Below are 56,876 nucleotides of genomic sequence, written 5' to 3' on the forward strand. Positions count from 1 at the left end.
GCCAGAGGTCCGGGAGCAGTGCGTGCTGTCATCACTCGGCATGACAAATGTCAGGAGGGTCCTCGGGGAGCACGAAAAGACCCCGGTCCTTCAGGACCGGGGTCTCATTCCCGAGCGGACGACGAGGCTCGAACTCGCGACCTCAACCTTGGCAAGGTTGCGCTCTACCAACTGAGCTACGTCCGCATTGCTCCCGACCAGCTTCCACTGACCGGTGCGAGCACCAGCCTACCTGATCCACAAGAGTGGTCGGTACGGCGATGCAGAGCGGGTGACAGGAATCGCACACTGCGCCTTCCCCCTGGAAGGGGGATGTTCTACTACTGAACTACACCCGCACGTTCCGTGAGCTGGGCCTTTCGGCCGCGCCCCTCGGCGTGCTCCAGACTCTAGCTGATCAGCGGGGGTGCTGCGCAAGTCGGTTGCCGCGAGGGGCCGGTGACCGGTCGTCGGCGCGGCCCGGGGAGGCCGTCACTGCGCGGCGCTGAACGCCTCGTAGACCTTCTTGGGGATGCGCCCGCGCGCGGGGACCTCCATCTTGTTGGCCTGGGCCCAGGCGCGCACGGCCGAGGGGTCGGGGGCGACCTCCGTCTGCCGGTACGCCCTGCCCGAGCGGGACCGCTTGCGGCCGGCCTCCACGTAGGGCGCGAGCGCCTTCCGCAGTTCTCCGGCGTTGACTTCGCTCAGGTCGATCTCGTACGACTTGCCGTCCAGTCCGAAGGCGATCGTTTCCGTCGCTTCCGAGCCGTCGATGTCGTCAAAGAGAGTGACCACGACCTTCTGCGCCACGAATATCGGTCCCTTCCTGTGGCACTTGCCAATTTATTTGTACAGTGCCCGACAATGCATTGCGAAGCCCGACTAAATCCTTTCGCGTGTCCGAACGCAATAGGTTCCGGGTGTCGATCGCGAATCTTTCCCGGAAATTTTCGTGTGTGTGCTCGTCGATGCCGGATCGTGATGACCGTCACGTAGCTTCCTACAAGTCGACGCGCGTAGAAATTTTGTGCGGGTAGTCTGAAGGAACCTGCTCAGCACCACACACCGGGAGTGCCAGTGGCACGCGTCGTAGTCGACGTCATGCTCAAGCCGGAGATCCTCGACCCCCAGGGCCAGGCGGTGCAGCGCGCACTGCCGCGGCTGGGTTTCGACGGGATCTCGGACGTCCGCCAGGGAAAGCGTTTCGAACTGGAAGTTGACGGGCCGGTCGACGAGGCCGCCCTCGCCCGCATTCACGATCTTGCGGAGTCCTTCCTCGCGAACACCGTGATCGAGGACTTCACCGTCCGGGTCGAGGAAGTCGCGGAGGCCGTGAAGTGACCGCTCGTATTGGCGTCGTCACTTTCCCCGGCAGTCTGGACGACCGGGACACGCAGCGCGCGATCCGTCTCGCGGGCGCCGAGCCGGTCGCCCTGTGGCACAAGGACAAGGACCTCAAGCAGGTCGACGCCGTGGTGCTGTGCGGTGGCTTCTCCTACGGCGACTATCTGCGCGCCGGGGCCATCGCCCGTTTCTCGCCGGTCATGGAGCCGCTGATCGAGCAGGCGAAGGCCGGCCTCCCGGTCCTCGGCATCTGCAACGGCTTCCAGATCCTCACCGAGGCCCACCTGCTGCCCGGCACGATGCTGCGCAACAACCACCTGCACTTCATCTGCCGTGACCAGAAACTGCGGGTGGAGAACGCCGAGACCGCCTGGACGACCGACTACACGGCCGGCCAGGAGATCCACATCCCGCTGAAGAACATCGACGGGCAGTACGTCGCGGACGAGCACACGCTCGACGAGCTGGAGGCCGAGGGCCGGGTCGCCTTCCGGTACGTGGACTTCAACCCGAACGGCTCGCAGCGGGACATCGCCGGCGTCACCAACGCCGCCGGCAACGTGGTGGGCCTCATGCCGCACCCCGAGCACGCCGTCGAGCCGCTGATCGGCAGCGGTCGTACCGACGGCCTCCCGTTCTTCACCTCGATCCTCAAGAAGCTGGTCAACGCATGAGCCGGACGCCTCTGGACACGGTCGAGCACGCGGCCGCGACCCCCGACGTCGAGCTGCCCTGGGCCGAACTGGGCCTGAAGAAGGACGAGTACGAGCGCGTGGTCGAGATCCTCGGCCGCCGGCCCACCGGTGCCGAGCTCGCCATGTACTCGGTGATGTGGTCGGAGCACTGCTCCTACAAGAGCAGCAAGGTGCACCTGCGCCAGTTCGGCGAGAAGGCGCCCGAGAACGACGCCATGCTCGTCGGCATCGGCGAGAACGCCGGCGTGGTGGACGTCGGCCAGGGCTACGCGGTCACCTTCAAGGTCGAGTCGCACAACCACCCGTCGTACGTCGAGCCCTACCAGGGCGCGGCCACCGGTGTCGGCGGCATCGTCCGCGACATCATCGCCATGGGTGCCCGCCCGGTCGCGGTCGTCGACCCGCTGCGCTTCGGCGCCGCCGACCACCCCGACACCAAGCGCGTCCTGCCGGGCGTCGTCGCGGGCATCGGCGGCTACGGCAACTGCCTGGGCCTGCCCAACATCGGCGGCGAGGTCGTCTTCGACGCCTGCTACCAGGGCAACCCGCTGGTCAACGCCGGTGCCATCGGCGTCATGCGGCACGAGGACATCCACCTGGCCAAGGCGTCCGGCGCGGGCAACAAGGTCATCCTCTACGGGGCCCGGACCGGCGGCGACGGCATCGGCGGCGCGTCGATCCTCGCGAGTGAGACCTTCGATGACGCCAAGCCGTCCAAGCGCCCGGCCGTCCAGGTCGGCGACCCCTTCCAGGAGAAGCTCCTCATCGAGTGCACCCTGGAGGCATTCAAGGAGAAGCTGGTCGTCGGCATCCAGGACCTGGGAGCCGCGGGCCTGTCCTGCGCGACCAGCGAGCTGGCCTCCAACGGCTCCGGCGGCATGCGCGTCACCCTGGACGACGTCCCGCTGCGCGACTCCACGCTCTCGCCCGAGGAGATCCTCATGAGCGAGTCGCAGGAGCGCATGTGCGCGGTCGTCGAGCCGGAGAAGGTCGACCGCTTCCTGGAGATCTGCGAGAAGTGGGACGTCATCGCCACCGTCATCGGTGAGGTGACCGACGGCGACCGCCTGGAGATCTACTGGCACGGCGGCAAGATCGTCGACGTCGACCCGCGCACGGTCGCCCACGAGGGCCCGGTCTACGAGCGCCCCTACGCCCGCCCGTCCTGGCAGGACGAACTCCAGGCCGACGACGCGAACAAGCTGCCCCGGCCGGAGACCTCCGAGGAGCTGAAGGACCAGGTCCTGAAGCTGGTCGGCTCCCCGAACCAGGCCTCCAAGTCCTGGATCACCAGCCAGTACGACCACTTCGTGCAGGGCAACACCGTCCTCGCCCAGCCCGAGGACTCCGGCATGATCCGGATCGACGAGGAGACCGGCCTGGGCGTCGCCATCGCCACCGACGGCAACGGCCGGTACGCCAAGCTCGACCCGTACCACGGCGCCCAGCTGGCCCTGGCTGAGGCGTACCGCAACGTCGCCACCACCGGCGCCAAGCCGCTCGCCGTCTCCGACTGCCTGAACTTCGGCTCGCCCGAGGACCCGGCGGTGATGTGGCAGTTCGCTGAGGCCGTGCGCGGTCTGGCGGACGCCTGCCAGCAGCTCGGCACGCCGGTGACCGGCGGCAACGTCTCCCTCTACAACCAGACGGGCGAGGCGGCCATCCACCCGACCCCGGTCGTCGCGGTCCTGGGCGTCATCGACGACGTCGCCCGCCGCACGCCGGTCGCCTTCCAGGAGGAGGGCCAGCTGCTCTACCTCCTCGGCGACACGCGTGAGGAGTTCGGCGGCTCGGCCTGGTCGCAGGTGATCCACGACCACCTCGGCGGTCTGCCGCCCAAGGTCGACCTGGAGCGCGAGCGGCTGCTCGCCGAGATCCTGATCTCCGCCTCCCGCGACGGCATGATCGACTCGGCGCACGACCTGTCCGACGGCGGCCTGATCCAGGCGGTCGTCGAGTCGGCGCTGCTCGGCGGCAAGGGCGCCCGGCTGATCGTCCCGGACGGTCTGGACGCCTTCACCTTCCTCTTCTCCGAGTCGGCGGGCCGCGCGATCGTGGCGGTCCCGCGCTCCGAGGAGGTCCGCTTCAACGACATGTGCGGTGCCCGGGGCCTCCCGGCCACCCGCATCGGTGTCGTCGACGGTGACACGGTGGAGGTCCAGGGCGAGTTCACGCTCACCCTGTCCGAGCTGCGCGAGGCGCACGAGGGCACGATCCCGGCGCTGCTGGCGTAAACCACCCGCGCCGAAGCCCCTGTCCGGCCGCCGGGCAGGGGCTTCGCCGTGCCTCGGCGAAGGAGCGGGCCCGCCGCCGATCTAGGCTGACCCCCATGCCTCCGGCCAAGAAGCGCACCCGCAGCTACGACCCCGTCAAGATCAGGGCGGCCGTGTTCGCCCAGTTCGGGAACGTGCGGCAGGCCGTCCGCACCCTCACCCCGGAGCAGCTCTCCCTGCCGACCCGGCTCGGCGACTGGACGGTCCGGGAGCTGGCGGCTCACGTGACCATGGCCGTGGAGACCGTCAGCCGCAACCTCGACCGCGAGGAGCCGGCGAAACCGGAGCTCGGCCTCCTCGACTGGCCCTTCGCCACCGCCGCCCGGGCCGCCGACATCGACGACGGCACCCGGCGGCTCGCCGAGGCCGACCCCGACCTCGACGCCCTGTACGCCAGGACCGAGGAGCGCCTCGCCGAGAAGCTCGCGGACGCGCCCGGCACCCGCGTCCTCGCGACCCGCACCGGCGCCATGCCCCTCGCCGACTACCTCGTCACCCGCACCGTCGAACTCGTCGTCCACACCGACGACCTCAACGCCGCGGTCCCCGGCCTGGACATCCCCCACGACCGTCAGGCCCTCGCCGCCTGCACCCGGCTGCTGGCCGACGCGCTCGCCGTGAAGGCACCCGGCGGCTCGACGGAGGTGCGGGTGCCGCCGTACGCGGTGGTGCAGTGCGTGGAGGGGCCGCGGCACACCCGCGGCACTCCGCCCAACGTCGTCGAGACCGACCCGCTGACCTGGATCCGGCTGGCGACCGGACGGCTGGCCTGGGCGCAGGCCCTCCAGGACGCCAAGGTCAGCGCGAGCGGGGAGCGGGCGGATCTGTCGGCCCACCTGCCGCTGATGGCGTAAACAGGCGGCACACGAAGGAATCGCCGCCCCAAGGGGAACCGATCCCCCCGGGTCCCCCGTCGAAGTGGCATGGACAGGCAGAAGCAGCGCATGACCCTGACGGCCGCCGCCATGCTCGTCCCGCTCCTGGCGGCCTGCGGCAGCGAGAAGGCGGACGGCGGCAGCGCCTCGGTCGGTGCCGGGCAGCCGGTGACCGGCACGCGGTGGACCGTGGACAGCGTCACCGCCGACGGCACCACCCACCAGGCGCCGACCGGCGCCCACGTCACCATCGACCGGGGCCGGGCCGAGGGCAGCCTCGGCTGCAACAACTTCGGCGCCGAGGCCACCGTCGACGGCGACCGCGTCCGGCTCGGCAAGACCATGGCCACCGAGATGGCCTGCGAGAACAAGCCCATGGCGTTCGAGGAGACCCTCTCGCGCACGCTCTCCGACCAGGAGTTCGAGGCCCGGGTGGACGGCGACCGCCTCACCCTCACCACCGAAAAGGGGGACACCGTCCGCCTGACGAAGGCCGCGGACGCCCCGCTGGCCGGCACCAAGTGGACCATCACGACCCCGAGGGCCGACGACCGCGCCCACCTCACCTTCGACGAGAAGAAGGGCACCGTCGCCGGCAGCCTCGGCTGCAACAAGGTCAACGCCGAGGCCACCGTCCGCGACGGCCATATCACCCTCGGCCGCCCTGCCACGACCCGAATGATGTGCGAAGACTCACTCATGGCCGACGAGAAGAAGCTCCTGCGACTTTTCGACGGGACGGCGAAGTACCGAGTCGATCACCAAACTCTCACCCTGACCAGCGAAAACGGCACGAGTGTGCGAGCCGTCGCCGGACGGTGATCCACCGGAAAGTCCGGTATCCCCAATTCGGACCAGTGGACGACCTCGCCTACACTCGGTGGCGTGCCACGTGGTGACGGACGACTCAACCACGACCTGCTCCCCGGTGAGAAGGGCCCCCAGGACGCTTGTGGCGTCTTCGGTGTCTGGGCTCCGGGCGAAGAGGTCGCCAAGCTCACGTACTTCGGGCTCTACGCCCTCCAGCATCGAGGCCAGGAATCCGCGGGAATCGCGGTCAGCAACGGCTCACAGATCCTCGTCTTCAAGGACATGGGCCTGGTCTCCCAGGTCTTCGACGAGACCTCCCTCGGCTCCCTGCAGGGACACATCGCGGTCGGACACGCCCGCTACTCGACCACCGGCGCGTCCGTCTGGGAGAACGCCCAGCCGACGTTCCGCGCCACCGGGCACGGCTCCATCGCGCTCGGCCACAACGGCAACCTCGTCAACACCGCCCAGCTCGCCGAGATGGTCGCCGACCTGCCCAAGCAGGAGGGCGGCCGCACCCCGCGCGTCGCGGCGACCAACGACACCGACCTGCTCACCGCGCTCCTCGCGGCCCAGACGGACGAGGACGGCAAGCCGCTGACCATCGAGGAGGCCGCCCACAGCGTCCTCCCGCAGGTCCGGGGCGCCTTCTCCCTCGTCTTCATGGACGAGCACACCCTGTACGCGGCCCGCGACCCGCAGGGCATCCGCCCCCTGGTCCTCGGCCGGCTGGAGCGCGGCTGGGTCGTCGCCTCCGAGTCCGCCGCCCTCGACATCTGCGGCGCCTCCTACGTCCGCGAGATCGAGCCGGGCGAGTTCGTCGCCATCGACGAGAACGGCCTGCGCACCTCCCGATTCGCTGAAGCGAAGCCCAAGGGCTGCGTCTTCGAGTACGTGTACCTGGCCCGCCCGGACACCGACATCGCCGGCCGGAACGTGTACCTCTCCCGCGTGGAGATGGGCCGCCGCCTGGCGAAGGAGTCCCCGGTCGAGGCCGACCTGGTGATAGCGACCCCGGAGTCCGGCACCCCCGCCGCCATCGGCTACGCGGAGGCCTCCGGCATCCCCTTCGGCAACGGCCTGGTGAAGAACGCCTACGTCGGCCGGACGTTCATCCAGCCCTCGCAGACCATCCGCCAGCTGGGCATCCGCCTGAAGCTGAACCCGCTGAAGGAAGTCATCAAGGGCAAGCGCCTGGTCGTCGTCGACGACTCGATCGTGCGCGGCAACACCCAGCGGGCCCTGGTCCGCATGCTCCGCGAGGCGGGCGCCGCCGAGGTCCACATCCGGATCTCCTCGCCGCCCGTGAAGTGGCCCTGCTTCTTCGGCATCGACTTCGCCACCCGCGCCGAGCTGATCGCCAACGGCATGACGATCGAGGAGATCGGCACGTCCCTGGGCGCCGACTCCCTGGCCTACATCTCCATCGACGGCATGATCGAGGCGACCACCATCGCCAAGCCGAACCTGTGCCGCGCCTGCTTCGACGGCGAGTACCCGATGGAGCTCCCCGACCCCGAGCTGCTCGGCAAGCAGCTGCTGGAGACGGAGCTGGCCGCCGGCCCGGCCGCCACGGCCGCCGCCGACGCGATCCGCCGCCCGTAGACGGCCCGCACTACCTGCTGTACGACACGAAGGTTCTCATTAGCCATGTCTGAGACAACTGGTGCCAGCTACGCAGCCGCGGGCGTCGACATCGAAGCGGGCGACCGCGCCGTCGAGCTGATGAAGGAGTGGGTGAAGAAGGCCCAGCGCCCCGAGGTCCTCGGCGGCCTCGGCGGCTTCGCCGGCCTCTTCGACGCCTCCGCCCTGAAGAACTACGAGCGGCCCCTGCTCGCCTCCGCCACCGACGGCGTGGGCACCAAGGTCGACATCGCCCGGCAGCTGGGCGTCTACGACACCATCGGCCACGACCTGGTCGCCATGGTCATGGACGACATCGTCGTCTGCGGCGCCGAGCCGCTGTTCATGACCGACTACATCTGCGTCGGCAAGGTCCACCCCGAGCGGGTCGCCGCCATCGTCAAGGGCATCGCCGAGGGCTGTGTGCTGGCCGGCTGCGCCCTGGTCGGCGGCGAGACGGCCGAGCACCCGGGCCTGCTGGGCGAGGACGACTTCGACGTCGCCGGCGCCGGTACGGGCGTCGTGGAGGCCGACCGGCTGCTCGGCGCGGATCGTATCCGTACGGGTGACGCGGTGATCGCCATGGCGTCCTCCGGTCTTCACTCGAACGGGTACTCCCTCGTCCGGCACGTCCTGCTGAACCAGGCGGGCCTCGCCCTGGACGCGCACATCGAGGAGCTCGGCCGCACCCTCGGCGAGGAACTGCTGGAGCCGACGAAGATCTACTCGCTGGACTGCCTGGCCATGATGCGCACCACCGAGGTGCACGCCTTCAGCCACGTCACCGGCGGCGGACTCGCGGCCAACCTCGCCCGGGTCGTCCCCGACGAGCTGCACGCGATCGTCGACCGCTCCACCTGGACCCCCGGCCCGATCTTCGACCTCGTCGGCCGGACCGGGAACGTGGAGCGGCTGGAGCTGGAGAAGACCCTGAACATGGGCGTGGGCATGATCGCGATCGTGCCGCAGGAGTCCACGGAGGTGGCCCTGGCGACCCTCGCCGACCGCGGCGTGGACGCCTGGGTGGCAGGTGAGATCACGGACCGGGGCGAGCACACCACGGGTGCCGCCCTGATCGGTGACTACGCCGACTGAAGACCCGAAGGCAGCACAGAACCCGGTCGGTGACCGAGGTCACCGACCGGGCAAGTGCTCAGTGCAAGGTCAAGCGCCGCGACGATGCTGCGGGGACTGGTCGTCCTCGTCCTCGTCGTCGTCCTCGTAGAGGTCGGCGTACCGTGCGTACAGGTCGTCGTCGTGCTCATCGTCCTCGAACCGCTCGCCGTTCGGCGGTTGCGGATTCGACGTCGATGCGCCCAGCTCCTCGGCCAGGCGTGAGAGGTCAGTCCCACCGCTGTTGTACTTCAGCTGGCGGGCGACCTTCGTCTGCTTGGCCTTGGCCCGGCCGCGCCCCATGGCTCGACCCCCTCAACGACGGGGCTCGACGGCCCCAGAGTCTTGACACGCGTTCATGGTCCGGCACGGACTCTCCGCAGAGAGACCGGTCCGTAGGGCTTCCACGGTACCTGAGCCCGCGCCCATACGGTACGTCGCCCGCATGACGTGCCCGCGCCCAGGACCTTCGAGGCGCCCCGTCCTCGCTGGTCAACCGCGATTTTAACCACTTATCGGCGGTCGACCCGCCGGTAGAAGTGAGAGTTCTCTCTAACTGCCCACCGACGGGTACCGGCCAAACGTGCGAGTCCGCGGAACGGCGCGGGTCAGCGCGCCCGGCGCGCCACGGCCGCGTCGTGCATCCGCTGCTCGGCGATCCGGTCGGCCGCGGCAGCCGGCGGAATGCCGTCCTCCTTCGCACGTGCGAATATGGCCAGCGTCGTGTCGTAGATCTTCGCCGCCTTGGCCTTGCACCGCTCGAAGTCGAAGCCGTGCAGCTCGTCGGCGACCTGGATGACTCCGCCGGCGTTCACCACGTAGTCCGGCGCGTAGAGGATCCCGCGGTCGGCGAGGTCCTTCTCCACGCCCGGGTGGGCGAGCTGGTTGTTGGCGGCGCCGCAGACCACGCGCGCGGTCAGCACGGGCACGCTGTCGTCGTTCAGCGCCCCGCCGAGCGCGCAGGGGGCGTAGACGTCCAGGCCCTCGACCCGGATCAGCTCGTCGGTGTCGGCGACCGCCGTCACGCCCTCGGGGTGCCGGTCGAGGATCCGGCGCACGGCCTCCTCGCGCACGTCCGTCACGACGACCTCGGCGCCCTCGTCGCGCAGGTGGTCCACCAGGTGGTGGCCGACCTTGCCGACGCCGGCGACGCCGACCTTGCGGCCGCGCAGGGTGGGGTCGCCCCACAGGTGCTGCGCGGAGGCGCGCATGCCCTGGTAGACGCCGTAGGCGGTGAGGACGGAGGAGTCGCCGGCGCCGCCGTTCTCCGGGGAGCGGCCGGTCGTCCAGCGGCACTCGCGGGCCACGACGTCCATGTCGGCGACGTACGTCCCGACGTCGCAGGCGGTGACGTACCGGCCGCCGAGCGAGGCCACGAAGCGGCCGTACGCCAGCAGCAGCTCCTCGGTCTTGATCCGCTCCGGATCGCCGATGATCACGGCTTTGCCGCCGCCGTGGTCGAGACCGGCCATGGCGTTCTTGTACGACATCCCGCGGGCGAGGTTCAGCGCGTCGGCGACGGCCTCCGCCTCGGTCGCGTACGGGTAGAAGCGCGTACCGCCGAGCGCGGGGCCCAGGGCGGTGGAGTGGAGGGCGATGACGGCCTTGAGGCCGCTCGCGCGATCCTGGCAGAGCACGACTTGCTCATGACCGCCCTGGTCCGAGTGGAACAGGGTGTGCAGTACATCAGCAGGTGCGCCGGTTACGTCGGTCACTGTGGTGACTCCTGAGTAAGTTGCGGCGGGTGGAGACCAGCCTCCGTGCGGGTGGCGGGGACTGTTGAGCATGAGATTAGAGCCTGTTCGGCCCGCCGACCGCACCATGCACAGGATCACCTCCGACCGGAGTACACCCGTGCGACGATTTGCATAGATTTCCCGCGCGATCGTGAGTGGGTTCCGCAGGTTTTCGCGGCGGTGCGCGGGGGAGGGAGCAGGCGTGCCCAAGGTGTCCTCGGTGATCGTCCCCTACGCGACCTATCTGCGCGTGTACGAACCGCTGGCCGCCTTCCCGGAGCCGGAGCGCGACCACTGGGCCCGCTACGCCCGCCGTCCGGACCGTCCCTCGTACCAGGACGAACTCCGCCGCGCCCTGGCCGACTTGGCGCCCACGCCACCGGTTCCGGTGCCGGTGCACGAGAGCGAGGACGCCTTCGTGCTCGACGTGGACGGCGTCGTCTGCGTCTGCCCCTGGCGCACCCGGCTGCGCGGCTGGCTGGCCCTGGAGGAGCTTTCGGAGGAGCTTCCGCCGCCGGTCCTGGACGCGGTCCTGCCGCCCGTCCTGCGCCGCCAGGCCGCCCAGGACTACGAGCGCTGGCTGGCGATCAACCCGGACGCCCGGCCGTGGATCCGCACGGCGACCTGGCAGGTCCCGATCAACTGGTTCGTGCTCGTCTCCGACGAGGAGCGCGAGTACGACAAGGGCGACAGCGTGGACAGCCCGCCGGTGCTCCGCTACCGCACGCCCATGGTCCAGGCCCGGCGGCGCGTGGCCCGGGGCCTCAGGGCCCTGCGGGAGGCCATGGACGAGGGGCCGCTGATCGACGGCCTGGTGGACGTGGGGCGCTGGCTGGAGGAGTTCCACCCGCGCTCGCTGGTGGAGCTGGACTACGGCGGCCTGGTGCACGCCCTGCCGGCCGGCGCCCTGGAGGACGACCACTCGGCGGCGGACGTGGCCGAGGGCATCGCCGCGCTGCGCCGGGGCGACGGCACGGCCGCGGGGGCGGCGTACGCCCGGCTCGTGGAGCGGTGGCGTTCCGTACGGGATCTGCGGTCCGCGAACTGACCTCTGACCTCGCGTTCCGTACGGACCGCTCGTGGTCGGTCACGAACTGACGTTTGACGAACCGCCCGATTTGGGGTTTCGTCCTCGCACCGAGTTCCTGAAGCGGACTGTGCGTTTCCTGAGGCTTCGTCAACAAGGGACGTAGGACCCGATCCGGGCGTACCTCTCAAGTAGGCCAAGCGTGACGGACTACACGTACGTGGCCCTTGCGCCCCTTGCCCCCCCTCATGCCAAAATAGGACAAGGAGTCCGGGGAGGGCTCCTTCCGTCCCTAGTGCTGCACTATGGGCGGAATCTCAGCATTGCACGCTTTGGGGGGTCTGGTGACTCCTGATCGCCCTGTGACTGATCGTCACAGCGGCGTGACTGTCCGCTATGGCATGGTCCATCGGCTTCCGTCGCTGATGAACACCTGGAGGGGCAATTCCATCGGTTTGGCCGACGCGGCTGGACAGATGGTGTAGTTGTAGTGCCGAGGACAAGCCGTTCGTCCTATAACCGACTCGACTCGCGTCCGCCATTTCGGGCAACGCGGGTCAAGGTGCAGAATTTAGAGGAAAGAACCGAGAAGGTTCGGTTCTCCCGAGGAGGCCGCTCATGACCGCTCGCACCCCTGATGCCGAGCCGCTGCTGACCCCGGCTGAGGTCGCCACCATGTTCCGCGTCGACCCCAAGACGGTCACGCGGTGGGCGAAGGCCGGCAAGCTCACGTCGATCCGCACGCTCGGCGGGCATCGGCGCTACCGCGAGGCTGAGGTCCGCGCGCTGCTCGCGGGCATTCCGCAGCAGCGCAGCGAGGCCTGAACAACTGAATAACCGGGCAAACCGGCCGGTCCCCCACTGGCCGTGAGGTCCGGAACCACAGCTCCAAGCGACGCGGGTCCTGCCCCAACAGGCCCCACGCCCAAGCCGGTCAGAGCTTCGTAGGCACGTAACAGGGTGCGTCGTGGATCGCGCTGGACTCCGCCGGGTCCAGCGCGATCTTTTTTGTGTGCCGACTGTGGGCGGGACGGCCTTGCTGTGCGCGGCCTTGTCGGAGTCTGGGGAGGGGTGTCGGATCCCCTGTGTGCGGCGCCCGATGTGGGGTGCAATTGCACATATTAAATTGACCTGTTGTAGGAGGCGGGTAAGTACCGCACTTTCCCGGACTCATGCGGTGACACCCATCACATACCAAGCGGCTTGTTAGCTCCGGCGCCGGTGCGGTAGAGGGGGCTGCGGCTCCACCATCCCCTGACCGCGCGGGTGTTGGGACCCTCGGTGGTCACGCGGGCGTGGGGCTCTCGTCCTGGACGGCCTCCTCGGCGGCCGGGGTCGCGGTCCGGGCGGCCCGTGGGGCCGACTCCATCGCGAGCCGCAGCAGGTGGTGGCATATCGGGCAGTGTCGCGTGAGATGCCGGTACGACGACGCGGCCGCCAGGTGCGCGCGGAGCAGGGCCCGCGTCTCGTGCCTAGCCGATGCCGCCATACGCCACCTCCAGGGGGCCGTACGGGGAACGGCCCTGGTTCTGGGGTACCCAGGGAACGAAGGGCCGTCAAGACGGCGTGAGGGGGCCCGAAGGGCTCCCGCGGAGGTCAGGGCGCGCGAAAAAAAGAGCCCGGATCCGAAGATCCGGGCTCTTTTCCTGCGGTCCTGACGGGATTTGAACCCGCGGCCTCCACCTTGACAGGGTGGCGAGCACTCCAAACTGCTCCACAGGACCAGGTTTCGCAGGGCCCGCGCGACGGAGTCGCATAGTGGATTCCGTGTGCGTTGCGCTGCGAGAAGAGACTGTACAGGAGGGTGGGCCCCTGGTCGAACTCACCCTGTGTGCGCACGCCGTTACGGCACGGCCGCGTCGATCGCCTTCACGATCCGCTTGTCGGAGACGGGGTACGCCGTGCCCAGCGCGTGGGCGAAGTAGCTGACCCGGAGCTCCTCCAGCATCCAGCGGATGTCCAGGACCGCGGACGGCACCGGCCGGCCCTGCGGCAGCTGCTCCAGGAGCCAGGCGTACTCGTCCCGCATCTCGTGGACCTTCTGCATACGGGTCGTGTCCCGCTGGACGTTCGTCGGCATCTGCTGCAGCCGCCGGTCGGCGGCCACCAGGTAGCGCATGAGGTCCGGAAGCCGACGCAGCCCGGCCTCCGTCACGAAGCCCGGCTTCACGAGGGCGTCCAGCTGCTCCCGCACGTCCTGGAGGTTCGGCAGCAGCGCGGGGCTGCGTACGGCCTTCAGGCGGCGTTCACAGGCCTGCCAGGCCGCCAGGACCTGCTGCACCTGCCCCACCGTACGGACGGTCGTGTCGACGATCTCGGCGCGCACCTTGTCGTACAGCTTCCGGTACGACTCCTCGTCCCACGCCGGGCCGCCGAAGTCCGCGATCAGCTTGTCGGCGGCGGCCGTGGCGCAGTCGTCGAAGAGGCCCTGGATGGAGCCGTGCGGATTCGCGGACAGGGCCAGCTTCTGGGCGTTCGTCAGCTTCTCGGAGGCGAACTTCGCCGGGTTGACCGGGATGTTGCGCAGGATCAGCCGCCGCGTGCCCTTCCACATCGCCTCGGCCTGCTCGGCCTCGGTGTCGAAGAGGCGGACCGAGACCGTGTCGCCGTCGTCGACCAGCGCCGGGTACGCCTTCACCGGCTGGCCGGCCCGGCGGGTCTCGAAGACGCGCGTGAGGGTGCCGATCGTCCAGTCGGTGAGGCCCTTGCGCTCCAGGGACTCGCCGCCCTGGCGTTCGGCCGTCGCCGCTGCCGCCTGCGAGAGGGCTTTGCGGGCCCTCGGCTTCAGCTTGAGCTTCAGCGCCTCCAGGTTTTTGTCCTCGGCCAGCTTGCGGCGCCGCTCGTCGACGATCCGGAAAGTGATCTTCAGGTGGTCGGGGACCTTGGACCAGTCGAAGTCGTCGGCGTCGAAGGGGACGCCGACCATGAGCCGCAGTTCGCGGGCCATGGTGGTGGTGAGGGGCTCCTGGAGCGGCACCGCCTTGTCCAGGAAGGCCTTCGCGTAGTTCGGCGCGGGGACGTAGTTGCGCCGGATCGGCTTGGGCAGGGAGCGGATCAGCTCCGTGACCAGCTCTTCCCTGAGGCCCGGGATCTGCCAGTCGAAGCCCTCGTCCGTGACCTGGTTGAGGACCTGGAGCGGGATGTGGACGGTCACGCCGTCCGCGTCCGCGCCCGGCTCGAACTGGTAGGTGACGCGGAACTTGAGGTTGCCCTGCCGCCACGAGTCCGGGTAGTCGGCCTTGGTGACCTCGCCCGCCTTCTCGTTGATGAGCATCTCGCGCTCGAAGTCGAGGAAGTCGGGCTGCTCGTGCCGCTTGCGCTTCCACCAGGAGTCGAAGTGCGCGCCGGAGACCACGTGTTCGGGGATCCGCCGGTCGTAGAAGTCGAACAGCGTCTCGTCGTCGACGAGGATGTCCCGGCGCCGGGCGCGGTGCTCCAGCTCCTCGACCTCGGTGAGGAGACGGCGGTTGTCCGAGAAGAACTTGTGGTGCGTGCGCCAGTCGCCCTCGACGAGCGCGTTGCGGATGAACAGCTCGCGGCTGATCTCCGGGTCGATCCGCCCGTAGTTGACCTTCCGCTGCGCCACGATCGGCACGCCGTAGAGCGTGACCTTCTCGTACGCCATCACGGCCGCCTGGTCCTTCTCCCAGTGCGGCTCGCTGTAGGTGCGCTTGATCAGGTGCTGGGCGAGGGGCTCGACCCACTCCGGCTCGATCTTCGCGTTGACGCGGGCCCAGAGGCGGGAGGTCTCGACGAGTTCGGCGGACATCACGAAGCGCGGGGGCTTCTTGAAGAGGGCCGAGCCGGGGAAGACCGCGAACTTGGCGTTGCGGGCGCCCAGGTACTCGTTCTTCGCGCCCTCCTTCACGTCCTTCATGCCGATGTGGGACAGCAGGCCGGCGAGGAGGGAGACGTGGATGCGGTCGGCCGGGGCGTCGTCCTCGTTGAGGTGGATGCCCATCTGCTTGGCGACCGTGCGCAACTGCGTGTAGATGTCCTGCCATTCGCGGATGCGAAGGAAGTTGAGGTACTCCTGCTTGCACATCCGGCGGAAGGAGGACGAGCCGCGCTCCTTCTGCTGCTCGCGGATGTACCGCCAGAGGTTGAGGTAGGCCAGGAAGTCGCTGGTCTCGTCCTTGAAGCGGGCGTGCTGCTGGTCGGCCTGGGTCTGCTTGTCGGCGGGGCGTTCGCGCGGGTCCTGGATGGACAGCGCGGCGGCTATGACCATGACCTCGCGGACGCAGCCGTTCCTGTCGGCCTCCAGGACCATGCGGGCCAGGCGCGGGTCGACGGGCAGCTGGGCGAGCTTGCGGCCGGTGTCGGTGAGCCGCTTGCGGGGGTCCTTCTGCGCCGGGTCGAGGGCGCCCAGCTCCTGGAGCAGTTGCACGCCGTCGCGGATGTTGCGGTGGTCCGGCGGGTCGATGAAGGGGAACTTCTCGATGTCGCCGAGGCCGGCCGCGGTCATCTGGAGGATGACGGAGGCGAGGTTCGTCCGGAGGATCTCCGCGTCCGTGAACTCCGGGCGGGCGTTGAAGTCGTCCTCGCTGTAGAGGCGGATGCAGATGCCGTCGGACGTACGGCCGCAGCGGCCCTTGCGCTGGTTGGCGCTGGCCTGCGAGACCGGCTCGATGGGCAGGCGCTGGACCTTGGTGCGGTGGCTGTAGCGCGAGATGCGGGCGAAGCCGGGGTCGATGACGTACTTGATGCCCGGGACGGTCAGGGACGTCTCGGCGACGTTCGTGGCGAGCACGATCCTGCGGCCGGTGTGCGGCTGGAAGACGCGGTGCTGCTCCGCGTGGGAGAGCCGGGCGTAGAGCGGCAGGATCTCCGTGAAGCGGTAGTTCTTCCTGGTCAGCGCGTCCGCGGTGTCGCGGATCTCCCGTTCGCCGGAGAGGAAGACCAGGATGTCGCCCTGGCCCTCTTTCTGGAGTTCCTCGACGGCGTCGATGATCGCGGTGATCTGGTCGCGGTCGGCGTCGTCGCCGTCCTCCTCGAGGAGCGGGCGGTAGCGGACCTCGACCGGGTACGTACGGCCGCTGACCTCGATGATCGGGGCGTCGCCGAAGTGCCGCGAGAAGCGCTCGGGGTCGATCGTCGCCGAGGTGATGACGACCTTCAGGTCGGGGCGCTTGGGCAGCAGCTGGGCGAGGTAGCCGAGCAGGAAGTCGATGTTGAGGGACCGCTCGTGGGCCTCGTCGATGATGATCGTGTCGTAGGCGCGCAGCTCACGGTCGGTCTGGATCTCGGCGAGCAGGATGCCGTCCGTCATGAGCTTGACGAAGGTGGCGTCCGGGTCGACCTGGTCGGTGAAGCGGACCTTCCAGCCGACGGTCTCGCCGAGGGGGGTGTTCAGCTCCTCGGCGACGCGCTCGGCGACGGTCCGGGCGGCGATCCTGCGCGGCTGCGTGTGCCCGATCATGCCGCGCACGCCCCGGCCCAGCTCCATGCAGATCTTGGGGATCTGCGTGGTCTTGCCGGAGCCGGTCTCGCCGGCGACGATCACGACCTGGTGGTCGCGGATCGCGGCCGCGATGTCGTCCTTCTTCTGGCTGACCGGCAGTTGCTCGGGGTACGTGACCTCGGGCACACGGGCCCGGCGGGCGGCCATCCGCTCCTCGCCTTTGGCGATCTCCGCCTCGATCTCGGCGAGCACGGCGGCCCTGGCCTCCGGCTTGCGGATCTTGCGCGCACCTTCGAGCCTGCGCCCGAGCCGGTGCGCGTCGCGCAGGGACAGCTCGGTCAGGCGGGGGGCGAGGGCGCCGAGGGCGGGGGCAGGATGCGTAGACATACGCGATCCAGGATCTCATCCCCGGGAAATCCGTGGCGAACGCTTTTGTCCCGGGGTGCGGGTCGGTGTCCCGGGCGTGGAGGGCGGTGTCCCGGGGGCGGAGCGGCAGGGCGGGCCACTGGGTGGGCCTCGGGGCGGGCCTCTCCGCGTCGGCGCGGAGTGAGGTTTGACCGTTTCTCGTCCGGGCGGGGCTTGCATGGGCGGCGAGGCCGTACGGCAGCCGCACCTGATGGGAGGGCCTCCCGACCCATGCCTGAAGCCACCGACGTGTTGATCGTGGGGGCCGGTCCCACCGGTCTGATGCTCGCGGGAGACCTCGCCGCGGCGGGTGTGTCCGTCACCGTGCTGGAGCGCCGCGCTCAGGAGTCGCTGCTCACCCGTGCCTTCGCGGTCCACGCGCGCACGCTGGAGCTGCTGGACGCCCGGGGCGTCGCCGACGAACTCGTCACCCGCGGCGTCCAGATCGGCAAGCTCCAGATGATCGGGGACGCCCAGCTGGACCTGAAGCGCCTGCCGAGCCGGTTCCCGTACATGCTCCTGACCCCGCAGCACGAGACCGAGGCGGTGCTGGCGAAACGGGCCGTGACGCTCGGCGCCGACGTGCGGCTCGGCGCGGAGGTCACCGGGCTCCGGCAGGACACCGACGGCGTGAGCGTGTCCGTACGCCGGTCCGACGGCACCGCGGACACCTGGCGTGCCCGCTATGTGGTCGGTGCGGACGGCATGAACAGCGTGGTGCGCAGGACGCTGGGCTTTCCGTTCCCCGGCCGGGCCGCGCTGCGCTCGGTGATGCTCGCCGACGTCCGGCTGACCGTGCCGCAGGGCATGCCGCTGGCGAACGCGGTCCGGGAGGGGATCGCCTTCGTCTCCCCGCTGGGCGACGGCTGGCACCGGGTGGTCGCCTGGGACCGCGCCAAGCAGCTGCCCGTGGAGGCCCCGCTCGACCTCGAGGACGTGCGGACCATCACCCGCAAGGCCCTCGGGACCGACTTCGGTATGCACGACCCGCGCTGGCTCTCCCGCTTCCAGACCGATGAACGTCAGGCGCCGCGCTACCGGCTCGGCCGGGTCCTGCTCGCGGGCGACGCCGCGCACGTGCACTCGCCGGCGGGTGGTCAGGGCATGAACACCGGTCTGCAGGACGCCGCCAACCTGGCCTGGCGGCTGGCCGCGGTGGTGCGGGGGCGGGCTTCGGAGACGCTGCTCGACGGGTACCAGACCGAGCGGCACCCGATCGGCCGGAAGGTGATCCGGGACAGCGGCAGGATGATGCGGCTGGCGCTGATCCACACGCCCGTGCTGCGTACCGCCATGAACCTGGCCTCGCGCGCCGCCGCCGCGCTGCCACCCCTGGCCGACCGTCTCGCGGCCGAGGCGACGGGGATCTCCATCGCCTATCCGGCACCGCCCGGCGCGCACCCGTACACGGGCCGGCGCGCCCCCGACCTGCGCCTCGCCCCGAGCGCCGGCACCCCGCGGCGGCTGTACGAGGCCCTGCGCGCCTGCCGCTTCGTCCTCGTCGGCCGGTGCCCCGAGGTGAAGGGCTGGGAAGAGCGGCTGATCACCGTCACCCCGGCGAGTCCCCAGGGACCGGCGCTGCTGCTGGTGCGCCCGGACGGCTATGTCGCGTGGGCCGCGGACGACCACGACCAGGACGCACTGCTGGCCGCCCTGCCCCAGTGGGTCGGTCCCCGCTGAGGCCCGCCTGAGAGGATGACGCCGACCATCACACGAAATGGGGGGCGAGCATGCTCGTGCTCATACTGTCCGTTGTCGTTCTGCTCGTCATCGGCGGCTGCGTCTGCGTCTTCTGGGCGGCCCGGGGCGACGCCCCGCGCTGGGCACGGGGTGTGGCCAAGGCGACGCTGCTCGGCAGCGAACTGGCACGCAGCGCGAGCCGGGGTTCCCACTCGCAGCAGAGCCGCGGGGACGACTAGTCGGGGAGAGGTTGGCGTAGACGGCACGAAAGAGCCCCTCCCCGATGGTGACGGAGAGGGGCTCAAGCCCTGGTGAGGGCGGTTGTGGCTGGGGCCGGGGTCGAACCGGCGACCTTCCGCTTTTCAGGCGGACGCTCGTACCAACTGAGCTACCCAGCCACGAGGTTTCACGTGAAACCTCAGCGGTCCTGACGGGATTTGAACCCGCGGCCTCCACCTTGACAGGGTGGCGAGCACTCCAAACTGCTCCACAGGACCAAGCTTCGTACGACAGTGTCGCACAGGGTGGTGCGTGCCCCCAACGGGATTCGAACCCGTGCTACCGCCTTGAAAGGGCGGCGTCCTAGGCCGCTAGACGATGAGGGCTATCGGCCCGCCTGGGCGCTTCTCAGCGCGTCGGGGACGTGAGAAGCATATGGGATGGCGGGAGCTATCGCCAAAACGGTTTAGGAGGAGGGCGAGGGGCTGGTCTCCGTGGGGGTGCTCGGGGACGGGGTCGCGCCGGGCTGGTTCTCCTCCGGGAGGTGGCGGCTGACCTCGGCCGTCGTGAGGCCCAGGCCGCCCAGTTCGATCTCGTCCCAGGCCTGGAGATGGCGGGTGTCCCGGTCGAAGTAGAGGATCGACGCCTCGATGGGGTCCGGGTGCTTGCCCTCGATGGCCCGCAGGCCGCTGCCGCCCGTGGAGCCCTCGATGCGGAGCCGGGTGCCGTACTTCAGGACCTCCATCTCGTCGTGGTGGAGGTGGCCGGCCAGGACCAGGGGGACCTCGCCGTCGACCTCGCGGGCGGCCGAGGGCTCGTGGGCGATGGCGACGTCGACCGGGGTGCCCGCCGTGCGCTGGTCGCGCAGGGCCGTGGCCAGGCGGGCGCCGGCCAACTCCTGGGACTGCTCGGCGCCGGGCTGCTTCGAGCGGTCCGGGGTGAACTGGGGGTCGCCGATGCCCGCGAAACGCAGGCCCTTGATCGTCTCGGCCCGGCCGCCGTCCAGCACGTGCACGTTCTTCAGGCCCTCCATGTACCGCTGCGTGATCATCGAGTCGTGGTTGCCACGGACCCACACGTAGGGCGCCCCGAGGTCCTCGATGGGGTCCAGGAAGCCGTTCTCGGCGGCCGTGCCGTGGTCCATCGTGTCGCCCGAATCGACGATCACATCGACCTTGTACTGCTCCACCAGCGAGGCGATGATCTTCCAGCTCGCCGGGTTCAGATGAATGTCGGAGACGTGCAGGACCCGGATGGTGGAGGGGTCGGGCGCGTAGGCGGGGAGGGTCGACGTGGCGTCGTACAGCTTGGTCACGTTGGTGACCAGGCGGGCCAATTCCTTCTGGTAGACATCGAATTCCGTGACGATGCTGCGCGCGTTGCCGACCAGGGACGGGGCCGAGGTGAGCAGGCCCGAGAACTTCGGCTCCAGGACCGAGTCGGGGCGCCAGGTGGCGTACGCCGTGCCGCCCGAGGCCGCGAGGAGGGTGAGGGCGAGTCCGCCGGCGGCCAGGGCGCGGCGGGGGCGCCGGTAGACCGCGAGGCCGAGGGCAGTCGCGCCGGTGACGACGGCCACGGAGGACCGTACGGCCAGGTCGAGCGTGCCGCGGCCGACGTCCTGGGTGACCTCGTCCTGGAGGCCGGAGAGGCGCTCGGGGTGGTCGACGAGGGCCTGGGAGCGCTCCGGGTCGAGCTGGTCGACGTTGACGTCCAGACGGACCGGGGCGAGGTGGCTGTCCAGCTGGAGGGCGCCCAGGGGCGAGACGTTGATCTTCGTGCCGCCGGTGAAGGAGGGGCGCAGCGCCATCGTGGTGTTCATGGGGCCGACCGGCACCCGGACGTTGCCCACGACCAGCAGGCCCAGCCAGGCGCCGAAGAGGACGACGGCCACGAGTCCCGCCGCGCGGACCCACGGATGGGGCTGCGGCACGAGCTCGATCGTGGTGGGCGCCTGGCGGGAGCGGTAGTGGCGGGCCAGGGCGCGCGGGGCCTTGCGGATCGGGTTCAGGACACTCAGGACTGCGGCGGGGAAGCGGGCCATTGGTCCCGTATGCCCAAGTCCCGGGCCGGATATGCGACGCCGGAAGGCTCTCGTACGGCGGGCACGTGGCCGACAATGGGCCTGTGCTGGAGATGACGCGCGAGGAGTTCGAGGAGCTGGTCGCCGAGGCGCTCGACCGGATCCCGCCGGAGCTGACCCGACTGATGGACAACGTCGCGGTGTTCGTCGAGGACGAGCCGCCGGCGGACGATCCCGAGTTGCTCGGGCTGTACGAGGGGACGCCGCTGACGGACCGGGGCGAGTGGTACGCCGGTGTGCTGCCGGACCGGATCACCATCTACCGGAACCCGACGCTGCGGATGTGCGAGTCGCGGGAGGACGTCGTCGCCGAGACGGAGATCACCGTGGTGCACGAGATCGCGCACCACTTCGGCATCGACGACGCGCGCCTTCACGCCCTGGGTTACGGCTGAGCGGGTTGTGAATGCGGGGCGCGTGTCCTCTTGTGGGCGGCGGGAGTTGGAGGTGTTGACTCCATCACCCTTCTCGGAGGTGGCCCCGTGCGCCCCTTGTTCGTACCCGTCCGTCTGGCCGCCACGGCCGTGGCCGTCGCCGCTGCCGCCGGCTGCATGAGTGTGGGGGACGACGGCACGGGCGGGAGCGCCAAGCCGTCGCACTCCGCCGGGCAGCGGGGCGGGGAGGCGCCCGACGGCGGCTCGGCCGTGTCGGGCGGCGCCGGCGGGTTCGGGGCCGCGGCGGCCGACGGCGAGCGCGAGCGGGGCAAGGGCAAGAAGGGGAAGAAGGGCGAGCGCGGCGGGCCGGGGGAATCGGCGCCCCCCGAGGCGTCACCGACCTCGGACGCAAGCGCGTCCGCGCCCCGGGGCGGCAAGCCGGTGAAGCCGGCCAAGCCGACGCCGAAGCCGCCGGCGCAGCCCACGCCCACCCGGACGACGGAACCGGAGCCCACGCCGACGCCGCCCGAGCCGACGACGTCCCCGGAGCCGACGCCGGAGCCGTCGTCGTCCGCGCACGAGCCGCCGGGGCCGCAGCTGGCCCAGCGGGAGCCGGCGCCGGAGGCGGGCTCACCGGCGTAGCCCTGCGGGGGCGGGGCCGGGGCCGGGGATTCAGCCGGGAGCCGTCCGCCGGAGCCGTCCGCCGGGAACAAAAAGCGCCCGGCTCGCCTTATGGAGACAGCCGTACCAGTCCGGTTTGCCTTGCGGGGCCCGGAGTGCGTATGGTGGCAGATCGTTTGATCCCATCTTGCCCGGCGCCACCGCAGAGCGCGCCGTGTGGCGCGTACTCTCCTTTGCCGTGGTGGACCGCATAGAGGCGGTCGTATTGCGAATCGCGAATCACGGAGTTGACGGGCGCGTGCCGACTTGAGACTCCGGAAGGTTTCGCATTCGCATGTCCATCGCCAGTACTGATCACGTCGTCGTGCCCGAGAACGAGGCCGTCGAAGACGCTCCCGAGACCACCTTCGCCGACCTCGGTCTGCCCGAGGGTGTCGTGCGCAAGCTCGCGCAGAACGGCGTGACCACCCCCTTCCCGATCCAGGCCGCGACCATCCCGGACGCCCTGGCCGGCAAGGACATCCTCGGCCGGGGCCGCACCGGCTCCGGCAAGACCCTGTCGTTCGGTCTGCCGACCCTGGCCACGCTCGCCGGCGGCCGGACCGAGAAGCACAAGCCGCGCGCCGTCATCCTCACGCCGACCCGTGAGCTCGCCATGCAGGTCGCCGACGCGCTCCAGCCGTACGGCGACGTCCTCGGCCTGAAGATGAAGGTCGTCTGCGGCGGTACGTCCATGGGCAACCAGATCTACGCCCTGGAGAAGGGCGTCGACATCCTGGTCGCCACCCCGGGCCGGCTGCGCGACATCATCAACCGCGGCGCCTGCTCCCTGGAGAACGTGGAGATCGCCGTTCTCGACGAGGCCGACCAGATGTCCGACCTGGGCTTCATGCCCGAGGTCACCGAGCTGCTCGACCAGATCCCGGCGGGCGGCCAGCGGATGCTGTTCTCCGCGACCATGGAGAACGAGATCAAGACCCTGGTCGACCGGTACCTGAACGACCCGGTCAGCCACGAGGTCGACGCCGCGCAGGGCGCCGTGACGACCATGTCGCACCACATCCTCATCGTGAAGCCCAAGGACAAGGCGCCGGTCACCGCGGCCATCGCCTCCCGCAAGGGCCGCACGATCATCTTCGTCCGCACCCAGCTGGGCGCCGACCGTGTCGCCGAGCAGCTGCGCGACTCCGGTGTGAAGGCCGACGCGCTGCACGGCGGCATGACCCAGGGCGCGCGGACGCGGACCCTGGCCGACTTCAAGGACGGGTACGTCAACGTCCTCGTCGCGACCGACGTCGCGGCCCGCGGCATCCACGTCGACGGCATCGACCTGGTGCTGAACGTGGACCCGGCCGGCGACCACAAGGACTACCTGCACCGCGCGGGCCGTACGGCGCGTGCCGGCCGCACGGGCACGGTCGTGTCGCTGTCGCTGCCGCACCAGCGGCGGCAGATCTTCCGGCTGATGGAGGACGCGGGCGTCGACGCCACGCGCCACATCATCCAGGGCGCCGGCGCCTTCGACCCGGAGGTCGCCGAGATCACCGGGGCCCGGTCGATGACCGAGGTCCAGGCCGAGTCGGTGGGCAATGCCGCGCAGCAGGCCGAGCGCGAGGTCGCCCAGCTCACCAAGGAGTTGGAGCGGGCACAGCGGCGGGCGAACGAGCTGCGCGAGGAGGCCGACCGGCTGCTGGCGCGGGTCGCGCGCGAGCGCGGCGAGGAGCCGCAGGCGGCCGGGGAGGCCGCGGAGGTTCCGGCCGGTGCCGAGGTGTCGGTGCCGGAGCAGCCGACCGCGCAGGACGTCGAGCGCGAGGAGCGCGGCGGAGCCGGGCGTGACCGGTACGCCGACCGTGACCGGTCCTTCGACCGTGACCGGGGTGGCCGGTCCTTCGACCGGGACCGTGACCGTGGCGGGCGTTCGTTCGAGCGTCGGGACGACCGCGGCGGGTTCAACCGGGACCGCGACCGTGACCGTGACCGGGACCGTGGGGGTCGTTCCTTCGACCGTGACCGTGGCGGCTTCCGCCGGGACGACCGGGCGGACCGGGGCGACCGCGGTGAGCGCGGCGGCTTCCGTCGTGACGACCGGGGCGGCCGTTCCTTCGAGCGCCGTGACGACCGTGGCGGGCGTTCGTTCGAGCGTCGTGACGACCGCGGTGGCTTCAACCGCGACCGTGACCGCGGCGGCTTCCGCCGGGACGAGCGCGGTGGGCACCGGGGCAGCGACCGTCCCTTCAACCGGGACCGCCGCGACGACCGTCCGGGCTTCCGCTCCGGCGGGCACGACCGTCCGTACGGCCGTCGTGACGACCACCGCGGCGGCGGTTCCTTCCAGCGCCGCGAGGACAAGCCGCGCTGGAAGCGCAACGGCTGACACACCCGTGTGACGAGCGCCGTGACCCGCCCCTCTGGGCGGGTCACGGCGCTCCGGCGCCCCCGCGGCACGGCCGGGACCCGATACCCGATCGGGAACTCGGCGTTGTCCGGCTATGCTCGTGGGGGCAACATCGCCTGGGCCCTTAGCTCAATTGGCAGAGCAGTGGACTTTTAATCCATTGGTTGTGGGTTCGAGTCCCACAGGGCCTACCTGAAGGACCCCAGCTCAGAGAAACCTGGGCTGGGGTCCTTTGCGTTTCGTGATGGTTCCATGATCGCTAGCTCCACCCGCGCTCCACCAGGCGGAACGCCACCCAGGACGCCGTATCGATCGCCGCTCGCATCCACCGATGGGTCTACCAACGCGTTGAGGCGGCGAGGAGTGCCAACTGTCGGCGCTGCTCCGGATCACCTGGGTCTTCGACGGACCGCCGGGCCGTGGAGAGCGTGACCGGCGTGACCGGCGTGCGGGCCGGTGACGGGCCGAGGTCGTAGGGGCAGCTGCGGCACTCGTAGGCGAGATACGGCTTCGAGTGATTCGAATGGCCGTTTCCCGGTGGCCGGACAGCGGGGTGGCTGGTTGGGCCTTGTGTGTGCTCCAGGGGGTCACAGGCGGCGGCCGACGGCGATGTCGTCGTTGCCCGCCAGCCTCAGGATCGCCCGCAGCATGATCGGCAGGCGACGGTCGTCGAGGTCCTCCACGGAGGCGAGGGTGGTGATCCCGATGCCCACCATGGACAGCACCAGGTGGAGGAAGGAACGCTGTCCCTCGTCGAGCCCCAGCCCGTATTGGAGCCCGAACGGCCCTCGAAGTGGGCGACCTCGCCGGTATCGCCGTCGGTGACCAGGGCGCGGCGCACGGCCGGGACCTCAGAATCGTTCGCTCAACGACGAGCGCCTGGACGGCGGCCCGGACGCGGGACGACTGCTGTCGCCGTACGCGCGTCAGAGATCAGGGCCGGGAGGGACTTCATCACCGCGTCGAACTCGGCGGCGTGGTACTGCGTCCAGCCGTCTGCGATCTGCCCGCGAAGCTTGTCCAGGGTGAAGTCCGGCCCTGGCGGTTCCGGTTCGGGCCCCCAGAGCACAGGCATGATGGCCCGCCGCACGGCCACAAAACGTGGTCCATCGTTCTCGCCAGTCGAGGAGACTGCGGGTGGATCACCCAGGAGAGTGGTCAGTTCCACACCCAGGCCGTTGGCCAAGGCGTGCAGCGTGGGCAGTCGCGCCGAGTGCTTAAGCGCTGCTCAAGCTGACGGATCACGTCGACGGAACGCCCGAACGGGCGGCCAGTTCCTCCTGGGTCAGGGAGGCCAGCCGGCGTAGGCGTCGGAGAGTGCGCCCGAGGTCGTCTTTCGCCACGTTGTCACGGTACGCCGCCGGAGCAGCGGGGGAGCGTGAGCCGTCGAGTTGGTCCGAGCCTGCCGGCGAGCCGACGCGTACGGCGTCCTAGGCTCCGCCCAGTACCGCCACGCACGTGTCGTCGCGGACCGGGCGGGCCGCGCTTCCCGCGTCGCGGAGGATCGCCGCGGCCACCACCGCCGGGTCGCGGGTGAGGAGGGTGTCGTCGTCGGGTGGGGTCCAGCGGGTGGGCAGGCCGTCGCTGTGCAGGACGAGCAGGCTGTCGGCGTGCCACGGCTCGCGCTGCACGGGGACGGTCGCCGGGGCCTGCGCGCCCACGATGCCGGGCTGGGACAGCAGCGCCTTCCAGGTGCCGTCGGTGCGCAGCCGGGCGCCGATGTTGCCGATGCCGGAGAAGGTCAAACGGCCGGACGGGAGGTCGAGTTGGGCCACCGCGACGGCTGCGCCCCGGGTGCGGCGCAGGGGCCCGCCGAGGTGGCGCAGGATCTCGGCGGGGGGCCGGTCCGCCAGGTCGCGCAGTTCGGTCACCGCGGCGGTGGAGGCCTCCGCGGCCTTGGCGCCGTGGCCGAGGCCGTCGGCGAGCAGGAGGGTCAGGCGGTCGCCGCGGTGCACCCAGCCCCAGGCGTCGCCGGAGTGTTCGGCCCGGCCGAGCGGGACGTTGACGCCGCCGGCGCGCGGGCGGGGCGGGGACGCGCCCCGGACGGCCGGGTCGTGGTCGATGCGAGCCAGGGCGACGGTGCCCCGGCCGGGGGCGCTGTGCAGGTCGAAGGCGTTCGCTATGCGCCGGCACGTGCCGAGGCCGGCGCCCAGGGAGGCGGCGGTGCTGTAGCCGTCGCGCATGGCCTGCGCGACGTCCGGGATGCCGGGGCCGTGGTCCAGCGACAGGAGCTGCACGGCGGTACGCCGGTCGTCGGTGCGGGCGCTGTCGACGAGGTTGATGAGCACGCGCCCGCCGTCCGCGTGCCGCAGCAGGTTGGTCGCCAGCTCCGTCGCCACGAGCGCGGCGGTCGCGGTGCGGTGCGGTCCCAGGCCGGCGCGGGCGCTGGCCTCCTCGGCCGCCACCCGCACGTCCCGCACCCGGGTCGAGTCGTCCACCGGAACGTCCCACACCTCGCTCATCACGGCGGCCCCGGTCGGGAGGGAGATACGGGTGTGGCCCAGGCCGTGACGGTGACGGTGGTCCCCTCACCCGGCCTGCTGTCCACCTCGAACTCGTGCACCAGCCGCTTGGCGCCGCTCAGGCCCAGTCCGAGCCCGCCGCCGCTGGTGTAGCCGTCGGTCATCGCCTGCTCCAGATCGCGGATGCCGGGGCCGCTGTCGACGAAGTCCAGCCGCAGCCCCTGCGACTGCCCGGTGTCCAGCGGGGTGATCCGTACCTGGCCGCCCCCGCCGTGGACGAGGGTGTTGCGGGCCAGTTCGCTCGCGGCGGTGACGAGCTTGGTCTGCTGCACCAGGCCGAAACCGAGCTCGGCGGCGGCCTGCCGGACCTGCTGCCTGACCCAGGCCAGGTCGGCGTCCGAGCCGATCGGCAGGGTGGCCGGGGCGGCGTGGCGGGCGGCCCGCATCACGGACTCCCCTCACCCGGGCGCGAGGCCGCGCCGAGCAGCTCCATCGCGCGTTCGACGTCCAGGGCCGTCCGCAGTCCGGGCAGGGTGAGGCCCAGCTCGACCAGGGTGATCGCCACCGCCGGACGCATCCCGGCCAGCACCGTACGGGCGGCCAGCAGGCCGGCACCGGCGGCGATCTCGGCGAGGACCCGGCCCAGGAAGGAGTCGACGATCTCCACCCCCGAGATGTCGATCACGACACCGGTCACCCGGGTGTGCGAGATCCGGTCCGTGATGTCCTGCTGGAGCTGCTCGGCCATTCCGTCGTGCAGCTCGCCCTGGAGGGTGACCAGCAGGACGTCGCCGAGCTGCAGGACCGGCACGGTGAAGTGTCCGCCCGCCGGGCCGATCCCCGCGGCCCCGGTCACCGCACGCCCGCGTCGGCCGCCGGGGCCGCGGGGATCGGCGCCACCGGCCCGATCCCCACGCCCTGCCGGCTGAGCGCGTAGGCCAGCGCGTCCGCCAGGCTCCCGCGCGTGAGGACCGTGCCCAGGTCGATGCCCAGGTGCACTATCGTCTGCGCGATCGCGGGCCGGATGCCGGAGACGATGCACTCGGCGCCCATCAGCCGCGCCGCCGCCACCGTCTTCATCAGGTGCTGGGCGACCAGCGAGTCGACCGTGGGCACGCCGGTGATGTCGAGGATGGCGTACCGGGCGCGCTCGGCGACGATCGCGTCCAGCAGGCTCTCCATGACCACCTGGCTGCGCGCGCTGTCCAGCGTGCCGATCAGCGGGACGGCGACCGTGCTCTCCCACAGCTTGATCACGGGCGTGGCCACCTCGTGCAGCTGTTCGCGCTGCCGGGCGATCAGCTCCTCGCTCGCGCTGACCGCCGTCTCCATCACGACCAGGCGCAGGGTGCCCATGAGGACGGTGAGCGCCACGACGCATTCCAGGGCCTCGGGGCCGTTCGGGTCCTCGAACTCGGCGCGCAGCAGCTCGGCCGCCGGCTCGCGCAGGGCGGCCACCTCGCGTGCCACCCCGTCCGGATCGATCCCCGTCCGGGCGCGGGAGGCCGCCATCCGGCCCAGCTGGTCGCGCACCGCCTCGAATCCGGACGCCCGGATGTCGTCCAGCCGTCCGGAGGCCGCCACCGCGGCCAGCGCGGCCGCGACGGCCCGGCCCGCCTCCACCGCCTCGTCGCGTGAGACGGTGAAGACCGTGCGGAACAGCGCGGCGTCCGCCCACCGTTGGGCGATCTGCTCCCGGCGCCGTTCGAGGAAGGCGCTCACCTGCTGTGCGGCCGGCTCCTGTTCCGCGTTCTCTTCCGACACCGACACCGACACCTGCATCGCTCCCTTGCGCGGGCCGGACCGAGGTCGCGCGACGGCGCCTCAGCCGTTACTTGCCATATGACAAACATTAGTGCCGACGTACGACACCACCAAACAACGTCTCTTCCGGGCCCTTGACCTGCGCCTGCCCCGTCCCTCACCGCCCACGCCAGTCCAGGCAGACCACCAGGGCGTCGTCGTCCGGGACGGGTCTGCCGCGGTGGCCGGTCAGCTCGCGCAGGATGGCCCGGGGCACCTCGGCGGCCGGGAGCAGTCGGGTCGACTGGATCGCCCGGGCCAGGGCGGCGTCGCCGTACGCCTCTCCGCGCGGCGAGGCGACGCCGTACACCCCGTCGCTGACGAAGACGAGCCGGTCGCCCGGCTCGACCCGGAACTCCTGGGCCACGTAGTCGGTCTCCTCGAACATGCCGAGCGGCAGCTGTGCCTCGAAGTCCACCCGCCGCACCGCGCCCTGACGCAGCCGCAGCAGTTGCGGGGACCCGGCGTCCACGGCCCGGACCCGGCCGGTGGCCAGTTCGACGTCGAGCATGAGGACGGACAAGTAGCAGCGGCCCCGGTAATGGGCGTACACCGCCTGGTCGGCCAGGGCGGCCTGGTCGGCGAGGGGGAGGCCGGCCCGGCGCGCGTTGCGCAGGGCGTTGATCGCCAGGTTCGTCAGCAGGGAGGCCTCTATGCCCTCGCCCATGCCGTTGGTGACGTAGAGGCTGAGCCGGTCGGCTGTGGCGGACCAGTCGAAGTTGTCGCCGAAGATCGCGTACGCGGGTTCCAGCTGCGCGCCCAGCTCGTACTCGGGGCGGACGCAGGAGCGGCCAGGCAGCAGCTGCCACTGCATCTCGGCCGCGAGGGTGAGCCGGTCCCTGCGGCGGGCCTGGAGGTACAGGTCGGTGTCCCGTTCGGCCACGACCACCTCGTGTCCGAGCACCTGGGCGATCTCGGCCAGTTCGCCCAGGCAGCCCTGGGCGTGCTCGTCGCCCGGCAGGGTCACCGTCAGCACGCCGAGGCGGTCACCGCGCACGGTGACGGGCAGATGCGCGCGCACGAGGTCACCCGGGAGGGTCTCCACGTACGGCTCCTGCGCGCCGAAGGCCCGGCCCGCCGGGCTGTTGTGCACGGGCACCGGCTGGAGGGTGTGCGGCAGCACGGACACCGGCTGGAGCACCGTCAGTCCGTAGTCGGCCAGGAACAGCTCGACGGAGTCCGTCGTGTACTGATCGGTCAGTACACGACGGACCGCGTCCAGCAGTTGATGGGGCGCCGCCGTGCGCAGAGCGCGCTCGGCGGCCACGAATCTGTTCATGATCGCGGTCACGATGGTCGAAACACCAATCCTTGGAGGTCAACGAGTGGAGATCAACGGGCGGGGGCAGCGGGTGGGGGGCAGGGGCTGCGGGGCGTCCCGTACGGGCCACCGCGGGCGGGGCCTCGCGCGTGCGGCCGACGGCGTGGTGGGCGGCCGCGGGCCGGGGTCCGTGCCGCCCCGGCCGCTCGCGTGCCTAGTACGCTGACGGCCATCCCGGTGCCTGCGAGAGTGTGACTGTGACTTCCCTCCGACCCCGCCCTGAGCCAGCAGAGGTCGCCCGTGTGACCTCCACGGCCGCGGAGTTGCTGGAGGTCCTGTGGGGCAGGGCCTCCACGGCGCCGGCGTCCGCGTCCCAGCTGCGCGTGCTGCTCATCCTGGAGCACCACGAGGGCATCAACCTGCGCACGCTCGCCGACTCCCTCGCCTCCACCCCGCCCTCGACCAGCCGGCTGTGCGACCGGCTCCAGGCGGCCGGGTTCGTCGAACGCGTGGTCAGTGCGGTGGACCGGCGCGAGGTGCGCCTGCAGCTCAGCGGCCGCGGCCGGGCCTTCCTGGCCGACCTGCGGGTGCGCCGGGAGCAGGCGCTGCGCGCGGTGCTGGACCAGATGCCCGCCGCCAAGCGGGTCGCGCTGCTGCAGGGGCTGGAGGCGTTCTGCGACGCGGCGGCGGCCCAGATACACGACGACTCCGACGACTCCCGCGCGTCCGGTACCCGGACGGCCTGAACTGCCCGCCGCGGCACCGGGTCGGTCCTTCCGTTTCCTCCCCCGCACCCTCTCGGCACGGCTACTTTGTTGCCTTGCAACTATAGTTGTCAAACGACAACAGTCCGCTCCGGGAGCCCCTTGGCCTCTTCTTTCCCGTCGCACCGCCCCGCCCTCCTGCCCGTACCGTCACGGCACGCTTGCGGGTACCCCGACACCGCCCCGACCTGCATCGACTGTGGTCAACGTCTCGACAGGGCGAACGCGGGGCATGAGCCGGGCGAGTGCGGGTAGCGGCGGTGGAGGTGGCCTGTCGGGGGATCGGAGCGGGCCGGAACTACGAGGGAGGGCCCGTGACGACGACCATGCGCATCGGCACGACGACGGATTCCGGCACCGACACCGGCGAGGTGCTGCCCCAGATCGCGGAGCCCCAGAAGCTCACCCCGCAGGACGCGCGTGAGCTGACCGGACAGTTCCTCGACCGGCTCGCCGTGCTGGAGGAGGGCACGCCCGAATACCAGTACGCGCGCAACACGCTCATCGAGATGAACATGTCGCTCGTGCGGTTCGCGGCCCGCCGGTTCCGCAGCAGCGGCCAGTCGATGGACGACGTCGTGCAGGTCGGCGTCATCGGGCTGATCAAGGCCATCGACCGGTTCGAGGTCTCCCGCGAGGTGCAGTTCACCAGCTTCGCGGTGCCGTACATCATCGGCGAGATCAAGCGCTTCTTCCGTGACACGTCCTGGGCCGTGCACGTGCCGCGCCGCCTGCAGGAGGCCCGTACGGAACTCGCCAAGGCCACCGAGGAACTGGCCTCCCGCCTCGGCCGCGCGCCGAAGGTCGCGGAACTGGCGGCGCTGATGAACCTGTCGGAGGAGGAGGTCGTCGAGGCCCAGATCGCGGCGAACGGCTACCTGTCCTCGTCCCTGGACGCCGCGGTCAGCGGTGACACGGAGGAGAGCGACGCTTCGCTCTCGGAGTTCATCGGCGAGGAGGACCCCGCCCTGGAACTCGTCGAGGACTTCCACGCGTTGGCCCCGCTGGTCGCCGAACTCGACGAACGCCAGCGGCTGATCCTCCACCTCCGCTTCGTGGAGGAACTCACCCAGGCGGAGATCGGGGCCCGCCTCGGCATCTCCCAGATGCACGTGTCCCGGCTGATCTCGCGGACGGTGGCGCGGTTGCGCTCGGGGATGCTGGCGACGGGCTGAGCCGACCGGCCTCGCTGCGCGGCAGTTACCAGCGGCCGGACCGGCCCCGGCTGCCCGGCCGATCCCACCGGCCGCGGCCGGACAAGCCTCAGCCGCCCGGCAGTCCGTCGCTGTCGTCGGCTCGGGGGACCACAGCGCCCCGGGCCGCGAGGAATCCCCGCAAACCCCTGCTCAGGGCCGCGCGTTCGGTCGGTTCCATCGCCGCCAGGGCCGTGGCCAGGGCCGCTGTCCGGCGGTCGGCGACGTCGCCCAGCACGTGTCGGGCGTGCGGGGTGAGCAGCAGTCGCACCTCGCGGCGGGTGTCCGGGTGCGGGACGCGTTCCAGGAGGCCCGCCGCCGCCAGGCGGTCGCAGAGCCGGCTGGCCGTGGAAGGCCGATGTCCAGCCGGTCCGCCAGGGTCGTGAGGTTCAGACCGGGCGCCGCCTGCACGATGCGCAGCGCTCGCAGCTGGTGCGGGGACAGCCGCAGGGACGCCTCCTGGGCGGCGACCGACCACAGGTCCGTCAGGCTCTCCACGGCAGCGGCGATCTGTGCCGCGACGACCTCCGGGCCGTCGTCCGGTCTCCTCGCCCGGTGGTCGCCGGGGCCGCCGAGATCGGTCACGAAACGATCACTTTCCATAAGCTCCGGGTACAGCTGAGGTCGCTCTCTTTCAAAGGCTGTACCCGATGAGCCCAGGGGCAAGCAGTCCCGTTCAGCGCTCCGGCGGATCAGCCGGCGCTGAGCTCCGTCAGCGCGGCGAGCGGCAGCGTGTGCTGGGTCTGCAGGACCTTGGCGCGCAGGTAGCGGACATTGTGCGCGGTGGTGAAAACGCCGGTGGGGACGCGGTCGCGGACGCCGACGCCCAGCTCGCGCAACTGGCCCGCTTTGTCGGGGTTGTTGGAGAGCAGGTCCAGCTCGCCGATGCCCAGGGCCCGGAGCATCTGGGCCGCCGCGGTGTAGTCGCGGGCGTCCTCCGGCAGCCCCAGGGCCGCGTTCGCCTCGTACGTGTCCAGGCCCTGGTCCTGCAGCGCGTAGGCGTCGAGCTTGTTGTAGAGGCCGATGCCCCGGCCCTCCTGGCGGAGGTAGAGGAGCACGCCGCCGCGCTCGGCGATGCGCTCGACGGCCTCGCGCAGCTGGGGGCCGCAGTCGCAGCGGGCCGAGCCGAACACGTCCCCGGTCAGGCACTCGGAGTGCAGCCGCACCAGCGGGACCGGGCCCGGCTCGCCGAGGACGACGGCCACGTGCTCCTGGCCGTCGGCCAGGCCGTGGAAGGTGACGAGCTCGGCGTCGACCTCGTAACCGTCGTGGAAGCGCAGCGGGACCCGGACGCGGGAGCGCGGGGTGGCGATGACGGCGGGGGTGTCGGGCATGCGGGGCCTCCGGGTTCCGTTTCCTGTTCGGCTGCACAGCCGTACTGCTTCAGATTTGAAGCAGATCCACGACCGGAACCCTACTCTTGCTTTAAATTTGAAGCAACGAAAATACGGCACCGTGTGGCGCGCGTCACGAAGAGGCCTACGGGGTCACGAACAGGCCGACACGGTCTACGAACAGGCCGACGAGGCCCTCCGTCGCCACGGCACGTCGTCCGAGTCCGGCCGGGCCCCCTCCTCCTGGAGCCCCTGGGCGATCGCCGTGGAGATCTCCTCCAGCTGCCCCACCTGCTCCTCGCTGAGCCGGTCGAACAGGAAGCTCCGCACGGTCTCGACATGCCCGGGTGCCGCCCGCTCCAGGACGGCGAAGCCCTCGTCGGTCAGTGCCGCGATGCTGCCCCGCTTGTCGTAGCGGCAGGCCTCGCGCCGCACCATGCCGTCCTTCTCCAGTCGCGTCACCGCGTAGGTCAGCCGGCTGCGCGTGATCTTCAGCCGCTCGGCGAGATCGGTCATGCGCAGCCGCCGTTCCGGGGACTCCGACAGGACGGACAGGATGGAGTAGTACAGATGCGGCATGCCGGCGTCCTGCTGGAGCTGCCGGTCGATCGCGTCCTCCAGGAGCAGCGAGGCGGCGATGTAGGCGCGCCAGGCGCGCTGCTCCTCGGGGGTGAGCCAGCGAGTCGTCATGCCGCCAGTGTAGGTTTGTTTCAAACTTGAACCAAGCCCTGCCCAGTCCGCCGTCCCGACCAGCCGCGGAGCGTCGATGCCCCACCCGTACGTCCTGCTGTCCGCCGCCGTCTCCCTCGACGGCTACCTGGACGACACCGGACCCGAACGCCTGCTCCTGTCCAGCCCGGCCGACTTCGACCGGGTCGACGAGGTGCGGGCGTCCGTCGACGCGATCCTGGTCGGCGCCGGGACGATCCGCGCCGACAACCCGCGGCTCCTGGTCAACTCCGTGGAGCGGCGCGCCGCCCGCACCGCCGCCGGTCTGCCGGAGTACCCCCTCAAGGTCACCGTCAGCGGCACGGGCGAGCTCGACCCGGACGCCCGCTTCTGGCACACCGGCGGCGAGAAGGTCCTCTACACCACCGACCAGGGCGCCGAGCGCGCCCGCGCCCTCGGCCTCGCCACCGACGTCGTGGCCCTCGGCCCCGGCCTCGACTGGCGGCGGCTCCTCACCCATCTGCACGACGTGCGGGGCGTACGGCGGCTCATGGTCGAGGGCGGCGGCCTGATCCACACCCAGCTCCTCACCCAGGGCCTCGCCGACGAACTCCAGCTGGTCCTCGCCCCGCTCTTCGTGGGCGACCCCAATGCGCCCCGCCTCTTCGGTCCCGGCGGCTACCAGCCCGGCCGGCTCCGGCTGCTGGAGACCCGGCGGATCGAGGACGTCGTCCTGATGCGCTACGAACCGACCGCCCCGGGCACCGGCCCCCTCCCGGTCGCCGCCGACCACCACTGGCTGGCCCGCGCCTGCGCACTGGCGGAGCAGTGCCCGCCCTCGGACACGGCGTTCAGCGTGGGCGCGGTGGTGGTCGCGGCCGACGGCACCGAACTGGCCCGCGGTCACTCGCGCGAGGGCGGCGACCCGGTCGTGCACGCCGAGGAGGCGGCCCTGGCCAAGATCGACCCGGCCGACCCGCGGCTCCCCGGCGCGACGGTCTACAGCAGCCTGGAGCCGTGCGCCCGCCGCGCCTCCCGTCCCGCACCCTGCGCCCGGCTGATCCTCGACGCGGGCGTACGGCGGGTCGTCACGGCCTGGCGGGAGCCGGACACATTCGTGGCCGCGGCCGACGGCAGCGGTGTCCTCGCCGCGGGGGGAGTGCAGGTCGTCGTCCTGCCCGAGCACGAGGAGCGGGCCAAGGCCCCGAACCGCCACCTGTCGCCCTGAGTGCGGGCCGATCGGCCCCACAGATCCTGCGCCCGTGCCGCCTCCGGGTCACGCTGCCTCAAAGCCCTTACGACAGAGCGGAGGCAGTGGGCATGCGCGCGATGGGGAGACGACCTTCGGCGGCGTTCCTGCTCGTGCCTCTGCTCACCGCGCTCGCCCTCCTCGTCTCCTCCTGCGGGTCCGCCGGTCCGGACGCCCGCACCATGGGCCCGGCCCTGCCCGCCGACGCCCCCTTCACCCACCCGGCGTCCTCGTCGACAGGGCCCAGCTGGACGCCGTGCGGGAGCACGTCACCGCCGGGAGGCAGCCCTGGCTGAAGGCGTACCTCGACATGCGGGACAGCAGATACGGCTCGTACCGGCACCGGGCGAAGCCGTACGGGACCGTCGTCCGCCCGGACGGTGACCCGGAGGGACGCGGCTGCGCGGAGGAGCGCGCGGACGCCCTGGCCGCCTACACGCAGGCCCTCCTCTTCAGCGTCACCGGCCGGCGGCAGCACGCCGAGAAGGCCCGGCAGATCATGGACGCCTGGTCGGGCACGCCGCGCCGGCACACCGGGGCGAACGCCGTGGTGCAGGCCGACTGGACCGGGTCGGTCTGGGCCCGGGCCGGGGAGATCGTCCGGCACACGCGCGGCGGGCGCTGGCCCGCCGCTCGGGTCCAGCGCTTCGAGGGCATGCTGCGCACCGCCCATCTCCCCGAAGTCGCCGCGACGGACCCGGACTTCACCGGGTCCTGGGACCTGGTGGCGACCGACGCGGTCATCACCATCGCCGTCTTCCTCGACGACCACCGGGCCTTCGGCCACGCACTGGAGCGCTTCCGGGAGCGCGTGCCTGCCTACTTCCACCTGGAGCAGGACGGACCCGCGCCGCTGACCGTGCCGGGCTCCGGCGTCGCCACGCCGCGGCGGATGACGGCGTACTGGCCCGGGCAGGCCACGTACCGGGACGGCGTCGCCCAGGAGACCTGCCGCTCCTTCCGGCACGTCGGCGTCTCCCTCGCCGCCACCGCCCACATCGCCGAGACGGCCTGGCACCAGGGCGTCGACCTCTACGGCGAGGTCAAGGACCGGCTGACGGCCGCGCTCGCCCTGCACGCCCGGCACGAGCTGGGCGCACGCGCACCCGCGTGGCTGTGCGGCGGCCGTGTCGAGCGGAACCTCGGGCCCCATCTGGAGGTCGCCCTCAACCACTTGGAGGGCCGCCTCGGCGCGTCCGTCCCGGCCGCCCGCAAGCCGGCCGTACGGACCCGGCCGGCCGGCACCGACGGCCTGTTCACCGCCTGGGAGACCCTCACCCACGCGGGCCGCCCGGGCGGCTGAGCAGCGGGTGTGCGCGAGCTGTCCCGCGGATGGCGTACACTGGTGTCACAACGACGCGGGGTGGAGCAGCTCGGTAGCTCGCTGGGCTCATAACCCAGAGGTCGCAGGTTCAAATCCTGTCCCCGCTACTGAAGGCCGAGGGCCGGAATCCGAAAGGGTTCCGGCCCTCGGTGCATTTCCCGAAACCTCCCTCACTGTCGGTGAGCGAACCACGTCACTCCGCATAACAACTGACACACCGTCAGAACTCAGTAGTCACTTGCGAGGCGGCCAACTCGCCCGATTTGGGCCGGTCGTGACAGGTAAGTCCGCGCGAAAAAGGTTAATGATCAAGCGGAATCGCTGGAATACACACCGCGCCTCCATTAACGTTCGATAACGCAGCGCGGTCGTCCCAGCCGTCACAGAAGGCGGCTCCGTGCGCACGCGCCGAATCCCGAAAGGGAACCGGGGAACCACCACTTGGGGTGAATCGGGCGAATATCGCCGTGGAAGCACGGTTGGTATACGCGCGTAGGAGACCTTCCTGCTCCGAACCCGTCAGCTAACCCGGTAGGCGAGAAGGAAGGAAAGGAGTACGCCCACGTGGCGTCCAACCGGCCTGCCCCCGCGGCCCCGTTCGCGCAGAACCAGCGCGACACCGAAACCTTCGGCTACGGCGGTCAGCGCCCCGACGAGGGCCCGTTCCAGGAGTGGAACCCCACCGCGGAGTCCATCCGTCCCGTCCGCGGCCGGCATCGCGTCACCAAGCAGCGCGGCGGAGGACTCGCCCGCAGCTCCACCGTCCTGGGCGTCGGCGTCATAGCCGCCGTGGGCGCCGGCGGCATGGCCAGCGCCCAGACCGGCAAGCCGCCGGTGTCGATCTCCGTGCCGGACCTTCCCTCGGTGGGTTCCCTCATCTCGGACGACGACACCCCCCAGGGCTCCGCGACTCCGCTCAGCAGCCTCGGCACCGCCACGGCGGACACCGAGCAGGGCGGCGCCGGCGCCGGTGAGGCGCTGCGCGCCCGGATCATGGCCCAGGTCGAGCACCAGCAGGACCAGATCGAGACCAAGGCCGCCGAGGAAGCCGCGGCCGCCGCCGAGAAGGCCGCCAAGGAAGCCGCCGCCAAGGCGGAGGAGGAGGCCAAGGCCAAGGCCGCCGAGGCCAAGCGCAAGGCGGAGGAGGAGGCCCGGAAGAAGGCCGAGGCCGAGCGGCTCGCCGCCCTCGCCAAGCAGTACACGCTGCCCACCTCCTCGTACACCATCACCTCGACCTTCGGCCAGGCCGGCGCCTACTGGTCCTCCGGCTACCACACCGGCCTGGACTTCGCCGCGCCCACGGGTACCCCCATCAAGGCGGTGCACAGCGGCACCATCACCGAGGCCGGCTGGAACGGGTCGTACGGCTACAAGACCGTCCTCACCCTCGATGACGGCACGGAGATCTGGTACGCGCACCAGTCCTCCATCGGCGTCAGCGTCGGCCAGAAGGTCAACACGGGCGACGTCATCGGCCGCGTGGGCGCCACCGGCAACGTCACCGGCGCCCACCTCCACCTCGAGGTCCACTCCGGCGGATCCAGCAGCGGGATCGACCCGCTGGCCTGGCTGCGCGGCAAGGGGCTCACCCCCTGACGGGCGACCGCCCCTCGAACACCGGTGGTTTCCGCTTCTCCTGAGCACCGGCGGCCTTGATGACGACCCCCCGACGTCAGGGCTGCCGGTTTCCGGCGGGCGGCGGTGCCGGCGGGTGGGGCGCGCGAGGTGTCCGCCCGGTGTTCACGGGGGCTGCGCGTCCGCCTTCTGGGGAGCTTCGCGTCCGCGTTTACGGGAGCTTTGCGTCCGCCGTGGAATGAGCGGCTTCCGCACGGGCGTTGACACGGAGCATGACTTCTCTGCGCAAACTCGGCTCCTCCGACCTCGAGGTCTTCCCGCTCGCCCTCGGCGGCAACGTCTTCGGCTGGACCGCCGACGAGGACCAGTCGTTCGCCGTCCTCGACGCCTACACGGCCGCCGGCGGCAACTTCGTCGACACCGCCGACGTCTACTCGGCCTGGGCCGAGGGCAACCAGGGCGGTGAGTCCGAGACCGTCCTCGGCAAGTGGCTCCGGGCGCGCGGCAACCGCGCGGATGTCGTCGTCGCCACGAAGGTCAGCCAGCACCCCGAGTTCCAGGGCCTGTCCGCCGCCAACATCAAGGCCGCCGCCGACGCCTCCCTGCGCCGCCTCGGCACCGACTACATCGACCTCTACTACACGCACTACGACCGGCCCGACGTGCCGGTGGACGAGATCATCGGCGCCCTCGACGAACTCGTGAAGGCCGGGAAGGTGCGGCACATCGCCGCCTCCAACATCTCGGCGGAGCGGCTGCGGGCGTCCCTGGAGTTCTCCGACCGCGAGGGGCTCGCCCGGTATGTGGCCCTCCAGCCCCACTACAACCTGGTCTCCCGCGACACCTACGAGGGCGAGCTCCAGGACCTCGCCGAGCGGACCGGGCTCGCGGCCGTCCCGTATTACGCGCTCGCGTCCGGCTTCCTCACGGGCAAGTACCGGCCCGGTACGACCGTCGACAGCGCGCGGGCGGGGGGCGCGGCCAAGCACCTGGAGACCGAGCGGGGGCGGCGGGTGCTCGACGCCCTGGACGAGGTCGCCGGGGCGCATGACGTCCCCGTGGCCACGGTGGCTCTGGCCTGGCTCGCCGCGCAGCCGACGGTGGCGGCTCCGATCGCCTCCGCGCGGACGGTGGAGCAGCTGCCCGCGCTGCTGGGAGTGGGCGAGCTGACGCTCTCGGACGCGGAGGTGGAACGACTCACGGAGGCTTCCGCCTGAGGCGGGTCGTCGGGCTGCGGGGCCTGGGGCGGGTCGTCGGGCTCTAGGAGCGGTAGGGGTTGTACGCGGGGTACGGCGTCGGCTGGTGGCCGTAGCCGTACGCCCCGTACACCGGCCAGGGCGGGGCCGCCACCGGGACCGGCGGGGCCGTGATCCGGGCCGCGTGATCCAGCGCGGGGCGGGCCGTCTCCCGGCGCCGCCACAGTTCGTCGAGGAGTTCCCGCTCCCGGACGACGAAGTCGGCGCCGGCCCGGCCGCGGCGGGCCCGGTGCCGCAGGAACGCCAGGGACGTCGCGTACGCCTCGTACCGCGTCACCTCCCGCGCCGCGGCCTTCCCGGCGTGCCGGCGGGCGTACTGGCGGGCGATCCGCCGGGCCCGCATCGAGCCGAGCGCGTACGGCTCCGCCGGGGTCAGCCACCCGGCCACGGCGTACGCGGGCAGCTCCTCCCGCACGGTCCTGAGCTCCCGCTGCCGCGTCCAGATCACCAGCCAGGTCAGCAGCCCGAAAATGGGCACCATGAACGCCGCGTAGACGGCGAAGAAGCCGTACTCCCCGAACGCCGACGAGCCGTTCCACATCGCGTGCATGCCCATCGCGAGCAGTAGCCCGGAGAGCGGGACGCCGACGCGGCGGACAGGCCCGCGGTCCGCCGAGAGCGCGGCGATGCCGAAGCCGATGCCGGTCAGGACGGTGAAGAGCGGGTGCGCGAACGGCGACATGACGATGCGCACGAAGAAGGTCGCCGCCGTGACGGAGGCGATGCCGGTGTGACCGGCGAGCTGGTCGGTGCCGAAGGCGGTGCCCAGGTAGAGGATGTTCTCCGTGAACGCGAAGCCGGTGGCGGTGACACCGGCTATGACGACTCCGTCGACGATGCCGGTGAAGTCGCGGCGGCGGAAGAGGAAGACCAGTAAGACGGCCGCCGCCTTGGCCGACTCCTCCACCACGGGGGCTATGACGGTCGCGCCGAGGGTGTCCGCGCCGGCCGGGTCCGCGGTCGCCGTCGCTATCCATCTCGTCGCGAAGCTGTTGGCGACGATCGCTATCAGCGCCGCCGCGCAGGCGCCCCAGGCGAAGGAGAACACCAGGTTCCGCCAGGGGCCCGGCTCGACCCGGTCCAGCCAGCGGAACGCGGCTATCAGCAGGGGCACCGGGAGGACGGCCAGCCCGAGCCCCACCAGGAACCCCTCCGTGCCGGTCTCCTCACGGACCAGGGCGAGGATGACGAGGCCGGAGAGCGTGAGGAGCGTGGTCGCCGCGCCGTAGCGCACCCAGGGGCGCTGCCACCAGTGGGCGTGCCGCAGGGCGCCGGCGGTGGGGGCGCCGACCGTGGGCACGCCGTCGGTGGGGCCGCTGGGGTACGACGGGTGTGGGGGGCAGGTGGCCACGGCATTGACCCTAACGACGGAGGGGCGCTGTCCGCAGGCGGAGACGGCCGGGTGCGGTCAGGCGCCGGTGGGGGGTTGGTCCACGTGCTGTACGCGACGGAACAGGAGGTCGTTCACGACATGTCCCTTGTCCAGTCCCTGGCCCTCGAAACGGGTCAGGGGCCGGAAGTCGGGGCGCGGTGCGAAACCGCCGTCCGCCTGGGTGTTCTCGAAGTCGGGGTGTGCCGTGAGGACGTCGAGCATGTGTTCGGCGTACGGTTCCCAGTCGGTGGCGCAGTGCAGGACGGCGCCGGGCTTGAGGCGGGTGGCGGCCAGCGTCAGGAAGGCCGGCTGGATGAGCCTGCGCTTGTGGTGCCGCTTCTTGGGCCAGGGGTCGGGGAAGTAGACGCGCAGGCCGTCGAGGGAGTCCGGGGCGAGCATCTCGCGGAGCAGGATGATCGCGTCGCCGTTGGCGACCCGGATGTTGGACAGGCCGTTCCGGTCGGCGAGATTGAGCAGGTTGCCCTGGCCGGGGGTGTGGACGTCGACGGCGAGGATGTTGGTGGTGGGGTCGGCGGCGGCCATCTGGGCGGTGGCCTCGCCCATGCCGAAGCCGATCTCCAGGACGACGGGGTTGTCGTTGCCGAACAGCTCGGGCAGGTCGAGGGTGCGGCTGCCGTCGATGTCGAGGCCCCACTTGGGCCACAGCCGCTGCAGGGCGTCGGCCTGACCGGCTGTGACCCGGCTCCGCCGGGGCTGGAAACTCCGGATCCGCCGCTCGAAGTGCGACCCGGCGGGGTCGGCCTTCGGCCCGTCGGGGAAACGCGGCTCTCCCTTGGCCCGGGTGTGCCGGAGGGAGACACCGGGGGTGGAGGGCTGGTGCGGGGTTTCAGGGGTGTTCACGGAGTCAGACACAGTGAGGTCGATTTTACGGCCGGTGGGTGGGGGTGCGCGTAGCGCCTAGTCGCCGGGTGGTGGGTCGGGGCCGCGCCGGGGGGTGTCCGTCCTCGGAACGGCGCGATGGGGTTGGATACCGACTCGCTGTTCGTTGACGCGCCAACCGCTGCGGGCTCGCTCTGGCTCAGCTGCGGGCAATCGTGCCGCTAAGGGCGGCACGGGTGGGCGGTGGGGGTCCCCCTGCTCGAGCGAAGCCGAGAGCTTGGGGGAGCCCGTTCCGCCGGGTTGCGGACCCATCCGGCCCCGGCGCCGACGCCGAGCACCCGGCATGCTCACAACGCGCTCAACGCCCTGCGTGCCACCTCCCTGCCGATCGGCAAGGACGCCGTAGCGGCAGGAGACGGCGCGTTCAGCACATGCACCGTGCGTGGGCCCTCGCGGATCAGGAAGTCGTCCACCAGCGTGCCGTCCCGCAGGACGGCCTGCGCGCGCACACCCGCCGCCGTCGGCACCAGGTCGTCCTCGGACACTCCGGGCAGCAGCCTGCGCACCGCCTCCGTGAACGCCCCCTTGGACAGGGAGCGGCGCAGCTCGCCCGCCCCGTACCGCCAGTGCCGGCGGGCGATGTGCCAGGAGCCGGGCCAGGTCAGCGTCGACCCGAGCTCCCGCCAGCGGACCGTGCCCCAGCCGTACCCCTCGCGGGCCAGGGCCGGCACCGCGTTGGGACCGATGTGGACACCGCCGTCGATACCGCGCGTGAGGTGCACCCCGAGGAAGGGGAACGCCGGATCGGGGACGGGGTACACCAGCCCCCGGACCAGCTCCGGCCGGGCCAGCTCGTAGTACTCGCCCCGGAATGGCACGATCCGCACCTCCGGCTCGTCCCCGGTGAGCCGGGCGATCTCGTCGCAGTGCAGACCCGCGCAGTTCACCAGGACCCGCCCGCGTACGACGTCCCCGGCGGCCGTGAGCACCGCGACCCCCCGCTCGGGGCGGCGGTCGACGCGGACGACCCGCGTGCCGTACCGGATCTCCGCGCCCGAGCCGTGCGCCAGCTGGCGTGCGACCGCGACGAAGTCGCAGATGCCGGTCGTGCCGACGTGTATCGCGGCGAGGCCCCGCACCTCCGGCTCGTACTCCGTGATCTGGGGCGCGCCCAGCTCCCGCACCGGAATGCCGTTCTCCCGGCCGCGCTGCACGAGCGCGTGCAGCCGGGGCAGCTCGGAGCGGTCGGTCGCGACGATCAGCTTGCCGGTGACCGCGTGCGGGATGCCGTACTCGGCGCAGAACTTGACCATCTCGGCGGCGCCCCGCACGGCGTAGCGCGCCTTGAGGGAGCCGGGGCGGTAGTAGATGCCGCTGTGGATGACGCCGCTGTTGCGGCCGGTCTGGTGCCGGGCCGGGCCCGGTTCCTTCTCCAGGACGGTGACACGTGTGCCCGGTGCGGCGCGTGTGATCGCGTACGCCGTCGACAGGCCGACGATTCCGCCGCCGATCACCAGCACGTCACAGTCGTATGCGGTCCGCACCCGCACCACCTCCCACTACCGATAGTGCACTGCGCCACTGACAGCGCCTTCAAACGCGCGGACGGGCAGGAGGCAGGTACATGCTCAGGCGGGAGCCATCAGCAGCGGCCTGGCGCGCTCGCGGAGCTCCACCACCCGTGGCTCGTCCCCGTACGGTTCCAGCCGGTGGAGGAGGTCCTTCACGTACTCCGTCGTACGGGCCGACGAGATGCGCCCGGCGACCTCCACCGCCCGCACGCCCTGCTCGCACGCCGCGTCCAGGTTGCCCGACTCCAGTTCGGCCACGGCCGACACGACGAGGCGCAGGCCGTGCGAGCGGACGAACTCCTCCGTCGGCTTCGACAGGGCCTGCTCCGTGAAGCGGCGGACCTGGCGGGGTGCCTTCAGGTCGCGGTAGCACTCGGCCGCGTCGGCGGCGAAACGGTCGTAGGAGTAGAAGCCGAGCCAGCTCGGGTCGTTGTCGCCGGGGCGGGCCCGCTCCAGCCAGCTCTCGGCGGCCTTCAGGGCACCCCCGGCCGCCTGGGCGTCACCGGCACGCGCGTGTGCCCGGGCCTCGACGAGGCGGAAGAAGCTCATGGTGCGGGCCGTCGCCAGGCCGCGGTTGCGTTCCAGAGCGGCCTGGGCGAGGTCCACGCCCTCGTCGCCGAAGCCCCGGTAGGTGGCCTGGAGGGACATGGAGGCCAGGACGTAGCCCCCGAGGGGGACGTCCGCCGCCGCGCGGGCCAGGCGCAGGGCCTGGATGTAGTAGCGCTGGGCCGCTTCCTGCTGGCCCGTGTCGAAGGCCATCCAGCCGGCGAGCCGGGTGAGTTCGGCGGAGGCGCCGAAGAGGGCCCGGCCGACCTCGTCCGAGTAGGAGCCGAGCAGGAGCGGGGCGGCCTCCACCCTTAAGCACTCGGGGACCATCGACGAACGCCAGTCGCCGCCGCCGTACTTGGAGTCCCAGCGCCGCGCGTCCTCGGCGGCCTCCCGCAGCTTCTGCACATCACTGTGGCCGACTTTGAGCGGTGCGCCGGAGCCCTCACCGGGGCCCACGTCACGCGCGACCGAACTGTCGGCCGGGGTTATCAGCCATCGCGAGGCGGGCGTCGCGTACGCGCTCACCGCGAACGATCCGGCGAGCGACTGCCAGATGCCGCCGGAACCGGCGCGGCGGCCCGCGAGGTCGAGGCGGTACAGCTCCGTCGCGGACTTCACCGCCTGGCCGACGTCGCGCGGGAAGGCGAGGCCGACCTCGGGCGCGGGGTCGGCGTCCGCCAGGCCGATCTCGTGGAGCGGGACCGGGCGGCCGAGCTTCTGGCCGATGGCGGCGGCGATGAGGTGCGGCGCCGCACCCTGCGGCACCATGCCCTTCGACACCCAGCGCGCCACCGACGTCTTGTCGTAGCGAAGCGTCAGTCCTCGCTGAGCGCCAAGATCGTTGACGCGCCGCGCGAGGCCTGCGTTGCTGATTCCCGCGAGGGCGAGAACGGCGCCGAGTTTTTCGTTCGGCCCGCGTTGCTCCCTGGACATGCGCCACCCCTCGACACAGACGGCTGCCGTGCTGGCATAACCACGCGGCATTCGTAAACCCAGCGTAGTTCGCCGCATCCCAAGCGTTAAGGGGCATTGTTCCGGTTGGCGGGATTGTGGTCCGTACTGAAGTGCGGTTCAGATACAGCCAGTTGCGGCGTGCTCCCGCTGTGTGGCCGTGCGCCTGTCCGTGCGCTCTTCTCCGGCCACCACGGGAGCGGTTCCATGGTCCTGCGTGGGTCGGCCCGCTGTACTGGATCCAGTGGGCTGGGGGACACCGCCGCCTCCATCCCCGCGGGCGGCGGAACGGTCCGGGAGGCGCGCCTCGTCTCCCGGACTGCGCGACCGCGCGGTGGTGGGCGGAGCCTGTACGGAGAGTGTTCGACGCTGCGTGCGTATCAGCGAATTGGCCGAAAATCGACCCCGTCATTGACGGGGTATCAGGGCTCCGACCACGGCAGTTGAGGGCGCATCGGGCGTGCTGGAGGCGCGTTTCGGGGGCGCATTCGCGTCGCAGTCGTACGGGAGACATGTCGCTGGCGGGTCTTGCCTCGTGGCCGGATGGTCGCGTAGTGGTGCCGTGGCCGCGCTCCTCCCCTTTTCCTCTCTTCGGGTCGTCCCGTCTTGTGTCGTACGGGAGTTCGGCGCGGTCCCGGAGGCATGAGCGGCTCCGCCGGGGCGCATTCGGCGGAGCGCAAGCGGCGCGGGCACCCTCTGGAGCGCTTCCTTCATGGCAGCATGGTGAACCGGTTCGTACGGTGCACTGGTTGTCCACAGCCTGTGGAGGCGGCGATGCGGTGGTTGGTGGGATGGAGCAGCACCGCCGCGGGAGCCGTCGCTGCCGGTTCGGCGGGGGCCACCGGGCACGACGGTGAGACGCTGCACCCGGTGGGGTCCCAACTCCTGTGGGGCGACCCCGATCCCCTGTGGGCCGTCGGCGACTGGCGCCCCGACGAGGTGCGGGTCGTGGCGGCCGACGACCGCACCCGTATCGCCGTCCTCGGCATCTGCGGCGCCACCGACGAGCAGCTGCGCGTCGCCCTGTTCGCCGCGCGCGGCGGGGCACTTCGGCACCTGACCGCCTGGTCCGGGAGCTACACCGCGATCGTGCAGGTCGGCAGGAGGATCACCGTCTGCGGTGATCTCGCGGGCGCGCGGCCGGTGTTCTACACGCCCTGGGCCGGCGGCACGGCGTACGCGACGGCCGCGCTGCCGCTGGCCGACCTCATCGAGGCCAACCTCGACTTCGGGCACCTCGCCGCGCTGCTGGCCGCCCCCGACGTGCCCGCCGCGCTCCACGACTCCACGCCGTACGACGGCGTGAAGCGCATTCCGCCGGGGCATGCCCTCATCCTGCGCGCCGGGGCGCGGGAGGTCGCCGGGTACGAGCCCGTCGCCTCGCTGGCGGTCGCCGCTCCGCCGGCCGATCCCGACAGCGCGGTCGACGCCGTGCGCGACGCCCTCGTGGAGGCCGTACGGACGCGGCTGTCCGCGCCGCGGCACGTCCCCGGAGCGGACATCGACCCCGGGCCCGTGCCCGGCATGGGACCCGCCGAGCGGCGTGCCGCGCGCGGGATGCCGGTGCCGGGGATCGGGGCCGACCTGTCCGGCGGGCCGGCCTCGGGGACGCTGGCGCTGCTGGCCGCGGGGCTGCCCGGGATGCCGGGCACCGTGCTGGGCCACGGCACGGGCGCGGGGGAGCGGCTGCTGGCCGTCACGTTCAACGACCTCGCCGTCGCGGGGCGCGAGGCCGAACTGGAGCGGGCCGGGGCGCTGGCGGCGAACCCGCGGCTGCACCACGTGGTCGTGGCGGGCGGCGAGGAGACCCTGCCGTACGCCGACCTCGACGGTCCGCTGACCGACGAGCCCGGGCCGTCCCTGGTGTCGGCGGCCCGGCACCGGGCGCGGCTGGCGTCCGGCAGCGCGGACCACTTCACGGGGTACGGCGCGCGCCAGGTCCTGGACGCCCATCCCGCGCGGCTGGCCGACCTGCTCATGGACCGCAAGCGGCGCCATCTGGTCCGGCCGGTCGCCGCGCTGGCCAAGGCGGACGGGTCGGTGCTGGTCCCCGCGCGCGTGTACGCGGCGGCGCGGCGGCTGTCCCGTACGCCGTACCGGGCCGGGCTGGAGTCCCTGGCCGAACGCCTCCTCGACCACCGGTCGGACGACGGCCTCGACGCGCCCGGCGGGGCGGTGGAGGCCTCGCTCGCCGCGCTGACCTGGGGCAGACCCGGGCCGGCGGCGCGCTGGCTGACGGGTGAGGCGCTCGCTGAAGTATCGGTTCGCCTTCAGGCGTCGACGCACCGGTCGGAACTGGTGGGGCCGGGGCAGCGGCCGGGCGACTTCCGCGCGCGGGCGACGCTGGCGCGGCACGCGGCGGACCTGCGGGTGTTGGAGCAGGCCGCGGAGATCCGCTTCCAGCGGCTGCACGCGCCGTTCCTCGACAACCAGGTCGTGCGCGCCGCGCGGGTGCTGCCCGAGGCGTTGCGGGTGCGGCCGGGGGCCCGGGCCGCGATCCTGCGGACGGTGCTGGAGGGGGCCGGAGTCCGGGAGCTGCCGGCCGGGTGGGGCGCGCCGACCCAGGGGATGGCGGCGGCCGCGGCGCGTACGGGGCTGCGGGTGGCGGCGGACTCGCTGGTCACGCTCTTCGACACGCCGCTGCTGGCGGAGGCCGGGCTGGTCGAGGCCCGGGTGGTCCGCAAGGCCCTGCGGGGCGCGGCGGCGGGGGAGCCCCTCCCCCTGGACGGCCTCGCCGACCTGGTCTCCCTGGAGCTGTGGCTCCGCCGCCTGCTGGCCCGCCGCGGCACGTGCTGGACGGGAACACCGGCACGCCAGCGGGCGGTACCGGCGGGGATCGCGCCGCAGCGGGGGGCGTTGGGGGCGTCTGCCTCCGGCGGTTGAGCCGGGGTGCCTGCGGCGGCCCGTGGCTGCTTCGGTGGGGGTGCGCGTTTTCGCCCTCTCGCCGGTTGTGGGTCGGGGCCGCGCCGGGGGGTGTCCGTCCTCGGAACGGCGCGATGGACCCACTCACCGACTGACTGGCGTTGACGCGCCAACCGCTGCGGGCGGACACCCCCCGACACGTCCCCTTGCGTCGTCCGGCGGCTGCGGGTGCGTAGGGGCGGGCGGTGCGCCCGTCCCGCCTAGCCGCGGGCATCGTGCCGCTGGGGCGGCACGGGTGGGCGGTGGGGGCCCCTGCTCGAGCGAAGCCGAGAGCTTGGGGGAGGCACCCCGTTCCGCCGGGCTGCGGACCCACCCGGCCCCAGCAGCAACACCGAGCACCCCTCAACAGGCCCAGGCAACGGCCCCCAAAAAAACCCGGCCCTCACACCAACCCCGGACACAATGACCCCGTGCGGTACAGAATCCTGGGCATCACCGAGGCACACGACGAGCACGGCAAGGCCGTACCCCTCGGCGGCCCCCGCCTCCGCGCCCTGCTCACCGCCCTCGCCCTGCGCCCCTCCCGGGTCACGACACCCGGGACCCTGATCGACGAAATCTGGGCCGACGACCCGCCGCAGGACGCCCCCGCCGCACTCCAGGCCCTCATCGGCCGACTCCGCCGAGCCCTCGGCAAGGACGCCGTGTCCTCCGAGACCGGCGGCTACCGCCTCGCGGCCACCCACGACGACATCGACCTCTTCGTCTTCGAACGGCTCGTCCGGCAGGGCACCGACGCTCTCGCCGCAGACGACCCCGCCCGCGCGGAACGGCACCTCGACGCCGCCCTCGCCCTCTGGCGCGGTGCCGCCCTCGCCGACCTGCCCGACCGCTCCGCCGCCACCCGCCCGGAGGCGACCCGGCTGGAGGCGATCCGGGCCCGTGCCGAGGCCAGGCTGCGGCTCGGCCGCGCGCAGGACGTCGTACCGGAACTGCGCGAACTGACCGTCGTCCACCCGTACGACGAACCGCTGCACGCCCTGCTGATCCGCGCCCTGCGCGACTCGGGCCGCGAGGCCGACGCCCTCGCCGCGTACGAGTCCGCCCGCCGCGCCCTCGCCGAGGGCCTCGGCGCCGACCCGGGGCCCGAGCTGCGCGCCCTCCACGCCGAGCTGCTCGGTTCGGACGCGAGGGAGGGGCGACCCGCGCCCGCTCCGCCCGAGCGCACGGGCAACATCCGTCCGCGTCTGACCTCTTTCGTCGGCCGGGAACCCGAGATCGACGCCATCCGTTCCGATCTGCACAGGGCCCGTCTCGTCACCCTCACCGGACCGGGCGGCTCTGGAAAGACCCGTCTCGCCGAGGAAGCCGCCGTCGGGCTTCCGCAGGCGTGGCTGGCCGAGCTCGCCCCGCTCGACCGGCCGGAGGCGGTGCCGGGAGCGGTGGTCAGCGCGCTCGGTCTGCGCGAGACCGTGCTGATGACCAGCGAGCTCACGGCCGTGCAGGACGACCCCGTCGCCCTGCTCGTGGAGTACTGCGCCCCGCGCAGCCAGCTGCTGATCCTTGACAACTGCGAGCATGTCATCGGCGCCGCCGCCCACCTCGCCGAGACCCTGCTGACCCGCTGCCCGGGGCTCACGATCCTCGCCACCAGCAGGGAACCCCTGGGCGTGCCCGGGGAGGTGGTGCGGCCGGTCGAGCCGCTGCGGCCGGACCACGCCCGCCGGCTGTTCGCGGAGCGCGCCGCCGCCGTCCGTCCCGACGCGGACGCCGTGCTCCGCGACGAGCAGGCGGTCGCGGAGATCTGCCGGCGGCTGGACGGCCTGCCCCTCGCCATCGAGCTGGCGGCGGCCCGGCTCCGGCTCCTCACGCCCCGGCAGATCGCCGACCGGCTCGACGACCGCTTCCGCCTCCTCACCTCCGGGAGCCGTACGGTCCTGCCCCGCCAGCAGACCCTGCGCGCCGTCGTCGACTGGTCGTGGGACCTGCTCGACGAGGCCGAGCGCAGCGTGCTGTGCGAGGTGTCGGTGTTCGCGGGCGGCTGGGACCTCGCCGCGGCCGAGGCGGTGTGCGGCGGGCCCGCCGCCGAGCTGCTCGGGGCGCTCGTCGACAAGTCCCTCGTCGTGGCGGCCCCCTGCGCGCGGGACGGCTCGGGCGGCATGCGCTATCGCCTGCTGGAGACCATTCACGAGTACGCCGTCGAGCGCGCCGCCGAGGTCCCGTCGCTGCGCGCCGAGGCCGAGCAGCGGCACCGCGCGTGGGTGCGCGCGCTGGTCGAGCGGGCCGCTCCGCTGCTGCGCTCCGCCGGTCAACTGCCCTGGATCTCCCGCCTGGAGACAGAGCTGGACAACATCCGCGCGGCCCTCGACCGGGCCCTCACCGCCGGGGCCGAGGCGGAGGCCGGTTCCCTCGCCGTGGCCATGGGCTGGTTCTGGTGGCTGCGCAACTACCGGCAGGAGGGCGTGGAGTGGCTGGAGCGGACCCTGCGCCTGGGAGCGGCACTCGACAGCGGCGTTCGCCGGCCGTCCGGGGAGGAGCCGGGCCTGCCCGACCCCGTCGACCATTTCCTCGCCGCGCCGGACGGGGAGGCGGGGCATCCGCTGCACGCCCTGCGGATGGATCTGCGCATGCTGCACCTGTTCTTCCTGGCCGAAGCGGGGCCCCTGCAGGAGTTCCTGGACCGGCGGCGGCCGTACGTGGAGCGGGTGTCGGAGTTCTTCGGAGAGGGCGGACCGCAGGCGGCCCGGATCCCGGGACTCATCTGGCCGATGATCCGCACCTTCGCGAGCGGCCAGGCCGACCAGGGCGTCCTCCGGGGCGTGATGGACACGGCCGTCGCCAACTGCCGCGCCCATGGCGGGGACTGGGAGATCGCCGTCGCCCTGATGTTCCGCACCCACATGGTCGTCGACGCGCCGGGCGACCTGGCCGGCGTCGACGACGACCTGGCGGAGCTGCGGGTCCTCAGCCGCCGCGTCGGTGACCGCTGGCTGCGGGCCCAGGTGTGCAGCGCGGCCGGTGAGGCCGCCATGGCACGCAGCGCTTTCGAGGAGGCCGAGGGGGAGTACGAGGAGGCGCTGCGGCTCGCCTACGAGGTGGGCGCGTACACCGAGTCGCCGTTCCTGATCGCCCGGCTCGCCGAGATCGCCTACCGGGCGGGCGACCGCCCGGCCGCGCTGGCGGCGCTGGACGAGGCGAGTGCCGCGGCCGACCGGTACGGCGTGGCGGACTCCAAGGCGTTCGTCCTGCTGCTGCGCGCCCAGATGGCGTCCGAGGACGGGCACACGGCCCGGGCGCGCGAGCTGTGCGAGGCGGCGCGCGCGGCGGCAGAGCGCGGCACTCCGCCGCCGCAGTTCATGGTGATGCTGCAGCTGATCGACGCAGTGATCACGGCGGACGAGTCGGGCCCGGAGACCGCCCTGCCCAAGCTGGCCGGAGCCCTCCGCGAAGCCGTCGACAAGCGGTGCTCGGACACGATCCGGGCCACGGTCGCGGACGGCGGGGCGGCGCTGCTGGCCGACCTCGGCGACTTCCCGCGCGCGGTCAGGCTGCTCGGCGCCGGCGACCACTGGCGGGCCGGTCGCCCACACCCCATGCCGGAGCGCGCCCAGGCGGAGCGGACGGACGTCGAGGCCCGCGCCGCCCTGGGCGCCGCCCGGTGCGAGGCGGAGCGCGCCCGGGGCACCGCCCTCACGTCGGACGACGTGCTGCGCGAGCTGGCCGAGGCACAGCGCGCGTACACCGCTAGCCGCAGGTGAACTTCGACTCCGCCCAGTCGGCCGTCATCAGGGTGTCCAGGGTGCTGTGCGGCTCGACCACGAGGCGTACGGTGCTGCGGCCGGTGAGGTTCACATGGACGGGGACGGCCGGGTCACCGCCCTCGACGAGCCCGGACCGCCAGAGCCGGGCCCCGTCGGCGTAGACGGAGAAGCGCACCTTGCCGAGGCCCAGGGTCATGTCGTCGACGCCCACGAACGCGTCGTACGAGGAGCAGGAGCGGTTCAGGTCGATGGTGACGGAGGAGCTGCCGCGCACGGTGACGCCGTGCGTGTACCGCCGGTCCGCGACCGTCATGCCGTACCGCTGCCAGACCCAGCTGCTCGCGCCGATCCGGATCTCGGGCTGCGTGCCGTCGCCGCTCACGTCGTACGACAGTTCGCTGAACTGGTAGACGGCCGGGGGCGGTGGTGCCTCGGTAGGTGGGGGCGTGGGCTTGGGTGTCGGAGGCGGTGTCGGCCTCGGCTGCCCGGGGGGCCTCGGCTGCCCGGGGGGCGTCGGCGTCCGGGTGGGCGTCGGTGTCGGCGCCGTGGACGGTGGGGGAGGTGGGGTGGTTCTGGAGGACGGTGTCGGCGCGGGCGTCTCGGCCCCTACGGGCACGATGGCCGGGGGCCGTGGCCCGGGTTCCCGCTCGGAGGGGGGCGTGGGCTCGCCGGGCCGCACCGCCGGCGACGTCGGGGAGGGAGGGACGGTCCTCGCCTCCTTCTCGGGCTTCTCGTTGCCGGTCAGGGCCAGGACCACCGCGGCCACGACGCCGACGGCGACCACACCGGCCGCGATACCGGCCTTCACCGGCGCGCCGACCCCCTCGGAGGCCGCCGCACCACCGCCTCCCGCGCCACCGCTCGCCCCGCCGGACCCGCTGCCGCCCGCGGCCGCTGCCCCGCCCGACGAGCCACCGCCCGCCGCCGCGGCCGCTCCCGCGGCACCGGCCGCCCCCGCGCCGCCGGCGATGAGACCGGCCGCCTTGGCGTACCCGGCGGCACCGAACCAGCCGATGACGGCGACCGGCACGACGGCCGGGATGCCCCCGGCCACCTCCTCGATCTGGCTCGCGGCCAGCCGGCACCGCGCGCACTCCTCCAGGTGCTTGCGCAGCCCCCGCTCGGCACGCGTGCGCAGCCGGCCACGGGCATACGTGCCGAGCTGGTCGGCGTAGCGCGCGCACGCCTCGTCGCCGGTGAGCGTGTCACTGACGTGGGCCTGGAGGTAGGCCTGCTTGAGGCCCTCACGGGCCCGGCTGGCGAGCACACGCGTGCCGTTGGCGTCCAGCCCGAAGAGCGTGGCGACCTCACTGGGCGACTCGTCCTCGACCTCGGTGTGCCACAGCACGGCCTGCCACCGCTCCGGCAGCGACCGGAAGGCCCGCATGGCCATGGACCGCTCGGCCTCGTGCATCGCCCGTACGTCCGCGCCCAGTTCGAGCGTGTCGTCGTCGGACACGTGGGAGCCGCGCGCGGACTGGGTGGCGAACACCGCGAAGTCGTCGACGAGCTGCTCCCGCCGCGCCGACCTCGTCCAGGAGGCGGCGACGCGGCGGACGGAGGTCAGCAGGTACGCGCGTACGGCGTGCTGGGGGCCGGAGCCGCCGCGCACCGCCTGGAGCATGCGGGCGAAGACCTCGGCGGTCAGGTCCTCCGCGGTGTGGGCGTCACGGCAGCAGGTGCGGGCGTAGCGGCGCACGGCCTGCGCGTGGCGCCGGTACAGCTCCTCGTACGCCGTGTCGTCGCCCGAGCGCATCCGGTCGATGAGGTCGGCGTCGGACGGCGGCAGCTCGCGCGGCGGCGGCAGGACGCTGTCCTCGTGCCATGCGCGCTGCGCCGGGACCGAGCCGTCGACGGGGTAGCCGCCCTTGGGGCCGCTCGCGCGACCGCCCTGGCTCGGCACCTGCGGCGGGACCTGGCCGCCGGCCGCGGCGTCACCGCTCCCGCCGCCGCTCGACTCGTCCCGCCCGTCAACGCTCATCGCGGAAAGCCCCCGCCAGCCGCCCAACCCGTCCAGACCACCGGGTCAGACTGTCACAGCGGCAGGTGGTCAGGCCCGCGGAGTTCGGACCATCACTCATCCGTGGGGACTTGCCGCACACCAGCTCTAACCGCCACTCATTCGGGGAAGGCTCCCCTTTCGCTCCAGGGCCGGGAAGTCACTCCGGGCCCAGGAAGCCCACCTCTCGATCCGCCGTAGAAGCCCGGAAGCCGAAGCTCACGCCGGCCGCGACCGCAGTCCCTCCAGCAGGATGTCCAGCAGCCGGGCCGAAGCGGCCGCCTGCTGTGCCGCGTCCGGCAGCGCGGGCGCGGCCGTCGCGATCACCAGCAGGACGTCCGACACCGACACGTCCGCCCGCAGCTCACCCGCCGCACGGGCCCGCTCCACGAGCTGACCCACGACCTCGAGCAGCGCCGACGCCCCCGCGTCGTCCTCCGCCGCGACCGCCGGCACCGAAGCCACCGCCACCGGCTGCTCCGGCACCAGCCGCAGCTCCGCCGACCCCGGCTGGGTCCGCTGCTGCGGCACCCGCGCGCCGCCGGAGCCGTCCTCACCGACCGAGACCCGCAGCACCTGGGGCGGCAGCAGCCGCCCGGCGCCGGAGGCCACCGACGTCCGCAGGAAGCGCGACAGCGCCGACCACGGCTCGTCCTCCTGCCCGAGCGCCGCACGCGCCTGGTCGGTCAGCCGGGAGGTCTCCTCCTCGGCTATCCGCCGCACCAGGACGTCCTTGCTCGGGAACCGCCGGTACACCGTGCCCACACCGACCCGCGCGCGCCGCGCCACGTCCTCCATCGGCGCGCCGTACCCCAGCTCGCCGAAGACCTCGCGCGCCGCGCGCAGCACGTGCTCCAGATTGCGCTGTGCGTCCACGCGCAGCGGCGTCGTCCGCGGTCCGTCCGCGCGCCCGTTCCCCGCCGCGCTCATCGTCGCGCCACCCGCTGCCAGAGCGGATGCGGACGACCAATGAGAGTCCTGAACATGCATAAGTATTCCCCCGGTAATGACGTCTCCCCCCGGAGACACTCCCCGCCATTCGATGCCGGGACTGGGGAACAGGCTCGGGTCCGCGGGCCCGCCCGTCGCGGACCCGGTGAGCGCATCCCCCTACACCCCGTCGACACACGAACATAGTTGAGAGGGAGTCAATTCAGAAGGGGCACGTTCCGCACGGAGCGCCCACCGATCGGAGTACGGGCCGTATACGTCCTGAATGTGCCCCCGCGCGCCCCCCACGCCACCCCAGCTGACCTGCGCTTCTTCACCGCAGCCCGCTAATCCGGCCAACTCCGCGCCCTCTCCCGCTCCGGTCACACAATTCGTCGAGGCTGTGGACAAACGCAAGCGGCGGGTGCGTCATGGGATGGTGAAGGAACGTGCGCGCATTCTCGTTGTCGGTGGCGGCTACGTCGGGATGTACACGGCCCTGCGCCTGCAGCGCCGCCTGAAACGGGAACTGCAACGGGGCGAGGTGGAGATCACGGTCGTCACGCCCGACCCGTACATGACGTACCAGCCGTTCCTCCCCGAGGCCGCCGCCGGCGCCATCTCCCCCCGCCATGTCGTCGTACCGCTGCGCCGCGTCCTCGACCGGTGCCACATCGTCATCGGCGAGGCCACCGCCGTCGACCACGCCGAACGCACCGCCACCATCACCACCCTCGCCACCGAGGAGGAGGGCACCGGCGGGCAGCGGCTCCCCTACGACCAACTCGTCCTCGCCCCCGGCTCCGTCTCGCGCACCCTGCCGGTCCCCGGCCTCGCCGACCACGGCATCGGCTTCAAGACCGTCGAGGAGGCCATCGGCCTGCGCAACCACGTCATCGAGCAGATGGACATCGCCTCCTCCACCCGCGACCCCGCGATCCGCGACGCGGCCCTCACCTTCGTCTTCGTCGGCGGCGGCTTCGCAGGCGTGGAGGCCCTCGGCGAACTGGAGGACATGGCCCGCTACGCCGCGCGCTACTACCACAACGTCCAGCCCGAGGACATGAAGTGGATCCTCGTGGAGGCCTCGGACCGCATCCTGCCCGAGGTCGGTGAGGAGATGGGCCGCTACACCGTCACCGAACTGCGCCGCCGCAACATCGACGTCCGCCTGCAAACCCGCCTGGAATCCTGCGCCGACCGGGTCGCCGTCCTCAGCGACGGCGCCCGCTTTCCGACCCGCACGGTCGTCTGGACGGCCGGCGTGAAACCCCACCCGGTGCTCGCCGCCACCGACCTGCCGCGCAACGGCCGCGGACGCCTCACCTGCACACCGGAACTGTCCATCGAGGGCACCACGCACGCGTGGGCGGCCGGAGACGCCGCCGCCGTCCCGGACGTGACCGCCGGCGAGCCGGGCCGCGAGTGCGCACCCAACGCCCAGCACGCCGTACGCCAGGCCAAGGTCCTCGCCGACAACATCGTCCACACCCTGCGCGGCGAACCCCTCCAGACGTACGAACACGCCTACGCCGGCTCGGTCGCCTCCCTCGGCCTGCACAAGGGCGTCGCCCACGTCTACGGACGCAAGCTCAAGGGCTACCCCGCCTGGTTCATGCACCGCGCCTACCACCTCAGCCGCGTGCCCACCTTCAACCGCAAGGCGCGCGTGCTCGCCGAATGGGCCCTGGCCGGCCTGTTCAAACGGGAGATCGTCTCCCTGGGTTCACTCGAACACCCCCGGGCCGAGTTCGAACTCGCGGCCGGTGGAAAGCCTTCCCAAGACCCCCCGGACAACCCGAAGGGGTCGTCCTGACCGGACCCAGGAACTCCTCCGGCCGGCCCGGCGTCTGACGGATGTTGGTCCGGTCCGCGCACTGCCAGACTGGTCCACCACCGCGGGCGTGCCACCCCACGTCCCGGTGCGGGCCCCCGGGGCCCCGGCCGGTTCCGGTGCCGGCCGCCGACGACTACACGAGGCAAGGATTCGTGAACTTCACGCGCTGGAGCGCCCGGCTCCCCGGAACGCAGCGCCGCGCCGCAGCGCGGACCGAGCAGACGGCCTCCCCGGACCGGCGGGGGGAAGGCTCCGTACCCGCCGCCCGTGCCGAACAACTGACCGACGAGACTCAGTCCGTACCCGCCGTCGACGAGCTGCGGGTGCGCGAGGTCCTCGACCGCGTCCCGTCCCTCGTCGCCCTGGTCCACGGCCCCGACCACCGCATCGCCTACGTCAACGATGCCTACACCACCGCCTTCGGCGTACGCCCCCTGGGCGAACGCGCCCGCGAGGCCCTCCCCGAACTGGACGCGCTGGGCCTGTTCCCCCTCCTGGACCAGGTCCTGCGCAGCGGCAAGCCCCGCACGGTGAAGTCCCGCAAGGCCCCCGACGGCCGCTCCTACACCTTCACCTGTACCCCGGTCGCGGAACGCGACGGCAAGGCCGGCACCGACGGCCGCGGCGTCCTCGTCTTCGCCACCGACGTCACCGACCACGCCGA

Annotated in this window: 45 protein-coding genes, 8 tRNA genes, 2 pseudogenes and 1 riboswitch (1 of these 56 only partly in view); of the genes and pseudogenes, 27 read left to right on the forward strand and 28 right to left on the reverse strand. The window is 72.0% G+C overall.

All coding sequences use genetic code 11. The features are described 5' to 3' along the window. Positions 1-113: 113 nt before the first annotated feature. The 3 genes from ACSUPV_RS21350 to ACSUPV_RS21360 all read right to left on the reverse strand — a co-directional run bounded on the left by ACSUPV_RS21350 (position 114) and on the right by ACSUPV_RS21360 (position 789). A tRNA-Gly gene (locus ACSUPV_RS21350) sits at positions 114-186 on the reverse strand. Between the two features lie 80 nt (positions 187-266). Further along, positions 267-338: transfer RNA gene (locus ACSUPV_RS21355), tRNA-Gly, on the reverse strand. A gap of 133 nt (positions 339-471) precedes the next feature. Then, positions 472-789: a histone-like nucleoid-structuring protein Lsr2 gene (locus tag ACSUPV_RS21360; protein ID WP_031115358.1), complete on the reverse strand. Its 318-nt coding sequence runs from the start codon at positions 787-789 to the stop codon at positions 472-474. 267 nt (positions 790-1,056) lie between these two features. Between ACSUPV_RS21360 and purS the strand changes: the two genes are divergently transcribed. The 7 genes from purS (at position 1,057) to purM (ending at position 8,694) form a co-directional block, all read left to right on the forward strand. Continuing rightward, a complete protein-coding gene (gene purS / locus ACSUPV_RS21365) occupies positions 1,057-1,320 on the forward strand; it encodes a phosphoribosylformylglycinamidine synthase subunit PurS (protein ID WP_030251612.1) in 264 nt (87 codons plus the stop codon). Next, positions 1,317-1,997, forward strand: a complete 681-nt coding sequence (purQ, locus tag ACSUPV_RS21370) for a phosphoribosylformylglycinamidine synthase subunit PurQ (protein WP_031115359.1) — start codon at positions 1,317-1,319, stop codon at positions 1,995-1,997. Before purS ends, purQ begins: the two co-directional genes overlap by 4 nt. Further along, positions 1,994-4,252 (forward strand): phosphoribosylformylglycinamidine synthase subunit PurL, encoded by a 2,259-nt coding sequence (gene purL / locus ACSUPV_RS21375; RefSeq protein WP_037766790.1) that lies wholly within the window; start codon positions 1,994-1,996, stop codon positions 4,250-4,252. The genes purQ and purL overlap by 4 nt, the downstream gene beginning before the upstream one ends. A gap of 95 nt (positions 4,253-4,347) precedes the next feature. Further along, complete coding sequence (locus ACSUPV_RS21380) at positions 4,348-5,145, forward strand: sterol carrier family protein (protein WP_436948205.1); 798 nt, start codon at positions 4,348-4,350, stop codon at positions 5,143-5,145. Between the two features lie 69 nt (positions 5,146-5,214). Continuing rightward, positions 5,215-5,988 carry an META domain-containing protein gene (locus tag ACSUPV_RS21385; RefSeq protein WP_037766795.1) on the forward strand — a complete coding sequence of 258 codons (774 nt, stop codon included), beginning with the start codon at positions 5,215-5,217 and terminating at the stop codon, positions 5,986-5,988. Between the two features lie 63 nt (positions 5,989-6,051). Then, positions 6,052-7,581 (forward strand): amidophosphoribosyltransferase, encoded by a 1,530-nt coding sequence (gene purF / locus ACSUPV_RS21390; protein ID WP_037766797.1) that lies wholly within the window; start codon positions 6,052-6,054, stop codon positions 7,579-7,581. Positions 7,582-7,626: 45 nt separating this feature from the next. Next, a complete protein-coding gene (gene purM / locus ACSUPV_RS21395; RefSeq protein ID WP_031115362.1) occupies positions 7,627-8,694 on the forward strand; it encodes a phosphoribosylformylglycinamidine cyclo-ligase in 1,068 nt (355 codons plus the stop codon). Between the two features lie 69 nt (positions 8,695-8,763). On the opposite strand, the gene ACSUPV_RS21400 is transcribed toward purM, so the two are convergent. After that, on the reverse strand, positions 8,764-9,015 hold the full coding sequence (locus ACSUPV_RS21400) for a DUF3073 domain-containing protein (protein WP_031115363.1): 252 nt from the start codon (positions 9,013-9,015) through the stop codon (positions 8,764-8,766). Positions 9,016-9,320: 305 nt separating this feature from the next. Continuing rightward, positions 9,321-10,427: a Leu/Phe/Val dehydrogenase gene (locus ACSUPV_RS21405; protein WP_031115364.1), complete on the reverse strand. Its 1,107-nt coding sequence runs from the start codon at positions 10,425-10,427 to the stop codon at positions 9,321-9,323. A gap of 223 nt (positions 10,428-10,650) precedes the next feature. Between ACSUPV_RS21405 and ACSUPV_RS21410 the strand changes: the two genes are divergently transcribed. Together ACSUPV_RS21410 and bldC are read left to right on the forward strand one after the other, a co-directional pair. Further along, positions 10,651-11,496 (forward strand): hypothetical protein, encoded by an 846-nt coding sequence (locus ACSUPV_RS21410; RefSeq protein ID WP_031115365.1) that lies wholly within the window; start codon positions 10,651-10,653, stop codon positions 11,494-11,496. A 597-nt stretch (positions 11,497-12,093) separates the two neighbouring features. Further along, entirely contained in the window at positions 12,094-12,300 is a 207-nt protein-coding gene (gene bldC / locus ACSUPV_RS21415; protein ID WP_003949541.1) for a developmental transcriptional regulator BldC, read from the forward strand. A 460-nt stretch (positions 12,301-12,760) separates the two neighbouring features. On the opposite strand, the gene ACSUPV_RS21420 is transcribed toward bldC, so the two are convergent. From ACSUPV_RS21420 to hrpA, 3 genes are all read right to left on the reverse strand, one after another. Beyond that, on the reverse strand, positions 12,761-12,964 hold the full coding sequence (locus ACSUPV_RS21420) for a DUF6274 family protein (RefSeq protein WP_037766801.1): 204 nt from the start codon (positions 12,962-12,964) through the stop codon (positions 12,761-12,763). A gap of 160 nt (positions 12,965-13,124) precedes the next feature. After that, positions 13,125-13,199 (reverse strand) — tRNA-Asp (locus ACSUPV_RS21425). A 119-nt stretch (positions 13,200-13,318) separates the two neighbouring features. Continuing rightward, entirely contained in the window at positions 13,319-17,263 is a 3,945-nt protein-coding gene (gene hrpA, locus ACSUPV_RS21430; protein ID WP_382618492.1) for an ATP-dependent RNA helicase HrpA, read from the reverse strand. A gap of 249 nt (positions 17,264-17,512) precedes the next feature. Here hrpA and ACSUPV_RS21435 point away from each other — a divergent pair, with 249 nt between their 5' ends. Together ACSUPV_RS21435 and ACSUPV_RS21440 are read left to right on the forward strand one after the other, a co-directional pair. Beyond that, positions 17,513-18,961, forward strand: coding sequence for an FAD-dependent monooxygenase (locus ACSUPV_RS21435; RefSeq protein ID WP_436948209.1), 1,449 nt, complete (start codon positions 17,513-17,515; stop codon positions 18,959-18,961). Between the two features lie 50 nt (positions 18,962-19,011). Then, positions 19,012-19,200 carry a hypothetical protein gene (locus ACSUPV_RS21440; protein ID WP_031115369.1) on the forward strand — a complete coding sequence of 63 codons (189 nt, stop codon included), beginning with the start codon at positions 19,012-19,014 and terminating at the stop codon, positions 19,198-19,200. Positions 19,201-19,285: 85 nt separating this feature from the next. On the opposite strand, the gene ACSUPV_RS21445 is transcribed toward ACSUPV_RS21440, so the two are convergent. The 4 genes from ACSUPV_RS21445 to ACSUPV_RS21460 all read right to left on the reverse strand — a co-directional run bounded on the left by ACSUPV_RS21445 (position 19,286) and on the right by ACSUPV_RS21460 (position 21,221). Next, positions 19,286-19,359: transfer RNA gene (locus ACSUPV_RS21445), tRNA-Phe, on the reverse strand. A 24-nt stretch (positions 19,360-19,383) separates the two neighbouring features. Then, positions 19,384-19,458: transfer RNA gene (locus ACSUPV_RS21450), tRNA-Asp, on the reverse strand. A 35-nt stretch (positions 19,459-19,493) separates the two neighbouring features. Next, positions 19,494-19,566 (reverse strand) — tRNA-Glu (locus tag ACSUPV_RS21455). 80 nt (positions 19,567-19,646) lie between these two features. After that, the gene (locus ACSUPV_RS21460; RefSeq protein WP_436948211.1) at positions 19,647-21,221 is read right to left on the reverse strand and encodes a metallophosphoesterase family protein; all 1,575 of its coding nucleotides are present in this window, start codon (positions 21,219-21,221) and stop codon (positions 19,647-19,649) included. Between the two features lie 83 nt (positions 21,222-21,304). Between ACSUPV_RS21460 and ACSUPV_RS21465 the strand changes: the two genes are divergently transcribed. The 4 genes from ACSUPV_RS21465 to ACSUPV_RS21480 all read left to right on the forward strand — a co-directional run bounded on the left by ACSUPV_RS21465 (position 21,305) and on the right by ACSUPV_RS21480 (position 24,841). After that, on the forward strand, positions 21,305-21,655 hold the full coding sequence (locus tag ACSUPV_RS21465; RefSeq protein ID WP_037766808.1) for a metallopeptidase family protein: 351 nt from the start codon (positions 21,305-21,307) through the stop codon (positions 21,653-21,655). A gap of 87 nt (positions 21,656-21,742) precedes the next feature. Further along, positions 21,743-22,276, forward strand: a complete 534-nt coding sequence (locus ACSUPV_RS21470) for a hypothetical protein (RefSeq protein WP_037766811.1) — start codon at positions 21,743-21,745, stop codon at positions 22,274-22,276. A 313-nt stretch (positions 22,277-22,589) separates the two neighbouring features. Further along, positions 22,590-24,629 carry a DEAD/DEAH box helicase gene (locus ACSUPV_RS21475; RefSeq protein ID WP_359787989.1) on the forward strand — a complete coding sequence of 680 codons (2,040 nt, stop codon included), beginning with the start codon at positions 22,590-22,592 and terminating at the stop codon, positions 24,627-24,629. Between the two features lie 139 nt (positions 24,630-24,768). After that, positions 24,769-24,841, forward strand: a tRNA-Lys gene (locus ACSUPV_RS21480). Between the two features lie 396 nt (positions 24,842-25,237). Here ACSUPV_RS21480 and ACSUPV_RS21485 read toward each other — a convergent pair. The 7 genes and pseudogenes from ACSUPV_RS21485 to ACSUPV_RS21515 form a co-directional block, all read right to left on the reverse strand. Continuing rightward, positions 25,238-25,366 (reverse strand): hypothetical protein, encoded by a 129-nt coding sequence (locus ACSUPV_RS21485; protein WP_436948214.1) that lies wholly within the window; start codon positions 25,364-25,366, stop codon positions 25,238-25,240. A gap of 161 nt (positions 25,367-25,527) precedes the next feature. Next, positions 25,528-25,993: pseudogene (locus ACSUPV_RS21490) on the reverse strand (helix-turn-helix domain-containing protein); the annotation flags it as partial. Between the two features lie 87 nt (positions 25,994-26,080). Beyond that, entirely contained in the window at positions 26,081-27,112 is a 1,032-nt protein-coding gene (locus ACSUPV_RS21495; protein WP_037766817.1) for a SpoIIE family protein phosphatase, read from the reverse strand. Further along, positions 27,112-27,558, reverse strand: coding sequence for an anti-sigma regulatory factor (locus ACSUPV_RS21500; protein ID WP_037766819.1), 447 nt, complete (start codon positions 27,556-27,558; stop codon positions 27,112-27,114). The genes ACSUPV_RS21495 and ACSUPV_RS21500 overlap by 1 nt, the downstream gene beginning before the upstream one ends. Further along, complete coding sequence (locus ACSUPV_RS21505; protein WP_031115375.1) at positions 27,558-27,968, reverse strand: STAS domain-containing protein; 411 nt, start codon at positions 27,966-27,968, stop codon at positions 27,558-27,560. The genes ACSUPV_RS21500 and ACSUPV_RS21505 overlap by 1 nt, the downstream gene beginning before the upstream one ends. Beyond that, on the reverse strand, positions 27,965-28,882 hold the full coding sequence (locus ACSUPV_RS21510) for an STAS domain-containing protein (protein WP_382618298.1): 918 nt from the start codon (positions 28,880-28,882) through the stop codon (positions 27,965-27,967). The genes ACSUPV_RS21505 and ACSUPV_RS21510 overlap by 4 nt, the downstream gene beginning before the upstream one ends. A gap of 151 nt (positions 28,883-29,033) precedes the next feature. Beyond that, positions 29,034-30,194: a PP2C family protein-serine/threonine phosphatase gene (locus ACSUPV_RS21515; RefSeq protein WP_436948217.1), complete on the reverse strand. Its 1,161-nt coding sequence runs from the start codon at positions 30,192-30,194 to the stop codon at positions 29,034-29,036. Positions 30,195-30,427: 233 nt separating this feature from the next. Here ACSUPV_RS21515 and ACSUPV_RS21520 point away from each other — a divergent pair, with 233 nt between their 5' ends. Beyond that, positions 30,428-30,922 (forward strand): MarR family transcriptional regulator, encoded by a 495-nt coding sequence (locus ACSUPV_RS21520; RefSeq protein WP_078651009.1) that lies wholly within the window; start codon positions 30,428-30,430, stop codon positions 30,920-30,922. A 344-nt stretch (positions 30,923-31,266) separates the two neighbouring features. Continuing rightward, complete coding sequence (locus tag ACSUPV_RS21525; protein WP_037766852.1) at positions 31,267-32,115, forward strand: RNA polymerase sigma factor SigF; 849 nt, start codon at positions 31,267-31,269, stop codon at positions 32,113-32,115. Positions 32,116-32,203: 88 nt separating this feature from the next. Here the strand turns inward: ACSUPV_RS21525 and ACSUPV_RS21530 are convergent. The 3 genes and pseudogenes from ACSUPV_RS21530 to ACSUPV_RS21540 all read right to left on the reverse strand — a co-directional run bounded on the left by ACSUPV_RS21530 (position 32,204) and on the right by ACSUPV_RS21540 (position 34,157). Then, positions 32,204-32,718 (reverse strand): annotated as a pseudogene (locus tag ACSUPV_RS21530) (MarR family winged helix-turn-helix transcriptional regulator). 107 nt (positions 32,719-32,825) lie between these two features. Beyond that, entirely contained in the window at positions 32,826-33,467 is a 642-nt protein-coding gene (locus tag ACSUPV_RS21535) for a GTP cyclohydrolase II (RefSeq protein ID WP_037766823.1), read from the reverse strand. Between the two features lie 174 nt (positions 33,468-33,641). Continuing rightward, a complete protein-coding gene (locus ACSUPV_RS21540) occupies positions 33,642-34,157 on the reverse strand; it encodes a MarR family winged helix-turn-helix transcriptional regulator (protein ID WP_031121509.1) in 516 nt (171 codons plus the stop codon). A gap of 76 nt (positions 34,158-34,233) precedes the next feature. Here ACSUPV_RS21540 and ACSUPV_RS21545 point away from each other — a divergent pair, with 76 nt between their 5' ends. The 6 genes from ACSUPV_RS21545 to ACSUPV_RS21570 all read left to right on the forward strand — a co-directional run bounded on the left by ACSUPV_RS21545 (position 34,234) and on the right by ACSUPV_RS21570 (position 39,501). Then, positions 34,234-35,364, forward strand: coding sequence for a dihydrofolate reductase family protein (locus ACSUPV_RS21545; RefSeq protein WP_037766825.1), 1,131 nt, complete (start codon positions 34,234-34,236; stop codon positions 35,362-35,364). Between the two features lie 101 nt (positions 35,365-35,465). Continuing rightward, on the forward strand, positions 35,466-35,681 hold the full coding sequence (locus ACSUPV_RS21550) for a hypothetical protein (protein ID WP_436948221.1): 216 nt from the start codon (positions 35,466-35,468) through the stop codon (positions 35,679-35,681). After that, positions 35,642-36,688: an alginate lyase family protein gene (locus ACSUPV_RS21555; RefSeq protein ID WP_436948223.1), complete on the forward strand. Its 1,047-nt coding sequence runs from the start codon at positions 35,642-35,644 to the stop codon at positions 36,686-36,688. Before ACSUPV_RS21550 ends, ACSUPV_RS21555 begins: the two co-directional genes overlap by 40 nt. A gap of 54 nt (positions 36,689-36,742) precedes the next feature. Next, a tRNA-Met gene (locus tag ACSUPV_RS21560) sits at positions 36,743-36,816 on the forward strand. A gap of 289 nt (positions 36,817-37,105) precedes the next feature. After that, positions 37,106-37,262, forward strand: a riboswitch (cyclic di-AMP (ydaO/yuaA leader). Between the two features lie 11 nt (positions 37,263-37,273). Then, positions 37,274-38,305, forward strand: coding sequence for a M23 family metallopeptidase (locus tag ACSUPV_RS21565; RefSeq protein WP_031121507.1), 1,032 nt, complete (start codon positions 37,274-37,276; stop codon positions 38,303-38,305). Positions 38,306-38,556: 251 nt separating this feature from the next. Next, entirely contained in the window at positions 38,557-39,501 is a 945-nt protein-coding gene (locus tag ACSUPV_RS21570) for an aldo/keto reductase (protein WP_436948225.1), read from the forward strand. Positions 39,502-39,544: 43 nt separating this feature from the next. On the opposite strand, the gene ACSUPV_RS21575 is transcribed toward ACSUPV_RS21570, so the two are convergent. From ACSUPV_RS21575 to ACSUPV_RS21590, 4 genes are all read right to left on the reverse strand, one after another. Further along, a complete protein-coding gene (locus tag ACSUPV_RS21575; RefSeq protein ID WP_436948227.1) occupies positions 39,545-40,891 on the reverse strand; it encodes a PrsW family intramembrane metalloprotease in 1,347 nt (448 codons plus the stop codon). 57 nt (positions 40,892-40,948) lie between these two features. Continuing rightward, the gene (trmB, locus tag ACSUPV_RS21580) at positions 40,949-41,785 is read right to left on the reverse strand and encodes a tRNA (guanosine(46)-N7)-methyltransferase TrmB (protein WP_436948228.1); all 837 of its coding nucleotides are present in this window, start codon (positions 41,783-41,785) and stop codon (positions 40,949-40,951) included. Positions 41,786-42,099: 314 nt separating this feature from the next. Beyond that, positions 42,100-43,305, reverse strand: coding sequence for an L-2-hydroxyglutarate oxidase (gene lhgO, locus ACSUPV_RS21585; protein WP_436948230.1), 1,206 nt, complete (start codon positions 43,303-43,305; stop codon positions 42,100-42,102). 75 nt (positions 43,306-43,380) lie between these two features. Further along, positions 43,381-44,805, reverse strand: coding sequence for a hypothetical protein (locus ACSUPV_RS21590; protein WP_010044958.1), 1,425 nt, complete (start codon positions 44,803-44,805; stop codon positions 43,381-43,383). A 792-nt stretch (positions 44,806-45,597) separates the two neighbouring features. Between ACSUPV_RS21590 and ACSUPV_RS21595 the strand changes: the two genes are divergently transcribed. Together ACSUPV_RS21595 and ACSUPV_RS21600 are read left to right on the forward strand one after the other, a co-directional pair. Then, the gene (locus ACSUPV_RS21595; RefSeq protein WP_037766833.1) at positions 45,598-47,706 is read left to right on the forward strand and encodes an asparagine synthase-related protein; all 2,109 of its coding nucleotides are present in this window, start codon (positions 45,598-45,600) and stop codon (positions 47,704-47,706) included. 449 nt (positions 47,707-48,155) lie between these two features. Next, positions 48,156-51,443: a BTAD domain-containing putative transcriptional regulator gene (locus ACSUPV_RS21600; protein ID WP_436948232.1), complete on the forward strand. Its 3,288-nt coding sequence runs from the start codon at positions 48,156-48,158 to the stop codon at positions 51,441-51,443. On the opposite strand, the gene ACSUPV_RS21605 is transcribed toward ACSUPV_RS21600, so the two are convergent. Together ACSUPV_RS21605 and ACSUPV_RS21610 are read right to left on the reverse strand one after the other, a co-directional pair. Next, positions 51,430-53,427, reverse strand: a complete 1,998-nt coding sequence (locus tag ACSUPV_RS21605; RefSeq protein WP_436948234.1) for a sigma-70 family RNA polymerase sigma factor — start codon at positions 53,425-53,427, stop codon at positions 51,430-51,432. The genes ACSUPV_RS21600 and ACSUPV_RS21605 overlap by 14 nt on opposite strands. A 237-nt stretch (positions 53,428-53,664) precedes the next feature. Further along, positions 53,665-54,435: a TetR/AcrR family transcriptional regulator gene (locus ACSUPV_RS21610; RefSeq protein WP_037763351.1), complete on the reverse strand. Its 771-nt coding sequence runs from the start codon at positions 54,433-54,435 to the stop codon at positions 53,665-53,667. 376 nt (positions 54,436-54,811) lie between these two features. On the opposite strand from ACSUPV_RS21610, the gene ACSUPV_RS21615 reads away from it, so the two are divergent. Both ACSUPV_RS21615 and ACSUPV_RS21620 read left to right on the forward strand, forming a co-directional pair. Next, on the forward strand, positions 54,812-56,191 hold the full coding sequence (locus tag ACSUPV_RS21615) for an NAD(P)/FAD-dependent oxidoreductase (protein ID WP_031121491.1): 1,380 nt from the start codon (positions 54,812-54,814) through the stop codon (positions 56,189-56,191). 173 nt (positions 56,192-56,364) lie between these two features. Beyond that, on the forward strand, positions 56,365-56,876 hold the start of the coding sequence (locus ACSUPV_RS21620; RefSeq protein ID WP_382618272.1) for an ATP-binding SpoIIE family protein phosphatase. It continues 1,156 nt past the right edge of the window; the window shows 512 of its 1,668 coding nt (coding positions 1-512); it begins with the start codon at positions 56,365-56,367; its stop codon lies off the right edge, out of view.

Origin of the sequence: Streptomyces sp. SudanB52_2052 (genome assembly GCF_964272415.1) — a bacterium.
Taxonomy (GTDB): Bacteria; Actinomycetota; Actinomycetes; order Streptomycetales; family Streptomycetaceae; genus Streptomyces; species Streptomyces olindensis.

Bases quoted from the DNA above. Each gene is read 5' to 3' on its own strand.
- purL (WP_037766790.1), top strand. From the start codon at position 1,994: ATGAGCCGGACGCCTCTGGACACGGTCGAGCACGCGGCCGCGACCCCC.
- ACSUPV_RS21610 (WP_037763351.1), bottom strand. From the start codon at position 54,435: ATGCATGTTCAGGACTCTCATTGGTCGTCCGCATCCGCTCTGGCAGCG.
- ACSUPV_RS21525 (WP_037766852.1), top strand. From the start codon at position 31,267: ATGCGCATCGGCACGACGACGGATTCCGGCACCGACACCGGCGAGGTG.
- ACSUPV_RS21590 (WP_010044958.1), bottom strand. From the start codon at position 44,805: ATGTCCAGGGAGCAACGCGGGCCGAACGAAAAACTCGGCGCCGTTCTC.
- hrpA (WP_382618492.1), bottom strand. From the start codon at position 17,263: ATGTCTACGCATCCTGCCCCCGCCCTCGGCGCCCTCGCCCCCCGCCTG.
- ACSUPV_RS21570 (WP_436948225.1), top strand. From the start codon at position 38,557: ATGACTTCTCTGCGCAAACTCGGCTCCTCCGACCTCGAGGTCTTCCCG.
- ACSUPV_RS21420 (WP_037766801.1), bottom strand. From the start codon at position 12,964: ATGGCGGCATCGGCTAGGCACGAGACGCGGGCCCTGCTCCGCGCGCAC.
- ACSUPV_RS21400 (WP_031115363.1), bottom strand. From the start codon at position 9,015: ATGGGGCGCGGCCGGGCCAAGGCCAAGCAGACGAAGGTCGCCCGCCAG.
- ACSUPV_RS21550 (WP_436948221.1), top strand. From the start codon at position 35,466: ATGGGGAGACGACCTTCGGCGGCGTTCCTGCTCGTGCCTCTGCTCACC.
- ACSUPV_RS21535 (WP_037766823.1), bottom strand. From the start codon at position 33,467: ATGCCCGACACCCCCGCCGTCATCGCCACCCCGCGCTCCCGCGTCCGG.
- bldC (WP_003949541.1), top strand. From the start codon at position 12,094: ATGACCGCTCGCACCCCTGATGCCGAGCCGCTGCTGACCCCGGCTGAG.
- ACSUPV_RS21545 (WP_037766825.1), top strand. From the start codon at position 34,234: ATGCCCCACCCGTACGTCCTGCTGTCCGCCGCCGTCTCCCTCGACGGC.
- ACSUPV_RS21380 (WP_436948205.1), top strand. From the start codon at position 4,348: ATGCCTCCGGCCAAGAAGCGCACCCGCAGCTACGACCCCGTCAAGATC.
- ACSUPV_RS21495 (WP_037766817.1), bottom strand. From the start codon at position 27,112: ATGAGCGAGGTGTGGGACGTTCCGGTGGACGACTCGACCCGGGTGCGG.
- ACSUPV_RS21435 (WP_436948209.1), top strand. From the start codon at position 17,513: ATGCCTGAAGCCACCGACGTGTTGATCGTGGGGGCCGGTCCCACCGGT.
- ACSUPV_RS21540 (WP_031121509.1), bottom strand. From the start codon at position 34,157: ATGACGACTCGCTGGCTCACCCCCGAGGAGCAGCGCGCCTGGCGCGCC.
- ACSUPV_RS21605 (WP_436948234.1), bottom strand. From the start codon at position 53,427: ATGAGCGTTGACGGGCGGGACGAGTCGAGCGGCGGCGGGAGCGGTGAC.
- ACSUPV_RS21515 (WP_436948217.1), bottom strand. From the start codon at position 30,194: ATGAACAGATTCGTGGCCGCCGAGCGCGCTCTGCGCACGGCGGCGCCC.
- ACSUPV_RS21475 (WP_359787989.1), top strand. From the start codon at position 22,590: ATGTCCATCGCCAGTACTGATCACGTCGTCGTGCCCGAGAACGAGGCC.
- ACSUPV_RS21440 (WP_031115369.1), top strand. From the start codon at position 19,012: ATGCTCGTGCTCATACTGTCCGTTGTCGTTCTGCTCGTCATCGGCGGC.
- ACSUPV_RS21385 (WP_037766795.1), top strand. From the start codon at position 5,215: ATGGACAGGCAGAAGCAGCGCATGACCCTGACGGCCGCCGCCATGCTC.
- ACSUPV_RS21485 (WP_436948214.1), bottom strand. From the start codon at position 25,366: ATGGTGGGCATCGGGATCACCACCCTCGCCTCCGTGGAGGACCTCGAC.
- purM (WP_031115362.1), top strand. From the start codon at position 7,627: ATGTCTGAGACAACTGGTGCCAGCTACGCAGCCGCGGGCGTCGACATC.
- ACSUPV_RS21615 (WP_031121491.1), top strand. From the start codon at position 54,812: ATGGTGAAGGAACGTGCGCGCATTCTCGTTGTCGGTGGCGGCTACGTC.
- ACSUPV_RS21595 (WP_037766833.1), top strand. From the start codon at position 45,598: ATGCGGTGGTTGGTGGGATGGAGCAGCACCGCCGCGGGAGCCGTCGCT.
- ACSUPV_RS21460 (WP_436948211.1), bottom strand. From the start codon at position 21,221: ATGGCCCGCTTCCCCGCCGCAGTCCTGAGTGTCCTGAACCCGATCCGC.
- ACSUPV_RS21500 (WP_037766819.1), bottom strand. From the start codon at position 27,558: ATGCGGGCCGCCCGCCACGCCGCCCCGGCCACCCTGCCGATCGGCTCG.